This is a genomic window from Hymenobacter monticola (assembly GCF_022811645.1).
GTDB lineage: Bacteria > Bacteroidota > Bacteroidia > Cytophagales > Hymenobacteraceae > Hymenobacter > Hymenobacter monticola.
In genome coordinates, this window is the sequence record NZ_CP094534.1 from 4,991,039 (window position 1) to 5,047,700 (window position 56,662).

General features: G+C 63.3%; 49 protein-coding genes (2 of these 49 cut by a window edge). 16 read left to right on the forward strand and 33 right to left on the reverse strand.

What is annotated here, in order from left to right; all coding sequences use genetic code 11:
* Positions 1-534, reverse strand: the 5' portion of a protein-coding gene (gene murI, locus MTP16_RS20870) for a glutamate racemase (protein WP_243513424.1). It extends 318 nt beyond the left edge of the window; the window shows 534 of its 852 coding nt (coding positions 1-534); it begins with the start codon at positions 532-534; its stop codon lies beyond the left edge, outside the window.
* 127 nt (positions 535-661) lie between these two features.
* On the opposite strand from murI, the gene MTP16_RS20875 reads away from it, so the two are divergent.
* Complete coding sequence (locus tag MTP16_RS20875; RefSeq protein ID WP_243513425.1) at positions 662-889, forward strand: hypothetical protein; 228 nt, start codon at positions 662-664, stop codon at positions 887-889.
* A gap of 74 nt (positions 890-963) precedes the next feature.
* Here the strand turns inward: MTP16_RS20875 and MTP16_RS20880 are convergent, their stop codons facing one another.
* Complete coding sequence (locus tag MTP16_RS20880; RefSeq protein ID WP_243513427.1) at positions 964-1,662, reverse strand: arylesterase; 699 nt, start codon at positions 1,660-1,662, stop codon at positions 964-966.
* Positions 1,663-1,958: 296 nt separating this feature from the next.
* Between MTP16_RS20880 and MTP16_RS20885 the strand changes: the two genes are divergently transcribed.
* On the forward strand, positions 1,959-2,639 hold the full coding sequence (locus MTP16_RS20885; RefSeq protein ID WP_243513429.1) for an ABC transporter ATP-binding protein: 681 nt from the start codon (positions 1,959-1,961) through the stop codon (positions 2,637-2,639).
* Here the strand turns inward: MTP16_RS20885 and MTP16_RS20890 are convergent.
* Positions 2,623-3,636 carry an OmpA family protein gene (locus MTP16_RS20890; RefSeq protein WP_243513431.1) on the reverse strand — a complete coding sequence of 338 codons (1,014 nt, stop codon included), beginning with the start codon at positions 3,634-3,636 and terminating at the stop codon, positions 2,623-2,625. The two genes, MTP16_RS20885 and MTP16_RS20890, sit on opposite strands and share 17 nt — an antisense overlap.
* 165 nt (positions 3,637-3,801) lie before the next feature.
* Between MTP16_RS20890 and MTP16_RS20895 the strand changes: the two genes are divergently transcribed.
* Positions 3,802-6,306 carry an ABC transporter permease gene (locus tag MTP16_RS20895; RefSeq protein WP_243520100.1) on the forward strand — a complete coding sequence of 835 codons (2,505 nt, stop codon included), beginning with the start codon at positions 3,802-3,804 and terminating at the stop codon, positions 6,304-6,306.
* An 8-nt stretch (positions 6,307-6,314) separates the two neighbouring features.
* Here the strand turns inward: MTP16_RS20895 and MTP16_RS20900 are convergent, their stop codons facing one another.
* Positions 6,315-6,683, reverse strand: coding sequence for a hypothetical protein (locus MTP16_RS20900; protein ID WP_243513433.1), 369 nt, complete (start codon positions 6,681-6,683; stop codon positions 6,315-6,317).
* Between the two features lie 454 nt (positions 6,684-7,137).
* Here MTP16_RS20900 and MTP16_RS20905 point away from each other — a divergent pair, with 454 nt between their 5' ends.
* From MTP16_RS20905 to MTP16_RS20915, 3 genes are all read left to right on the forward strand, one after another.
* Entirely contained in the window at positions 7,138-8,238 is a 1,101-nt protein-coding gene (locus MTP16_RS20905) for a glycosyltransferase (protein WP_243513434.1), read from the forward strand.
* Between the two features lie 173 nt (positions 8,239-8,411).
* Positions 8,412-9,152 carry a hypothetical protein gene (locus tag MTP16_RS20910; protein ID WP_243513436.1) on the forward strand — a complete coding sequence of 247 codons (741 nt, stop codon included), beginning with the start codon at positions 8,412-8,414 and terminating at the stop codon, positions 9,150-9,152.
* Complete coding sequence (locus MTP16_RS20915) at positions 9,137-9,826, forward strand: hypothetical protein (RefSeq protein WP_243513438.1); 690 nt, start codon at positions 9,137-9,139, stop codon at positions 9,824-9,826. The genes MTP16_RS20910 and MTP16_RS20915 overlap by 16 nt, the downstream gene beginning before the upstream one ends.
* An 88-nt stretch (positions 9,827-9,914) precedes the next feature.
* On the opposite strand, the gene MTP16_RS20920 is transcribed toward MTP16_RS20915, so the two are convergent.
* Positions 9,915-10,265 carry a helix-turn-helix domain-containing protein gene (locus MTP16_RS20920; RefSeq protein WP_243513439.1) on the reverse strand — a complete coding sequence of 117 codons (351 nt, stop codon included), beginning with the start codon at positions 10,263-10,265 and terminating at the stop codon, positions 9,915-9,917.
* Positions 10,266-10,291: 26 nt separating this feature from the next.
* The gene (locus tag MTP16_RS20925) at positions 10,292-10,579 is read right to left on the reverse strand and encodes a type II toxin-antitoxin system HigB family toxin (RefSeq protein WP_243513440.1); all 288 of its coding nucleotides are present in this window, start codon (positions 10,577-10,579) and stop codon (positions 10,292-10,294) included.
* 195 nt (positions 10,580-10,774) lie between these two features.
* Between MTP16_RS20925 and MTP16_RS20930 the strand changes: the two genes are divergently transcribed.
* Complete coding sequence (locus tag MTP16_RS20930; RefSeq protein WP_243513443.1) at positions 10,775-11,635, forward strand: DUF4240 domain-containing protein; 861 nt, start codon at positions 10,775-10,777, stop codon at positions 11,633-11,635.
* 57 nt (positions 11,636-11,692) lie between these two features.
* A complete protein-coding gene (locus MTP16_RS20935; RefSeq protein ID WP_243513445.1) occupies positions 11,693-13,612 on the forward strand; it encodes an ABC-F family ATP-binding cassette domain-containing protein in 1,920 nt (639 codons plus the stop codon).
* 252 nt (positions 13,613-13,864) lie between these two features.
* On the opposite strand, the gene MTP16_RS20940 is transcribed toward MTP16_RS20935, so the two are convergent.
* A complete protein-coding gene (locus MTP16_RS20940; protein ID WP_243513447.1) occupies positions 13,865-16,438 on the reverse strand; it encodes a pectinesterase family protein in 2,574 nt (857 codons plus the stop codon).
* 384 nt (positions 16,439-16,822) lie between these two features.
* On the opposite strand from MTP16_RS20940, the gene MTP16_RS20945 reads away from it, so the two are divergent.
* The 3 genes from MTP16_RS20945 (at position 16,823) to MTP16_RS20955 (ending at position 20,494) form a co-directional block, all read left to right on the forward strand.
* A complete protein-coding gene (locus MTP16_RS20945) occupies positions 16,823-18,286 on the forward strand; it encodes an IS4 family transposase (protein WP_243513451.1) in 1,464 nt (487 codons plus the stop codon).
* A gap of 176 nt (positions 18,287-18,462) precedes the next feature.
* Positions 18,463-19,125 (forward strand): hypothetical protein, encoded by a 663-nt coding sequence (locus MTP16_RS20950; protein ID WP_243513452.1) that lies wholly within the window; start codon positions 18,463-18,465, stop codon positions 19,123-19,125.
* A 142-nt stretch (positions 19,126-19,267) separates the two neighbouring features.
* Complete coding sequence (locus MTP16_RS20955) at positions 19,268-20,494, forward strand: carboxypeptidase-like regulatory domain-containing protein (protein ID WP_243513453.1); 1,227 nt, start codon at positions 19,268-19,270, stop codon at positions 20,492-20,494.
* Positions 20,495-20,707: 213 nt separating this feature from the next.
* On the opposite strand, the gene MTP16_RS20960 is transcribed toward MTP16_RS20955, so the two are convergent.
* From MTP16_RS20960 to MTP16_RS20970, 3 genes are all read right to left on the reverse strand, one after another.
* Complete coding sequence (locus MTP16_RS20960; RefSeq protein ID WP_243513455.1) at positions 20,708-21,526, reverse strand: hypothetical protein; 819 nt, start codon at positions 21,524-21,526, stop codon at positions 20,708-20,710.
* A 116-nt stretch (positions 21,527-21,642) separates the two neighbouring features.
* On the reverse strand, positions 21,643-21,987 hold the full coding sequence (locus tag MTP16_RS20965; RefSeq protein WP_243513457.1) for a DUF952 domain-containing protein: 345 nt from the start codon (positions 21,985-21,987) through the stop codon (positions 21,643-21,645).
* A 176-nt stretch (positions 21,988-22,163) separates the two neighbouring features.
* Positions 22,164-22,550 (reverse strand): hypothetical protein, encoded by a 387-nt coding sequence (locus tag MTP16_RS20970; RefSeq protein ID WP_243513459.1) that lies wholly within the window; start codon positions 22,548-22,550, stop codon positions 22,164-22,166.
* Between the two features lie 169 nt (positions 22,551-22,719).
* On the opposite strand from MTP16_RS20970, the gene hppD reads away from it, so the two are divergent.
* From hppD to MTP16_RS20985, 3 genes are all read left to right on the forward strand, one after another.
* The gene (gene hppD, locus MTP16_RS20975) at positions 22,720-23,853 is read left to right on the forward strand and encodes a 4-hydroxyphenylpyruvate dioxygenase (RefSeq protein ID WP_243513460.1); all 1,134 of its coding nucleotides are present in this window, start codon (positions 22,720-22,722) and stop codon (positions 23,851-23,853) included.
* Positions 23,854-24,160: 307 nt separating this feature from the next.
* The gene (locus MTP16_RS20980; protein ID WP_243513462.1) at positions 24,161-25,897 is read left to right on the forward strand and encodes a phospho-sugar mutase; all 1,737 of its coding nucleotides are present in this window, start codon (positions 24,161-24,163) and stop codon (positions 25,895-25,897) included.
* A gap of 79 nt (positions 25,898-25,976) precedes the next feature.
* The gene (locus MTP16_RS20985; RefSeq protein ID WP_243513464.1) at positions 25,977-26,498 is read left to right on the forward strand and encodes a hypothetical protein; all 522 of its coding nucleotides are present in this window, start codon (positions 25,977-25,979) and stop codon (positions 26,496-26,498) included.
* A gap of 6 nt (positions 26,499-26,504) precedes the next feature.
* Here the strand turns inward: MTP16_RS20985 and MTP16_RS20990 are convergent, their stop codons facing one another.
* The 11 genes from MTP16_RS20990 to MTP16_RS21040 form a co-directional block, all read right to left on the reverse strand.
* Positions 26,505-28,607 carry a hypothetical protein gene (locus tag MTP16_RS20990; RefSeq protein WP_243513466.1) on the reverse strand — a complete coding sequence of 701 codons (2,103 nt, stop codon included), beginning with the start codon at positions 28,605-28,607 and terminating at the stop codon, positions 26,505-26,507.
* Positions 28,608-28,946: 339 nt separating this feature from the next.
* Positions 28,947-29,993, reverse strand: a complete 1,047-nt coding sequence (locus MTP16_RS20995) for a hypothetical protein (protein WP_243513472.1) — start codon at positions 29,991-29,993, stop codon at positions 28,947-28,949.
* Between the two features lie 290 nt (positions 29,994-30,283).
* Positions 30,284-31,966: an ABC1 kinase family protein gene (locus MTP16_RS21000; protein WP_243513473.1), complete on the reverse strand. Its 1,683-nt coding sequence runs from the start codon at positions 31,964-31,966 to the stop codon at positions 30,284-30,286.
* A gap of 125 nt (positions 31,967-32,091) precedes the next feature.
* Positions 32,092-32,568, reverse strand: a complete 477-nt coding sequence (locus MTP16_RS25940; RefSeq protein WP_262922648.1) for a phasin family protein — start codon at positions 32,566-32,568, stop codon at positions 32,092-32,094.
* 330 nt (positions 32,569-32,898) lie between these two features.
* Positions 32,899-33,873 carry an alpha/beta hydrolase gene (locus MTP16_RS21010; RefSeq protein ID WP_243513474.1) on the reverse strand — a complete coding sequence of 325 codons (975 nt, stop codon included), beginning with the start codon at positions 33,871-33,873 and terminating at the stop codon, positions 32,899-32,901.
* A 162-nt stretch (positions 33,874-34,035) separates the two neighbouring features.
* Complete coding sequence (locus tag MTP16_RS21015) at positions 34,036-35,199, reverse strand: lysophospholipid acyltransferase family protein (RefSeq protein ID WP_243513475.1); 1,164 nt, start codon at positions 35,197-35,199, stop codon at positions 34,036-34,038.
* A gap of 132 nt (positions 35,200-35,331) precedes the next feature.
* Complete coding sequence (locus tag MTP16_RS21020) at positions 35,332-36,000, reverse strand: YggS family pyridoxal phosphate-dependent enzyme (protein WP_243513476.1); 669 nt, start codon at positions 35,998-36,000, stop codon at positions 35,332-35,334.
* 183 nt (positions 36,001-36,183) lie between these two features.
* Positions 36,184-37,347 (reverse strand): hypothetical protein, encoded by a 1,164-nt coding sequence (locus MTP16_RS21025; protein ID WP_243513477.1) that lies wholly within the window; start codon positions 37,345-37,347, stop codon positions 36,184-36,186.
* A gap of 219 nt (positions 37,348-37,566) precedes the next feature.
* Positions 37,567-38,589 (reverse strand): VWA domain-containing protein, encoded by a 1,023-nt coding sequence (locus MTP16_RS21030; RefSeq protein ID WP_243513479.1) that lies wholly within the window; start codon positions 38,587-38,589, stop codon positions 37,567-37,569.
* A gap of 156 nt (positions 38,590-38,745) precedes the next feature.
* The gene (locus MTP16_RS21035) at positions 38,746-39,639 is read right to left on the reverse strand and encodes a hypothetical protein (RefSeq protein ID WP_243513480.1); all 894 of its coding nucleotides are present in this window, start codon (positions 39,637-39,639) and stop codon (positions 38,746-38,748) included.
* 127 nt (positions 39,640-39,766) lie between these two features.
* Complete coding sequence (locus tag MTP16_RS21040; RefSeq protein WP_243513481.1) at positions 39,767-40,657, reverse strand: DUF58 domain-containing protein; 891 nt, start codon at positions 40,655-40,657, stop codon at positions 39,767-39,769.
* A gap of 121 nt (positions 40,658-40,778) precedes the next feature.
* Between MTP16_RS21040 and MTP16_RS21045 the strand changes: the two genes are divergently transcribed.
* Complete coding sequence (locus tag MTP16_RS21045; RefSeq protein WP_243513482.1) at positions 40,779-41,201, forward strand: DUF4296 domain-containing protein; 423 nt, start codon at positions 40,779-40,781, stop codon at positions 41,199-41,201.
* Here the strand turns inward: MTP16_RS21045 and MTP16_RS21050 are convergent.
* The 6 genes from MTP16_RS21050 to MTP16_RS21075 form a co-directional block, all read right to left on the reverse strand.
* A complete protein-coding gene (locus MTP16_RS21050) occupies positions 41,194-41,553 on the reverse strand; it encodes a tRNA-binding protein (protein WP_243513484.1) in 360 nt (119 codons plus the stop codon). The genes MTP16_RS21045 and MTP16_RS21050 overlap by 8 nt on opposite strands.
* A gap of 148 nt (positions 41,554-41,701) precedes the next feature.
* A complete protein-coding gene (locus tag MTP16_RS21055; RefSeq protein WP_243513486.1) occupies positions 41,702-42,265 on the reverse strand; it encodes a DUF922 domain-containing protein in 564 nt (187 codons plus the stop codon).
* A 152-nt stretch (positions 42,266-42,417) separates the two neighbouring features.
* Entirely contained in the window at positions 42,418-42,789 is a 372-nt protein-coding gene (locus tag MTP16_RS21060; RefSeq protein WP_243513488.1) for a hypothetical protein, read from the reverse strand.
* Positions 42,790-42,885: 96 nt separating this feature from the next.
* Positions 42,886-43,074, reverse strand: coding sequence for a hypothetical protein (locus tag MTP16_RS21065; RefSeq protein ID WP_243513490.1), 189 nt, complete (start codon positions 43,072-43,074; stop codon positions 42,886-42,888).
* Between the two features lie 260 nt (positions 43,075-43,334).
* Positions 43,335-43,805, reverse strand: a complete 471-nt coding sequence (locus MTP16_RS21070) for a hypothetical protein (protein ID WP_243513492.1) — start codon at positions 43,803-43,805, stop codon at positions 43,335-43,337.
* A 79-nt stretch (positions 43,806-43,884) separates the two neighbouring features.
* Positions 43,885-44,331, reverse strand: coding sequence for a hypothetical protein (locus MTP16_RS21075; protein ID WP_243513494.1), 447 nt, complete (start codon positions 44,329-44,331; stop codon positions 43,885-43,887).
* A gap of 504 nt (positions 44,332-44,835) precedes the next feature.
* Here MTP16_RS21075 and MTP16_RS21080 point away from each other — a divergent pair.
* Positions 44,836-45,726 carry an RES domain-containing protein gene (locus MTP16_RS21080; protein WP_243513496.1) on the forward strand — a complete coding sequence of 297 codons (891 nt, stop codon included), beginning with the start codon at positions 44,836-44,838 and terminating at the stop codon, positions 45,724-45,726.
* A 264-nt stretch (positions 45,727-45,990) separates the two neighbouring features.
* Here the strand turns inward: MTP16_RS21080 and MTP16_RS21085 are convergent, their stop codons facing one another.
* The 6 genes from MTP16_RS21085 to MTP16_RS21110 form a co-directional block, all read right to left on the reverse strand.
* Positions 45,991-46,248 (reverse strand): hypothetical protein, encoded by a 258-nt coding sequence (locus MTP16_RS21085; RefSeq protein ID WP_243513497.1) that lies wholly within the window; start codon positions 46,246-46,248, stop codon positions 45,991-45,993.
* A 92-nt stretch (positions 46,249-46,340) separates the two neighbouring features.
* Positions 46,341-47,204 (reverse strand): SDR family oxidoreductase, encoded by an 864-nt coding sequence (locus MTP16_RS21090; RefSeq protein WP_243513498.1) that lies wholly within the window; start codon positions 47,202-47,204, stop codon positions 46,341-46,343.
* 182 nt (positions 47,205-47,386) lie between these two features.
* On the reverse strand, positions 47,387-48,028 hold the full coding sequence (locus MTP16_RS21095) for a response regulator (protein WP_243513500.1): 642 nt from the start codon (positions 48,026-48,028) through the stop codon (positions 47,387-47,389).
* Positions 48,025-54,411 (reverse strand): PAS domain-containing protein, encoded by a 6,387-nt coding sequence (locus MTP16_RS21100; protein ID WP_243513502.1) that lies wholly within the window; start codon positions 54,409-54,411, stop codon positions 48,025-48,027. The genes MTP16_RS21095 and MTP16_RS21100 overlap by 4 nt, the downstream gene beginning before the upstream one ends.
* A 352-nt stretch (positions 54,412-54,763) precedes the next feature.
* Complete coding sequence (locus MTP16_RS21105) at positions 54,764-56,140, reverse strand: MATE family efflux transporter (RefSeq protein WP_243513504.1); 1,377 nt, start codon at positions 56,138-56,140, stop codon at positions 54,764-54,766.
* Positions 56,141-56,352: 212 nt separating this feature from the next.
* A protein-coding gene (locus MTP16_RS21110; RefSeq protein WP_243513519.1) for a pyridoxal phosphate-dependent aminotransferase crosses the window boundary here: on the reverse strand, positions 56,353-56,662 show its end. It continues 809 nt past the right edge of the window; the window shows 310 of its 1,119 coding nt (coding positions 810-1,119); its start codon lies beyond the right edge, outside the window — the gene reads right to left on this strand; the stop codon is at positions 56,353-56,355.

Here is a 56,662-nt window from a genome sequence, read left to right on the forward strand (position 1 = left end):
GTCGGAGATGGAATTTCGGAAAAAGCCTTCCTCAATCATAGGCGCCAGCAGGGGCGTGGCCAGCGAGTGCAGGTCGACGCCCGCGTCGAGGTCGTCGACCTTTTTCTTGTACACGTTGGAGTTCACTGTCTGCTTCGTGCCGATGAGGCCCACCCGGCGGCCGGCGTAGGCGCGGCCCAAGTGCGCCACAATGGGGTCGATGGCGCTCAACACCTTGGCCTTGCTGCCCACGTATTCGCGCACCAGCTCGTAGGCCGCGGCCGAGGCCGAGTTGCAGGCAATGACAATCAACTTGCAGTTTTGCCGCAGCAGCAAGTCGCATATTTTGATGGAGTAGGCCTGAATGGCGGCCGTGCTTTTGTCGCCGTAGGGCAGGTGGGCCGTGTCGCCGAAGTACACGATGCGCTCGTGGGGCAGGCGCCGGGCCACGGCCCGCGCCACCGTGAGGCCGCCAATGCCGGAATCGAACATGCCAATGGGCCGGGTGGCCAGCGCGGCCGCAGCGGCGGGCACGGGAGCAGCAGCAGTAGTCATAAGGCAAAGGTAGCCCGCGGCGCCGGCTGGCTATGTGCTGCATTAGCGCCACGTCCTTCGCGGAATGTTCCTACTTATTTGAAAAGCTTGCTATATTTCCGCCTCCATCACGCTCAAATAATTTGCCATGAGCACCATTTTGGCCGAAATTGACCACGCCTTGGCCGCTCACGACGCCCGCCTGGGCCGTCCCGTGGCCATCTACCTCGGCGAGCGCAAGCTTACCCAACTCACCCTCGACGCAGCCCGCGCGCCCCTGCCCGAGCTCAGCACCGACGCCGGCCGCCCCCGCGCCTACCGCCACCTGGAGCTGCTGCGCGACGAAGTGAACCTAGACGGCGTGCGGGTGATATGATGTTAGGGTGCGAGGGCATGAGGGTAAGAGTTTTTTTTCTCCTCACTCCCTCCTACCCCCACAACCCTCCTACCCTATTGCAGCACCGGTTGCAGCACCGCCCATACGGTGCGCGCCACAATGCGGTGCCCGGCGGGCGTGGGATGAATGCCGTCGGCTTGGTTGAGCGTCCGGTCGCCGCCCACGCCTTCGAGCAGGAAGGGAATGAGAACGAGCTTGTTTTTGGTGGCCATTTCCTGGTAGATGGCTTTGAAGTCGTTGGCGTAGGCCTGGCCCATGTTCGGGGGAATCTGCATGCCGGCCAATACAATTTGGGCTTGTGGGCTGCGGCGGCGCACCGTGTCGATGATGCCTTGCAGGTTTTCGCGGGTGGCCGCGAGGGGCAGACCGCGCAGGCCGTCGTTGCCGCCCAGCTCCAGCACGAACACGTCGACGGACTGGCGCAGAATCCAGCCCACGCGGCTGCGGCCGCCGGCGGTGGTTTCGCCGCTCAGGCCGGCGTTGATGACTTCGTAGTTAAGTTTGAGCGAGTCGATTTTGTCGCCAATCAGGGCCGGAAAGGCCTCGTCGGGCTCCACGCCGTAGCCGGCGGTGAGGCTATTACCGAAGAAGAGCAGGCGCTTCTTGCCGGTGCTGGCACCGGGCTTATTGCCCGCGGCGGGCTTGGCCGAAGTAGCTTCCGGGGCCTTCGCCGTTTCGGAAGACGAGTTGGAATTGCAGGCAGTGAAAGCCAGCGCCAGCAGGCCGGCGAAGGTGAGGCGAACGAGACGCATGGAAGAAGTTTTGGGCACGAAAGCGGAAAGCCGGAAAACATCGGGAAGGTTTTCGCGTCTTTGGTAACGAACGACGGGCGGGGTGGTTGTGGGGTAGCGTCGAAACAAAACCTAAGGGTCATGCCAAGCGCCGCCGAGGCATCTCGCTCGAAGCGTTCTGACGTGGCGCCTCACGCCCGACCCCTCTCCCAAAGGAGCGGGGAGCCTGACGAGGCATGTAAAATGCCTCGGCGGCACTCGGCATGACGGCCTTTTCCCTCCTGCCCCCATACCCTCCTTCCCTCCTCCCCCAGTAAATGTCCATCCTCCGCGTCGACAACCTCACCAAAACCTACCCCAGCGGCGGCCAGCCCCTCACGGTGCTGCACGCCGTCAGCTTCGACCTCCAGGCCGGCGACACCTTTGCCATCGTCGGCCCTTCGGGCTCGGGCAAAACCACGCTGCTGGGCCTGTGCGCCGGCCTCGACCGCGCCACTTCGGGCAGCGTGTGGCTCAACGGCATTCAGCTTGATAAGCTGAGCGAGGACCAACGCGCCGCCGTGCGCAACGAGCACGTGGGCTTCATCTTCCAGAACTTCCAGCTCCTGCCCACCCTCACGGCCCTCGAAAATGTGCTGGTGCCGTTGGAACTGCGCGGGCAGCGCGGCACCGCCCAAACGGCCCGGGAGCTGCTCGACCGCGTGGGCCTGGCCGGGCGGGCAGGCCACTACCCGGCCCAGCTTTCGGGCGGCGAGCAGCAGCGCGTGAGCCTGGCCCGCGCCTTCGCCAACCGCCCCGCCCTACTCTTCGCCGACGAGCCCACCGGCAACCTCGACCCCGACACCAGCGAGCGGGTGGTGAACCTGCTCTTCGAGTTGAACCGTGAAGCCGGCACCACGCTGGTGCTCGTGACGCACGACATGGAACTGGCCGCCAAGACGCAACGGACGCTGCGGCTGCGCGGTGGCAAGGTGGTGGAGGCTAATGTTTCTGTTTAGCTGGCAAGTTGCTTTCGCTGCTATCATGGGACCCAAGCTTGCTGCCCCTTGGTCTTCTTGCTGGCAAAGCAGGTTTTTTGTAAGGCACGACTCGGGCATTGCTTCGCCAAGAGAGATATTCCAGCGAGCTAAATCGAAGTTCTGCCCTACGATTTAGCTGCCGCTCTTCAGGTGAATAATTATAAGACACTGGACGCTGGCCACCATAGCTTACCATAAACAATTTGTTGGCAGGAATTCCATGATTTGCCAAATAAGCACACGTTGCTTTCGCTCGCTCCCAGCCTATTCCTGTTAGATATTGCTCGCGCTTAAAGTGTCCAAGCGGAACCTCGGATGGCTCGGCATGCCCTGACACCAGCACAATAGCCCCATCAACTTTCATCTGCCGAAAGTATCCGATGAACTCCGCTATTTGCGTCAATGAATTCGACCGTAAAGCAGAACGATTGGTATCGAAATAAATAATACGGGACATGAAATCATCGCTGCAACAATCATCAATATAGGTAGTGTAAAAATCCTTGACGAGAAAACTAGAATCGCCAAGCACCCCGGGTGGTGCATACTGCTGAATTTCTACTTTGCGTCCGTCTTTATTTAGCGCGACTTCATAAATATGGCCGGCGTTCAGGTCGATTTTATAGGCCCCTTCTGGTCCAGTTAGAACGCGAAAAACCCCTTCAACTGCGTTAGGATATGTATCCCGGAAAATCAATTCCATGCCTGGAACTATAGTTGAGCTGTCTTTGATGCTGAACACTTTTCCCCGCACGGTAATAGGCCGCTCCGTTTTTGCTTCAGCAACTACGGACGCAGGGATGCTATTGGTGACAGGCACTGTTGGCCTAATTGCCTGACAGGCCTGCAAACCCACCATACCCAGCATCAGAACGAGCGACAAGAAGTTCCACCAGCCACAGTGGATGCCAGGTTTTTCACTATTTCCGCTACTTGGCGCGGTAAAGAGGCGTAAACAACGGTTCGGGGCTAACATGGCGAGGAAGTGTATTTCGCAAGATGCATCGCCGAACAGTAAAGTGCATCGGCCGCTTATTCGTCTATGCCGCTGCCTTACCGGCGTTTCTTGCTTTCCTATTTTCTTACTGTGACTTCACCTCCCCTCCCCGCCGCCCGCCCCGCTACCTCCTGGCTTTTCCGCATGGCGTGGCGCGACAGCCGCCGCAGCCGGGCGCGGCTGCTGCTGTTTATGGCCAGCATTGTGCTGGGCATTGCGGCGCTGGTGGGCATCAACTCCTTTGGCGACAACCTGGCCCGCAGCATCAGCGAGCAGGCGCGCGAGCTGCTGGGCGCCGACCTGGTGCTGAGCGCCAACCAGCCCTTCCCCGCCAAGCTGGAACCCGCGCTGGGCAGCCTCGGCACGGCCCAGGTACGGGAGGTGTCGTTTGCCTCGCTGGTGCAATTCCGGCCGGGCCGGGGCACGCGGCTGGCGCAGGTGCGGGCGCGCTCGGGCGGTTTTTTTTATGGCGATTGGGAAACCGAGCCGAAGGCGGCGGCTGGACAGTTTGGGCAAGCGGGCGGCAGGGCCGGGGCGCTGGTTGATGACGCGCTGCTGGCGCAGTTTGGGGCGAAGGTAGGCGACTCGGTGCAGGTGGGTCAGCTCACGCTGCCCATCGTGGGGCGGGTGCTGAAAACGCCGGGGCAGTCGGGCATCAGCACGGCGGTGGCGCCCACGGTGTTCATTCCCGAGGCGCTGGTGGCGGGCACCGGCCTGGTGCAGCGCGGCAGCCGCGTGCGCTACACCCGCGCCTACCAATTCGCGCCGGGTACCGACGCGGCGGCTGTGCTCAAGCCTCTGCAAGCCCGCCTCGACGCAGCCGATGTGGACACCGACACCGTGGCCGAGCGCCAGAAAAGCACCGGCCGCGCCTTCGCCGACCTCACCCGCTACCTCAGCCTGGTAGCCTTCGTGGCGCTGCTGCTGGGCTGCGTGGGCGTGGCCAGCGCCGTGAATCTGTACGTGCGCGAAAAGCTGGCCGCCGTGGCCGTGCTGCGCTGCCTGGGCGCCAGCGGCCGGCAGGCGCTGCTGATTTATTTGATTCAAACCGCCGGCCTGGGGCTGGTGGGCGCCGTGCTGGGCGCGGCGCTGGGGGCGGCCGTGCAAACGCTGCTGCCCCGCGTGCTGGGCGACTTTTTACCCGTCGCCATTACCGTGAGCGTGTCGTGGACGGCCGTGCTGACGGGCCTCGTCACGGGCCTGCTGATGGCGGTGCTGTTTGCCCTGCTGCCGCTGCTCAGCATCCGGCGGGTGTCGCCGCTGCGGGTGCTGCGCACGGCGGTGGAGGACGACACGGCCGCACCCGACCCGCTGCGGGGGCTGGTAATTGGCATTATTGGCTTGTTCATTCTGGCCTTCGCCTACGGGCAAACGCGCGACTGGAAGCTCACACTGGGCTTTGGGGCGGGGCTGCTGGCGGCCTTTGCGGCACTGGCCGGGCTGGGTCGCCTGCTGATGGCGGCGGTGCGGCGCTTCTTTCCCGGCGGCTGGGGCTACGTGTGGCGGCAGGGCCTGGCCAACCTCTTTCGCCCCCAAAACCAGACGCTCACGCTGGTCACGTCCATCGGGCTGGGCACTTTCCTGCTGGCTACGCTCTTTCTTACCCAGGCCCTGCTGCTGAGCCGGGTGCAGGTGGCCGGCCAGAAGTCGTCGGCCAACCTGGTGCTGTTCGACATTCAGCCCGAGCAGCGCGCCGGCGTGGAGGCCCTGCTGACCGCGCAAAAGCTGCCCGTATTGCAGCGGGTGCCCATCGTGACCATGCGCCTGACGGCCATCAACGGCACGTCGGTTTCGGTTATTAAGAAGGATACGGCGCGCGGCATCCCGGCCTGGGCCCTCACCCGCGAGTACCGCGTCACCTACCGCGACTCGCTCAACTCCTCTGAAAAACTCACTGCTGGCACCATGCCCACCCTCGGCCCCGATGGCCTGCCGCGCATTTCCGTGGAGAAAGGCTATCTGGAGCGCACCAAGCTTAGCCTCGGCGACACGCTGGATTTCAACGTGCAGGGCTCCCCCATGCGCACCATCATTGGGGGCACACGCGAGATTGACCGGAGCCGGGTGCAGCCCAGTTTCCTGGTGGTGTTTCCAGTAGGGGTGCTGGAGCAGGCCCCACAGTTTCAGGTGGTGCTCACGCGCACGCCCAGCACGGCCGCGCTGGCCGCCGTGCAACAGCAGTTGGTGCGGCAATTCCCCAATGTGTCGGCCATCGACCTGGGTTTGATTCTGACCACGCTCAACGACATTGTGGGCAAAATCTCTTTCGTCATCCGCTTCATGGCGGGCTTCAGCATTCTCACCGGACTGCTGGTGCTGAGCAGCGCGGTGGTCATCAGCCGCTACCAGCGCGTGCGCGAAAGCGTGCTGCTGCGCACGCTGGGCGCCAGCCGGGCCCAGATTCTGCGCATCACGCTGGTGGAGTACGGCTTACTGGGGCTGCTGGCAGCGCTGGCGGGCATCGCGCTAGCGGTATTGGCGGCGTGGGCGCTGGCGGTGTGGGTGTTCGAAGTGGGCTTTGCGGCGGCGTTGCTGCCGCTGCTGGGCTTGGCAGCGCTGGTCACGGTGCTCACGGCTGCCATTGGCGTGTTCAATAGCAGGGAAGTGCTGCGCCGCTCGCCGCTGGAAGTGCTACGGGCCGAAGGGTAAAACCGCCCTCAGCGGCCCAGCAGCACGTCGGCCTTGGTGCGGTGGAAATGCTTGCGCCGGAGCTTGCGGCGCACGTCGGCCGGAATGGGCCAGCCGCTGGCGTAGCTGCTGAGGATGGCTGCCTCCCGCTCGGCGCTGAAGCGGGCGGCCTGGCTGAGGCCGACGGCTGCAGGCGCCGCCCCGGCCACCAGGCCGCTCACGGCGCCGGCCACGGTGGTTGAAGCCGCCATCTCGCCCGCCGTGGTCAGCAAGGCATCGCTGCCGTGGCGCCGCTGCACAAACAGCTTGTGCACCGCAAAAGCAGTGTCGCGGCCTTGTCCGTAGCCCGGCAGCGTCAGGCTACTCCCTACCAAGGCACCCAATAGCCAGTTTTTCATCTTTGACATTGACATTGTTTGGACGGGTCGCTTGTTCTGTATCATCCGAAACGAACGAATAATCAGCCCACCAACCGCAACAACAGACGCCGGCCCATAACTGATTGGTTGCAATGCGGCCACAACAGATACCCGGCGCTACCTGCAACGGGCAGCATCGCTCGCCGCCGCAGGGGCTGCAGGCGGAGGGGCAGTGGTGGCGGTATACTCCAACCGCTAGTGTTTTTCCCTCGGATTGGCGGAAAATTCAGGTGCGGCCCGTGCCATAGCAACCGTCAACTCTTTGCCGCCTCGTGTTCCTGCCCGGGATTTATGCGGAGCGACGAATACCGTTTTCACCCCTTCAGAATGCGTATTTCCTGATTCGCAGCCCAGCCGTTGCGGGACGTATAGCCGGTAGGCAGCTCGCGCAAAGTCGTGAGGTGGTTTCTGCTCCTTCCGCTACCTCCGGCTCATGCTATTTCCCACGGTTTTTTTCTCGGTATTCTTTGGCTTGTTTGCGGTGGTGCTGGGGTTGGTGTGGCGCCGGCGCCCCACGCCCGCGGCCCTGGCGGCGCTGCCGCGCGTCAGCATCCTCATTGCGGCCCGCAACGAAGCCCATGCCATTGAGCGCTGCCTGCACGCATTGGCCCAACTCAACTACCCAGCCGAACTGCTGGAAATCCTGATTGGCGACGACGCTTCGACCGACGACACGGTGGCCGTGGTGCAGCGCTTCATTGCCGATAAGCCGCAGTTCCGGCTGCTGCGCATCCGGGACCGCCTGGGCACGGCCCGCGGCAAAAGCAACGTGCTGGCCCACCTCTGCCGCGCCGCTACCACCGACTACTTCTTCATCACCGACGCCGACATGGCCCTCGCCCCCGACTGGGTGCGCACGCTGCTGGCCGCGGCCGCCCCGCCCGAAGTGGGCATCGTAACGGGCATCACCACCGCCAAGGGCGGCTTATTTGGCCGCCTGCAGGGGCTCGACTGGCTGTTTGGCCTGAGCCTCATCCGGATGCTTACCGACCACGGGGTGCCCGTGACGGCCGTGGGCAACAACATGTTGGTGCGCCGCGCCGCCTACGAGTCAATCGGTGGCTACGAGACGCTGGCCTTTAGCGTCAGCGAAGACCTGCAGCTGTTTTGGCAAGTGGTGGCCCAGGGCTGGCACTACCGCAACCTAGTGGCGCCCGGCGCGCTGGGCGTTTCAGAGCCACAGCCCACCTGGCACTGCCTGCTGCGCCAGCGCAAGCGCTGGATGCGGGGCGCCGGCCAGCTGCCCTGGCAAATGAGCGGCCTGTTCTACTCCTACGGCCTCTTCTACACGGTGCTGGGCTGGCCGGGGCTGCTGCCCTGGGGCACCATAGCGGCGCTGTACGCGGGCAAGGTGCTGCTGCAAACCCTGTTTCTGAGTATCACGCTGGGGCAGGCCGGGCGGCGCGAGGCACTGCCGGTGCTGCTGTGCTACGAGTTCTACCTGCTGGCCATGTCGCTGGCCGTGCTGGCCTACACCGCCTGGCCCCGCCCCATCGAGTGGAAAGAGCGCCGCTACCAGTGGGCCGAAGCCTGAGCGGCAGGGCAGGCTGCACAGGCTAACGCGTCTGCGGGGCCAAGGTCGTTGTTTCATTAGAAAAGAGCCGACAGGGCATCTTCTAGTCTGTTTTGCGGTGGTTCGGGGTTCTTTTATCGAATGAGCCACGCAGGGCCATGCAACCTCTGCCCCCGCCCATTGCTCTTCCTTCTATGCGGGCTACTACTTTTTCCCGGCGCTGGCTGCTGGCCCTCGTGCCCTGCCTGGCCCTGCGCTGCGGCACCAACTGCGATGACTGTTATGAGCCGCCCTGCGCCGGCCAGTACCTGGGCGGCTTGTCGCTGCGGCCCGGTTCGCTGGGGTGGCTGCCCGCGCCGGCCCCCGATTCGTTGCGTTTCATTAATTCCAACGGCTACCGGGCTGTGCTCGACCGGGTACCCCCGCCGGCCTCGCCCGATTCGGTGACGCTGCCCGCTTTCCTCGGCAGCTACCCCAGCTACGAAGAGAGTGTGCTCAACCCACAGGCGGCGCCCTGTGAGGCTTATTTTCGCGCCCGCCGAGTGGTGCAGCACTACCGGGGCCGCGGCCTCAATCTCGACCTGCGCTTCAATCTGTTCAAGGACCTGACCGGCACCGCCTCGGCGCATGGCCTGTTCAGCCGGGCCGCTGCCGATACCCTGCCCGACATGGTGGTGTTGGTGTTCAACCAACAGTACACGGCCGGCTTCCCAGTGGCCCGCGCGCCCTACCGGCAGCCCCGGCCCACGGCGCTGGGCGGCACGGCCGTGTTCCTCGATTCGGTGCGGCTGGCCGGCCGCACGTTCTTCGGCGTGTATCAGTTTTCGCGCGTTGCTACGGGCGCGGCGGTGCAGCCGCAGCGGTTTTTTCTGCGGCCGGGCCAGGGCCTGGTGGGTTTTACGTATAGCAACAACGAGCAATGGGCGCGCTTCTAACCCTGCGGCGCGGGTGGGCCGCCGTGGCCTTGGCTGCCACCGGGCTACTAGCCGGCTGCGAAACCGAATGCGTGCCCCGGCAGCGCGTGCTGGCGCTGGAGGCGCCTTACAACCAGTTTTTTAACCGCGCACCGGCCTGCACCTACACCACGGCGCCCCCCGTGGCCGCCAGCAGCAGCACGGGCCTCACCGACAGCTTCAGCGGCTGCCTGAACGTGAGCCAGAGCTACCTGGAGGCCAGCACCTCGGCCTGCGAAACCGTGTCGGGCGAACTGCGCAGCACCTATGCCTTCGCCTCCCTTTATGGCTACAGCTTCGTGGCCCAAGTAGAGCAGTTGCCCGATGGCCCGCAGTTGCTCGTGCGCGACCAGTCGCCCGGCACCGGCGTGCCCTACGCCACCCTCACCTACCGCTTCGCCACCGGCCAGGCCCAAGCCACCTACCTCGACGCCAGCGCCAATATCACCGTGCCCTTCGCCCAGGCCCCGGCCGTGACGGAACTGCGCAACTTCCAAAGCGGCACCCGCACCTACGCCCAAGTGTGGCGCATCACCAATCCCCTGAATGCCGCCCAGGGCCGGGTCACCGCCGCCACGGTTTTCTACATCGACCGCGACTACGGCCTCATCCGCTTCGAGCAGCGCGACGGCACCAGCTGGACGCTGGCGCTATAAGGCGGCAGCGCTGGCGGGGCCAAGGTCCCACCGCCCCCGCCACGCCGGGGCGTGTCGGGCGCCGCGGCAGGGGCAGGAGAAACGAATGCTAGGCCGCTTCCAAAATGAAATCCGCCGGGATGTTCAACGTTTTATGGAGCTTCTTGGCGAGGCTCATCGTAACGCTGGTTTTGCCATTGAGCAAGTCGCTGAACCGACTGGCGGGAATGCCCAGCAATTCGGCCATCTGCTTGCGGTTGAGTTGGCGGTTGAACATCTCGATTTCCAGCCGGCCAATGAGCGTATCGAGCCGCACCGGGCCATGGCCAGCTTTAATCTCAAAGTCGTCAATGGCTTCGGCCAACGTTGCGATAGCCGCGTCGCCCTCAGGAGCAGTGGTGATGAGCCGTTTCAATTCCAACAGCGCGGCCTGGTATTCGGTGGCGGTGCGAATAGTCATAGTGAGGGGATTTATAATATTAGAGATTAGAGCGTGCTCACGTCGAGTTTATCGTAGTCGGCGTGCGTGCCGATGAACAGAATGTACAGCGTGCGGGTGCTGAAATGCACCAGCGTCACCACCCGCAGGCGGTTGCCGCACACATCAAATACCAGCCGGTCGGGGGCCACGTAGTCGGTATTCCGGTACGTTTGCTTCACAGCCAGAAAATCCTTCCAGCTGGCGGCGCGGGTCACGTCGAACCACTCGTTCAGCGCCTTGGCACAGCCGGGGTACCGAATGGCTGCTTCCTTCACCGCCGATTTAGCCAGCACGACCATACGATTACATATTTTGTAATTCTCTAACGCTTTTGCGAAGCTAACAGTTTGCGGCTGGTGAACAAAGCCAGTTTATGCCGCCCCTCCCCCCCCACCGCGACGGGGCGTGTCGGCCGCCGCGAGTGGGGCTGGAGATGCTTAAAGTAGCTTTGAACTAAGTTTGGCATTCAGAATCTCAAGCTATACCCGATGCGACAGCAGCTATTTTTTCAGGACGCTACCTCAAACAAGTTTTGGACGGCTGAAGCCGAAGGCACCAAGCAAATTATTTCTTCCGGTGCAGTAGGTACGCAAGGCCGCCGGTCTGAAAAGCAGTTCGCATCTGCTGAAGCTTGTTTATCCGATACTGAAAAGCTTATCAAACAGAAAATCAAAAAGGGTTATACCAAACTCGCCGAAAACGAAGTCATTCCAGCAAAGCCCGTTTTTACATCCGACGAAGTTAGTCAGCAATTCTTTTGGCGCAGTATCGAAAAGTCAAACAAAAAGCGTAACGCCGACTGGTCGGAGTATGACACGGAAGAGCACATTGAAAATTTAACGGAACTGCTTTCCAAAAGCGGCAAGCAAAAGTTAATTCAATTTGAGAAGCAACTTCAGATGTATTTGAATCAACTCCATACCGCTGAAATCGCAGAATTATCAATCATCTTGGAATGTGATTTTAAGAAAGAGAATGAAACAATCATTTTTGACGACAGCTTGTCGGATGACGGTTTTATTTACTTCCGTTGTTGGCTATTGCTCAAAGGATATGAATTCTTTACTGAAATAAGCCAAGACATCAACGCCTTAGTCAATGGCAAATACAGTTTCAATATTGGTGACACTTGGGGGGAAGGTTTGCTCTACGTAGCCGATGAAGCTTATTCTGTCAACCACGATAATGAAGACGATTCGGAAATAAGGGATGCCGTAGCCGACCAATTTCCCGAAGTCATTCACTACGACTCGATGGAAAGAACGATGAACCGAGAGCCTAAAGGTGGCGCGGAACTACAAGTCATGTATCCTAAGCTTGTAGAAGAAATAGTGCGGGTTAGAAGCTAGCTGCCATCACGGCTTGCGAATAGCACCCCGCCCGCCCCGGCCGTACCTTTGCGGCCTATGAACCTGTTATCCGCCGAGAACATCTCGAAGAATTACGCCGACCGCTGGCTGTTTAAAGACCTCAACTTCGGCCTGAACCTGGGCCAGCGCGTGGCCTTTGTGGGCATCAACGGCACCGGCAAAACCACCCTCATGAAGGTGCTGGCCGGCCTCGAAGCCCCCGATACCGGCGAGGTGAGCGTGCGCAAGGGCATCCGCGTCACCTACTTGGGCCAGAACCCCGTGTTCGACGAAAGCCTGAGCGTGGAGCAAACCATCTTCGCCAGCCAGAACGACACGCTCCGCGCCATCCAGGAGTACGAGCACGTCGTCAACGACCCCGACCACAAGCCCGACGACCTGCAGCGCGTGCTCGAACGCATGGACGCCCTCAACGCCTGGGACTACGAAGCCCAGGTGCAGCAGATTCTCGGCCGCCTCGGCATCCTCGGCGACTTGCTCACCCGCAACGTGGCCCAGCTCTCGGGCGGGCAGCGCAAGCGCGTGGCCCTGGCCCGCGTCCTCATCGAAGAGCCCGACGTGCTGCTGCTCGACGAGCCCACCAACCACCTGGACCTGGCCACCATCGAGTGGCTCGAAAACCGCCTGAACTCGCCCAGCCTCACCCTGCTGATGGTGACCCACGACCGGTACTTCCTCGACAAAGTGGCCAACGAAATCGTGGAGCTCGACAAGGGCCAGGTGTACCGCTACCAGGGCAACTACGCCTACTTCGTGGAGAAAAAGGCCGACCGCGAAATGCGCGAAAACGTGGAAGTGGAAAAGGCCCGCCAGCTCTTCAAAAAAGAGCTCGACTGGATGCGCCGCATGCCCCAGGCCCGCGGCACCAAGCAAAAAGCCCGCATCGACGCCTTCTACGTCACCAAGGAAAAAGCCAGCACCAACCTCAGCAAGCAGCAGGTGGAGCTGAGCGTGAAAACCACCCGCCAGGGCGGCAAAATCATCGAAGCCGACCACCTCAACAAGCGCTTCGGCGACAACGTGGTGCTCGACGATTTCAGCTACGTCTTCAAGAAAAAGGACCGGATTGGCCTCGTGGGGCCGAACGGCGCGGGCAAGTCTACGCTGCTCAACATGCTCACCGGCAAGCTCAAGCCCGACAGCGGCACCATCGACGTGGGCCTGACCACCGTGTTTGGCTACTACACCCAGACCGAGCTGGAATTCGACCCCTCGCAGCGCGTCATCGACATCGTGAAGGAAGTGGCCGAAGTGGTGGAGCTAGCCAACGGCGACGTGCTCACCGCCAGCCAGTTTCTGAATCTGTTTCTGTTCCCGCCGGCCCAGCAATACACGCTGGTGAGCAAGCTGAGCGGCGGCGAAAAGCGGCGCCTGCAGCTGCTGCGCGTCCTCATCAAGAACCCCAACTTCCTCATTCTTGACGAGCCCACCAACGACCTCGACCTGGCCACGCTCAACATCCTGGAAGATTTCCTGCTGAATTTCACCGGCTGCCTGCTCATCGTCAGCCACGACCGGTACTTCCTCGACCACCTCGCCGAACACCTGTTTGTATTGGAGCCCGGCGGCGCCGTCCTCAACTTCCCCGGCAACTACACCGACTACCGCGAGTACCTGGCCGAGCGCGAAACCGAAGCCGCGCTACTCGAAGAAGAAAAAGCTGCCAAAGCCGCCCGCGCCGCGGCAAAAGCCAACATCACGCCGGCCGCCGTGAGCACGGCCGTAGCGGCCACGCCGCAGAAACGCCGCGCCACCTTCGCCGAGAAAAAGGAGTACGAGCAGCTCGAAAAAGCCATGGCGACGCTGGAAGCTGAGAAGCAGGAAATCACCGCCAAACTGAACGGCGGTGCGGGCACCCCGCAGGACTTCGCCGCCTGGGGCGCCCGGTTGTCGGCGCTGAATCAGGAGTTAGAGGAGAAGGAACTGCGCTGGCTGGAGCTTTCCGACCTGGGGTAGGTAGCAGGTTGGATGAATAACAAAACCTTATGCTGAGCACAGCCGAGGCAGCTCGCGTGCAGCAGTAATCAATAGCATCGCAGCGAAGCAAGCGAGATGGCCCGGTCCTCGGCTTGATGCGCAGAGCGCTCGGCATGGCATTCTGAATTTAACCGCAGCATAAACAAGGAAAGGGAGGCAAAGCCGTGCGGCTCTGCCTCCCTTTCCTTTTTCGATTCAGCCAGCCGGGCACATTCGCCCCGGCCAGCCCGGTTACTCCTTGTGCAAAGGCACTGCGAACTGCCCGGCCTCGCTGATGTAACGCACCACGTAGTATCCGGCCACCAAAGCATTGAGGTTGAGTGCCGTTTGCTGGGAGCCCGCCACGCAGGCCACAGTGGCAACCCGCTGCCCCAGCGACGAATACACCGCTATTCGGGCCTCGCGGGAGGCGGCCGGATGCGTTATCAGGCACTGGGCCGTAGCGGGATTGGGGTAAAGTTGCAGGGCCTGCACAGCCGCGCCACGCGTGCTGCTTACCACGTTGGCCTCGCCCTTCACCTGCACGTTTTTCAGGGTAGCGAAGCGCGTGGTGACGGTGGTGGAACCGCAGCTGAAATACACGCGGAACGTGAGGCGCTGCCCGGCCGCCAGCGTGAGGCCCGTGGCGCCGGCAAAGGCCAGCCGGTAGGTGCTGCTGGCATTGGTGGTGAAGATTGGCGTGGTGAACCCGCCATTGGCCGAGCTGAGCAGGATGCCGCCGGGCCCTTTGCTGCCGGTCACATCGGCTGAGTCGGTGGCGAAACCGCTGCGCGACCACACCACGGCCAGCTTGGTATTACTCACCGAGCCCGTGACGTAGGCGTTGAACACCAGCGAGTCGAGCCGCACGGCACTGCTGTTTGAGCCCACGGTGAACTGCTCGTAGTAAGTCCGGTTCAGGTTGCCGCCGTTGCCGCCCAGGGCCGTGGTCCAGGCTCCGTCGGCCACGGGCGCGAATGCTTGGCCGTAGGTGCGCGAATACGGCGGTATGGTGGCCGTTGCCGAGCCATTCGACACTACGAATTTGCGCAGCGTGGGCGTGCTGGCTTGCAGCGCGGCCGCGCGCACGGCAGTGCTGTCCTGGTTGCTGCGGGCCATGGGCCACCACTGCAGCACCACCGACTGGGGCAGGGCCGCTGCCTGCTTCTGACCCGCAAGTGGGATGCTGACGGCAGCGGCCCCGGCGCTGGCCAGCGTCAGGTTTCCCGCGTAGGGGCCCACGGACCCGGCATTGAGGCGCACACTGAGCGTGGTGGAAGCCACCCCGCCGGTGCTGCCCGGAACCAGCGTCAGCGGCGCGGCGCTGCCAAACCAGGTGGTGCCGCCATTGGCCGAGACTTCGTAGCCCGCTGGGGGCGTCACCGTCACGGCGGCCGTCAGGTTTTCGGCCCGTACCAGCAGATTCTGTATGGCCGACGGGGTGGCGCCGCCCTGCAAAAAGGCCTGCAGCGTGCCCGTGGTGAAGATGGTGGGCGTGCTCGATATTTCGAGCGTATCGGTGACATGCGTGGCCAGGCCGGATTTAGAGGCTCGCACGTAGTAGTAATACGACGTGCCCGGCGCCGGAATGGCGTCGGTGGTGCCGAAGTTGATGTTACTGGCTACCGCCGACGTGGTAGTGTACAGCGGGGTGTAAGTGCCCCGCCGCGCGGTGCTGCGGAACAGCTGGTACTGCACGCCGGCAATGAGCCAGCTGCTGTTCCACGTCAGGTTGGAAAGCGCCGTGGCGCTGCCTTTCACGGCCCAGAAATTCGACACCGCAATGGCCGGGTCTTGGTGGCCGCAGAAGTTGGGCACCACCGTGCACGGATTCCAGCTGCCCAGTACCGCCGCGCGGGTGTAGTTCGCCGTGTCGGCATCGGCCAGTTGAATGGACCACGGCACCCGCTGGCTGATGTTCACCAGGTTGCCGCTGAAGTCGCGGCTTTTGTACTCAGCGTATTGAATCACGCTGGTCACGGTGCCGGCGTCCCACAACTGCCAGCCCGCGGGCTTGATGGAATTGCCCATCGTCGTGTTCAGCCACACCACTTTCGTGGCCGAGCGGTCGGTAGCTGTCGAGCCCAGGTCGTTCTGCCAGGGCCGGCCCAGGGTGTAGGTGGTAGTGCCCCGGTTTTCGGGAATGATGCAGTTGCGAAACACGAAGCCGTAGGGCTGACCGGGCTGGGTGTTGGCCGCCGTGATGTAGCCGCCGCTGCCGCCGTCGCGCCGGGTGCGGGGGTAGATAATGCAGTTTTCAAACAGCCCCCGGCCGGCCCCAAAGATGAAATCGACCACGCCGTCGATGTAGCATTCCTTGAAATAGCTGCGGTTGCCGGCCTGCGAGTTGAGCTGCATAGTGTCTTGCCCGCCCAGGAAACGGCAGTTTTTGAACGCCACCCGGTCGCCGGTGATGTACATGGCCAGGCCCTGCGGCGCGTCGCCGTAGGTGTTTTCGAAGGTGATGTTCAGCGCGCTGACGTCGGAGGCGTTGATGATGAAGCTGGACGAGTTGCCGGGGAACGACGGCGTGTTGGCGTCGTTCCAGCTCAGCACCGTGTTGGCCACGCTCTCGCCGATGAACTGCAAAAACGGCCTGTTGCTCGGCACGGTAATCTTCTCCCGGTACTTGCCGTTTTTGATGAAGATGGTAAACGGCGCGGTGCGGCCCGTGGGCGCGGCGTTGATGGCCGCCTGCACGCTGCGGTAAGCCCCGGAGCCATCGAGGGCCACCACCGCGTCATAGGTTTGGGCGCGGGCGCCTTGCCCCAGCAGGAAAAGCAGCACCGTTAGCAGCGCGGCTTGCAGCGTAAATGTTGGTTTCATCGAAAACAGTTTGGTGGGTAAACGTAAGCCTGCCCCGCCTTTAATTCCGGCATGGCCCTGAGCAAAAGTGAAGACCCCACGCAGCTAAACCATGCAAACTGCCAGAAATAGTAGCGGCAACGTTGCCGGGAACGTTGCCAGAACCCATCACCGCCGCCTTGCCAGCCGCGCGCTTCGCAAAAGCGCACTATCATCAGCCGTGCCCACTCGCCCGCCGGCGCCGAAGCGCACGTCGCAACATTGCAAATTCCTGACAATCATCCACCGCCAGGCTCACCACATAAAAAAGGCCCTTGCATAGCTGCCTTGTCCTTACCCACATCTTATTGAGAAGCGCCGGCCGGTAGGCCGGCGTTTTTTTTGGCCAGCGCGTAGCTTTCGGTCATGTCGATTGCTACGCATTTCTGCGACCCGCTAAGCTGGGCGCAGCATCATTTTGGGGCCGCACCGTTGGGGGACGCGCGCCGGAGCCGGCGGCTGGTGCTACTCGCGGCCGGCTGGTGTCGCCAGCCCGGGGCCAGCATCCCGCGCCTGAATCAGGGCCAAGCCGGGGCCAGCAAGGCCGCCTATCGCCTGCTCGACCACCCACAGGCCACGCCCGACGCCTTTCAACAGCCGCATCGCCACGTGGTTAGCCATCAGCTCCAGGCCCCGGGCACCTACCTGCTGCTGGAAGACACCACCGAACTGCTCTGGCCCGAGGCGGCCACTCGCCGCCCGGGCCTGGGGCCCGTGGGGCCGGGCACGGTTCGCCACCAGGGGGTGCTGCTCCATTCGCTGCTAGCCGCCGCCTGGCCCGCCGACGGACCCGCCCCGTCTCGGGCCCAGCGCCCCCCCTTGCCGCTGCTGGGCCTGCTGGACCAGCAGTTTCATGTGCGCCAGCCCGCGCCTGACGCCGAAAAAGCCGGTCCCCACAACCAGGCCCGCCTGCGGCAGGCCCGGGCCCGCGAATCGGCCCTGTGGACGCAGAGCCTGCGGGCGGTGGGCAGCCCCCCACCCGACACCCGCTGGGTGGTGGTGGCCGACCGGGGCGCGGATGTCTATGAGCATTTGTACCAGTGCCAGCAGCAAGGGCTGGGGTTCGTGGTGCGCGCTGCCCAGGACCGGGGCCTGGTGGTGGGGCCCGCCAAGGAACCAGCTGGCCGCCTCTTCGAGCGCGCCCGCGCCCAGCCCAGCCAGGGCACGCTGGCCCTGTCGTTGCGCGGACGGCCGGGCCAGCCGGCGCGGCAGGTGACCCTGCACCTGAGTTGGAGCCCGCCGCTGGCCCTGCGGGCCCCCCAGCGGCCGGGGGGCGCCACGGGCAAGGGTGCGCCGGTGGCCGCGACGGTCGTGCGCGTGTGGGAAGTGCGGGCCGATGGCATCCCGGGGCTGGAATGGCTGCTGCTGACTGATTTTCCCGTGACCGACCTCGCACAGGCCCAGGCCGTGGGGCGGCAGTACGCCAGCCGCTGGCTGATTGAGGAATTCCACAAGGCCCTCAAAACGGGGCTGGGTGCCGAGCGGCTGCAACTGCAAACGGCGGCCCGCCTGTTCGCGGCCGTGGCCGTGCTGAGTGTGGTAGCCCTGGCCCTGGTGGCCCTGCGCGAGCACAGCCGCCAGCAGCCAGACGCGCCGGCCGAGCGGGCCGGCTTGTCGGTCAGCTATTTGCGCGTGCTGCGGGGGCAGTGCCAACGTCCGCTTACCACCGTGCGGGAGGTGTATTACGCCCTGGCCGGGCTGGGTGGACACTTGGGGCGCGCCGGCGACGGGCCGCCGGGCTGGCAAACGCTGTGGCGGGGGCTGCTGAGTTTGCGCCAACTGGTTGAAGGCGTACGGCTGGCCACGCAGCTTCGGCTGGAGGAAGACTAAAAAAAGCACCGGCCGGTAGGCCGGCGCTTTTCATTTAAGGCATGGGGCAAAAGCTCGTCGCAAAGATTATGGTGCATCGACGTATTCTATTCACCGCATACGATGGAGATGAAAAAAAACGTTAGTACCTTGAAGCGCGCTAACTTCCTCATCCCAAATCAACTACTTTCAATTCTATGACCGACAATGAAATTGCAAGACGTGCGGGGTTCTTCCATAATTTTACGCTGGATGCCATCGCCCATCAACCCGGGTTTTCCTCCCTCACCCACGAGCAAGTCTACAACTTTGCCTGTGAGAATGCGGTGTCCTTCGCGGAAAGCCTGAATCTGCCGGCCCAGACGCCTGTTTCGTGGGCTACGTTCAAAGAAGCGGTAACGCCGTTGGTCACCATGACCAATCCGTTGCAGTATCTGTACGAGCAAAACCTTATTTCTGAAAAGGAATATTACCTGGCCAATGCCTTGGACCAATACGCGGCGAATAACCTCAACGCGGAAACGGTGACGGCGGGCACTTTTGAGCACCTGCGCCAAGAAGTGGCCGCTTTTTCCGACCTGGTGGAAAACGCCGGACTGGACGCGACCGCGACGGCCCGCCTGCTGGCGATGGCCTCGGTCACCGAGCACAGCGCGCTGTATTGGTTAACGGCGCAAGCAAACCCCGACAATTTGTGGTACCCCACCACGCAAGGGCCCACCAAGCCCACCGTCGCGGCCCGGGGCGACCGGCTGGGGTGGTACTTGTTTTTGGTGGCCTTGGACGGCGGCTTTATCATCGGCGCGGCCGTGGTGGCGGTCCTGTCCATCATCTTCTGGAACGAGCCGCCCGCGCCGTGAGCCGCCGCGGCTAACCCTGTGCGACACCAGGACCACTGACTAGCGCGGGTGGTCGTGGTGTCGCACCGAAAGGTCTCCTTGCTCGCGCAAGGGGACTTTTTCATTCCATCTCCGGTTGACCACCGCTCAGGTTGCTGTTGCTATGCGTTTGTTATTGTTCGCTTTTCTGCTGCTGGGGCGAAGTTTGGGCGCCGGCTCCGCGACGGGGCAAGCGTTGGCACCGCTGGTGCTAACGGGTGCCGTTCGGGACGGCCAAACACAGCGTCCCGTGCCGTACGCTTCGGTCAGCCTTTTGCACACAACGGTGGGCACCGTCAGCAACGGCGAGGGGGCCTTTCGCTTGCAGGTGGCCGGCCACGCCGCAGATACCGTGCTCGTGCAGGCCTTGGGCTACGCGGCACAGAAACAGGCGCTTTCGGCCACCCTGCTGGCAAACCCGCCGGTTTTTTCCTTGCAGCCCCAAGCGATGGAATTGGCCCCCGTGCGCGTCACGGGGCCCTCGCCGACCGCGTTGCTCAACCAAGCGGTGCGCCAGACGCGCGCCGACATGGCCAGCCCGTTATTGCTCAAAACCTACTACCGGGAGTTTGTGACCCGCGACGGCGTGTACACCAAATTTGCCGACGCGCTGATTGATTATTATTTGGAAGCCAATCCCCGGCAACCCGAACACCCGACCGTCCAAGCCCAGGTGTTGCAGTCGCGGGTCGGGGAATCCCCCGCCCACGGCGGGGGGCTGTTGACCGCGTTGCTCCCCAAACCCCTGGATGTGACAATGGCCGGCGATTACTATAACATCTTGCAAAGCAGTCCTTTTCTGGACAGCACGGCGTTCTATTTTTATACGTATCGTCTCCAGGTGCTGGTCGCCGATGCGGAGACGAACGAGGCGACGGGTTACGTCATCACCTGCACGCCCCGCACCCGCGCCGAACGCCACCTGCGGCAGGCGACGGTGTACATTGACCCCACCACGCTGCACATTCGGCGCATTGAGTCCGAAGTACCCGTGGCCTTGCAACCGTACAATTACAGCGTGCGCGCGGGTGTCGTGTCCGCCAACGTGACCACGTTCTACAAGCGGTTGGAATACCGGGAGGTGCACGGCCGGGTGTATCCCGCGTTTGTTCGCATGGAGCGGGGGTGGCAAGTGGTGGCGTTGGCGAAAGCCCCAACCCAGTATAATTTCTCCAGCGAATTGGTGGTGACGGATTTGGGCGCGAACCCCGCTCCAATCCCCCACGCGCAGCGCTACGCGGGCCCGTTATTCCGCCGGGGGACCCGGTACGAATACCCTTATTGGCTGGAAAGCAACGCGGTAGCGGCCACGAAAGCAGAGGAACGAGCCATTCAGGAGCTAAGCAAATAGCCCGGCGGCAACGGGCCGCCAAGTTGGCAAACCCTTTGGCGTAGGATGGCACTGTTTGGTAGAATGGGCGCGCCTCGCAACGCTCAGAACCTATAATTTCAGCTAACTAAAAAAGCGCTGGCCTATCAGCCAGCGCTTTCAAAGATGTGGGTAAGGACAAGGCATAGCTGCAAGGGCCTTTTTTGTGTTTAATCCAGGCAAGTAAAGAGGCTTCTATTGCCGGCGGCGCACCTGCGCAAACTCCAGCGGCACCACGCGGCTGCCCACGGGCGCCTTCACCACCAGCGCATCGGCGGCGTCGTAGCGCGGGAAGTAGAGGTAGCCGCGCACCTGCTGGCCGGGTTCCAGCGTCACTTTGCGCAGGGCGTAGTCCTGGAGCATGGCGGCGCGCTGCCGCAGCACGTCGGAGGCCACGGCGTGCTCTATTTTGTTGGCGGCCGAAATAACGTTGTAGGTCACCGCCACGTCGCGGATGGCCGCCCGGCTCTGGTACTGTGCCACCGTTTCGCGCTTGCCGATGCTGGCCACATCAGTTGCCAGGCTCGCCGCGCTAAGCGCCAGCCCCAGCCAGTCGAATCGAGCGGCTTTGCTAGCCTCGCTCTCGGCTTTGGTGCGCAGGGCCGAGATTTCGGGCTCGGGGTCAAAAGCATCCACGGCTTTGGGAGGCAGCGGCGGCAGGGGCAGCGACTGGCTGGCGGCGGCCACGGCGGCCGTCACCTCCACGCCCAGCGGCGGTTTGGGCCGTTTGGCTTTGGGGCCTGGGACGGGCGCGGGCCGGCGGCTGGCTTCGTACTGAAACGCGGCGGGGTCCACCACCAGGGAGTGGCGCGTGGGGTTGCGGTATTCGGCCTCAAATACCACCCGGTTGGCCTCGTAGCACACAAAGCTCAGGCGCACTTCCACGCTGTCGGCGGTGGCCTGGGCCTGCTCGCGGCCTTCCACAAAAAGATTGGTGATGTGGGCGGGGCGCAGGCCCAGTTCGTAGGTGGGGGCGCAGGCCGTAGCCAATCCGGCCAGGGCCAGCCAGCGCATCGGACGAAGCGTAAAAGAGTCCATAAAACCGGCGGTTTTAGCGGTGGGGTACTGGGCGGAAGATGCAGCCCGGCGCGCTTCGGTTGCACGGTCCGCCGGCTTTTTTTCGCTTGAATTTACAATCCTATCGGCAATTGAAAATCTCCCTTTTCATCAACGCCCAACGGCCACGTGCGCCGCACCGCCGCCAGCGGCACCGGCCCAAACACGTGGGCGAAATGTTGCCCGCGGCCGGGCACCCACTCCCGCGCCACGCGCACCCCAGCGGCCGCCAGCGCGTCCTCGTCCCATTCCAGCAAAACCAAATCGGCCCGCCCGGCATAGTACCGGCGGGCCGTTTCCAGAATCTGGTGCTGCTCCGAGGAGTGAATGAAGCCCTCGGCCGCCAAGTCGGCGCTGGCAAAAAAGCCGGTTTGCTGGGCGTGCTGCCAGTCGGCAGGCTCGGCGAGGCGGTAGAGCATGAGCGTCTAAGAAGCGAATCAGGATAAAAAAGAACGTCATGCTGAGCGTAGCCGAAGCATCTCGTCCGGAGTAGTAATCAAAACCGATTGACGATTGAATTAGTACCCCACGCGAGATGCTTCGGCTACGCTCAGCATGACGTTCCAGATTTGTTCTTTTAAAGTCAGCGCAATCCTTATGCCTTCCAGAGCTCTTGCTGCACGTTCTTGCCCACGGTGAGCATGATACGGACCGGGTTCGGAATCAGCGTAATGCGGGCTTCTTTGCCGGGGTACTTTTCCGAATCAACCCAGACGCCCTCTTTGGGCGAGGGCGTGGAATTGGGGTCGCTGGGCAGGTAGGCGGTGGGCAGCAGCACGTCGGTGTCCGACTTCAAGTCGGCGTGCACCTTGTCGAGGGCCGTTTCGAGGAAGTCGCCGTACTCGTCGTTGAAGTCGTCTTCGAGGTCGTGCAGGGCTTCTTCCACGTCGTCGTAGCGGGCATCGTCGTAGGTGAGCTTGTGCAGTTCGGCCTTCTTCTCAATCAGGGCCACGAGGGCACGGTTCAGTTCTTCGGTCTTCATGGGGGGCGCTAAGGCAGATGATTGGCTGCAAAAATGGGAAGGTTTTGGCAAACCTACGCGGCATGCCGCGTAAGCAGATGCCGCCGCCGGCCGAATTGCTGCCGATACCAATCAAAACCGTATTTTTACCTCCACTAACCACCCCACCTCCAAACCTCCTCCTTCGCCCATGCAAACCATGACCTCGCCCGACGTGCAAAGCGCCCAAGCCGTCGACTTTCTGCCGCTGAAAGGCACCGACTACGTAGAGTTTTACGTCGGCAACGCCAAGCAATCGGCCTACTACTACCAAGCCGCTTTCGGCTACGAGCTGGTGGCCTACGCCGGCCCCGAAACCGGCCTGCGCGACCGCGCCAGCTACGTGCTGCAGCAGGGCAAAATCCGGCTGGTGCTCACCACCTCCCTCCTGCCCGACTCGGAAATCACCCAGCACGTGGCCAAGCACGGCGACGGCGTGAAGGTGATGGCCCTGTGGGTGGACGACGCCCGCTCGGCCTGGGAAGAAACCACCAAGCGCGGCGCCAAGTCGGCCTTCGAGCCCTACACCCTGCAGGACGAGCACGGCTCCGTGACGCTCTCGGGCATCTATACCTACGGCGAAACCATCCACACCTTCGTGGAGCGCACCAACTACAGCGGCCCGTTCATGCCCGGCTACGTGGCCAAGAGCAGCGGCATTCCGCAGGGCACGCCGGTGGGCCTCATCCACGTCGACCACTGCGTGGGCAACGTAGGCTGGGGCGAAATGAATCAGTGGGTGAAGTTTTACGAGGACGTGATGGGCTTCAAGCTCCTGCTCACCTTCGATGATGAAGACATCTCGACCGAGTATTCGGCCCTGATGAGCAAGGTGATGAGCAACGGCAACGGCTACGTGAAATTCCCCATCAACGAGCCCGCCGAAGGCAAGAAAAAGTCGCAGATTGAAGAGTACCTCGACTTCTACCACTCGCCCGGCGTGCAGCACATTGCCATCGCCACCAAGGACATCCGCACGACCGTGACCGAGCTGCGCCGCCGCGGCGTGGAGTTCCTGACGGTGCCGGCCTCCTACTACGAAGACCTGGCCGAGCGCGTGGGCGCCATCGACGAAGACATTGAGTCGCTAAAAGCCCTGAACCTGCTCGTGGACCGCGACGACGAGGGCTACCTGCTCCAAATCTTCACCAAGCCCGTGGAAGACCGGCCCACGGTGTTCTACGAAATCATCCAGCGCAAAGGCGCCAAGAGCTTCGGCAAAGGCAACTTCAAGGCGCTGTTTGAGAGCATCGAGCGCGAGCAGGCCCTGCGGGGGAATTTGTAAAACGGCCCTGTCATTGCGAGGGCGAAGCCCGTGGCAAACGAAGTTCAGCGTAGCTAATCCGTCCTGTTCTCAGTGACCAGCCTCGCAATGTGACAAAGTATCAGAAAGCCCCGGCACTGCGTAGTGCCGGGGCTTTCTGATAAAAGGACATTTCTGGTATTGACAGGACGGATTGCCGCGCTTCACTGCGTTTCGCTGGCAATGACAGACGCTTGGCCTGGCGCCACCCCGTTCCGCTGTTCAAACCCGACCAAAACCTGTTTTCTTTACGCCCGTTCTTTCGCCAAACCGAAACCCTCCTTTAGCAATGCCTCTCACCCCCGAAGTTCAGCAATCCATCAACAACTGGCTCACGCCCGCCTACGACGCCGACACTCAAGCCGCCATCCGCCAGTTGCAGGCCGACGGCCAGGACGACCAGCTCACCGACGCCTTCTACCGCACTCTCGAATTTGGAACGGGTGGCCTGCGCGGCATCATGGGCCCGGGCTCGAACCGCATGAACCGCTACACGCTGGGCATGGCCACGCAGGGCCTGTGCAACTATTTGCTTCAGAGCTTCCCCGGCCAGCAAATCAAGGTGGCTATTGCGCACGACTCGCGCAACAACAGCCGCGCCTTCGCCGAAATTGCAGCGGGTGTTTTCTCCGCCAATGGCATTGTTGTTTACCTGTTTGAGGCCCTGCGCCCCACGCCCGAGCTGTCGTTCGCTATCCGGGAGTTGGGTTGCCAGAGCGGCTGTGTGATAACGGCTTCGCACAACCCCAAGGAGTACAACGGCTATAAGGTGTACTGGAACGACGGCTCGCAGGTGGTGGCTCCACACGACCAGAACATCATTGCCGAAGTCAACAAAATCACCAGCCCCACGGAGGTAAAATTCGAGGCCGACCCGTCGAAAATCATTAGCATCGGCGCCGATATTGATGCGCGGTATTTCGCCGCCGCCAAGCAGCTGAGCATCGACCCAGCCGCCATTCAGCGGCAGCACGATTTGAACATCGTGTACACGCCCATCCACGGCTCGGGCGTGACGCTGGTGCCCGGCTTGCTGCGCGAGTTCGGCTTCACGAACGTGAACGTGCTCCAGGCCCAGGCCACGCCGGATGGCAACTTTCCCACCGTGCAGTCGCCAAACCCGGAGGAGAAAAGCGCCATGCAACTTGCGCTGGACCAGGCCAAAGCCACCAACGCCGACATCGTGCTGGCCACCGACCCCGACGCCGACCGCGTGGGCGTGGGCGTGAAAAACGACAAGGGCGAGTGGGTGCTGCTCAACGGCAACCAGACGGCCGCTGTGCTCACCAACTACCTGCTTTCGGCCCGGCACCGCGCCGGCCAGAGCACTGCGCAGGACTACATTGTGTACACCATCGTGACAAGCGAGGTGCTGGGCGATATTGCCCGCGCCTACAACGTGACGAGCTACCAGACCCTCACCGGCTTTAAATACATCGCCGGCCTCATCCGCGAGAAGGAAGGCCGTGAAACCTACATCGGCGGCGGCGAGGAAAGCTACGGCTTCCTCATCGGCGATTTCGTGCGCGACAAGGACGCCATTTCGGCCTGCGCGCTGGTGGCCGAAATGGCCGCCGTGGCCAAAGACAAGGGCCGCACCCTCTACCAGGAAATGGTGGACATGTACGCCCAGTACGGACTTTATGTGGAGGACCTGATTTCGCTCACCAAAAAAGGCCAGCGCGGCGCCGAGGAAATCCAGGAAATGATGGCCAGCCTGCGCGCCAACCCGCCCGCCACCATCGCCGGCCTGAAAGTGGTAGAAATCCGCGACTACAAAACCGGCCGCATCCACAACCTCAGCACCGGCTTGGCCACCGACACCGGCGTGGAAAGCTCCAACGTGCTTCAGTTCCTCACCGAAGACGGCAGCAAAATCTCGGCCCGCCCCAGCGGCACCGAGCCCAAAATCAAGTTCTATTTCAGCGTGAAGCAGCCCATGAAATCAACCGTTGATTTTGACTTGGCGCAGCGGCTGGCGCACGAGAAGATTCAGGCGATAATTGCCGATATGAAACTGCAGTAAACCTGATTGAATTAATTATTTTGAAATAACCCGGCGACTACTTTCGCCGGGTTATTTGCTTTAAAAGGGTTGTGAAACTATGCTACCTCTTGGCTTCCGAACCAATATTCATCCCGTCACAAGTGCTCGTGGTATGAGTGTCTGGTTTCTAACACTTGGCGGAGTAGTTCTCTGCTACGTCGCGGGCCAGGTTGAGGAGTCTCGCTTCTTCGCTCTTCCTTTATTTCTTGGTATGGGAATGCTTTTTGGTGGATTCGCCATCCATTTTAACTATCAGAACTTTGAGCTTCATCCCGACGGCAAGCGGTACCGTTATTTCAGTAATATACTCGGACTGAGAGTTGGCGAATGGCGACAACTTCCTCTCGTGACTGCCGTGGTAATGAAGCATTTTTCTGAAACACCCATTTCGAGTAGTCGTGGTTGGCAGGTACCGAATCCATTAGCCTATTGCATTGTCATGCTTTCGACCGAGGCAGCCAATCATCAGGGAATCATTGTTCATAAATTTCTACGTAGCCACCGCGGGCAGGCGGCCAAACTCACTATGCAGTTGGCTGATTACCTGAAGGTCGCGCCGCTTCTTTTTGAACCGCAGTAGCAGCGCTTATAACCGCACCCCAATGCCCGGCCCGAGCATGAAAAACCATTGGTTGGTGCCCAGCAGGTAGCCGCCGCCCAGATACAAAGGGAACGTGAACTTAGCCTCGCGCCGCGTGGGATACACCGAGCCCAAGATGACGACGCCCAGGTCGCGGTTGGCGGTGCTGCTGCCCAGGTTGAAGGCGTTGAGGGCCACGAAGCCGGCGCCGATTTTGTAGGGGCGCAAGCGGTTGATTTTGTTGGGGCTGTAGAAGCTGAACTGGGCCAGTGTGGCCAGTGAGATACCGCCCAGGTCGCCGAATTTGTCTTCCTTTTCTTTGCGGGTGAGCAGGCCGGCCGGGAAGCTCACGTCGATGTCGAACTTGTAGCTGCGCTTGAGCACGAGTTCCACGGTTTGGGTGTAGCCGGTTTCGCCGTACTGGCTGGCCTGGTGTTTCACCGTCACGAAGATGCGGCTCCATTCGTCGAGGTCGTAGGTTTTGCGGCTCAGGATGGAATTGATGCTCAGCGGGTCGGTGCGGCACTGCTTGTCCTGGTAGAAGGCGGCGCGGGGCGAGTTGTCGCCGGGGCAAATGACGATGTTGTCGATGTTGCGTAGCTCCACCAAGTCGCCCTTGGCATTCACGGTGCGGATTTCAAAGCTCAGATACTGCTTGCCGAACAGCACGTCGGCTTGGTCGATGCCGGCCGGGTTGAACTGAAACACCACGTCGCGAATGGTGCCGTCGTAGAGCACCGGGCCGTTGAGGCGAGTGATGGGCCGGGCCGCGTCGCCATACGTCACCGACACGAAATCCAAGGCGTGCGGCCGCTGAAACTCGCGCACGCTGAGGGCGTAGCCCGTAGCCTGGCCCAGGTTGTAAATCGTGCTTTTGCGCTTGTCGAAATTCACCGGCACCCGCACCCGGAACACCAGCCGCGCATCGGTTCGCACCGACGAATCCGAAGGGATGATGGGCAGGTCCTCGAACGACACGCGCGCCTTTTGCAAACCCTCGCCTTCGAGGCGCACGTCCACGGTTTCGCCGGGGCTCACGCTCAGGCCGGGCGTCCACTCGCCGCCGCGGTGCAGCACCTGCACGTTCCGAATCACGGTTTGGGGCGTGATGTCGAGGTTGGTGAGGTAGCGGGCAGCGTCGTTTTCTTTGATGTAGAGGTAGCCTTCGGTCTGGCGGTGGGTGTTGTAGGGACGCAGGTAGCAAAGCACCCGGTCGTTGCTGAGAAACTGCCGGGTGTAGATGTCGGCAATCAGCTCGCCGCCGGGCTCTTCCTGGTCTTCCACGCGGTAAGTGCGGTGCAGCTCAAAGCTGCGGCCGTTGTCCAGTATCAGCTCCACGCCCTTGCGCCGGCTGATTTCGTCCATCGTCACCGTGCGCTTGTCGGGCGAGAGGAAGCGCAGGCGGCTGGCCTTCACGTTGAACTCCTGCTTGAGCACCGGCAGCTGGTAGCTGAGCTTGTTGCCGGGCAGCAGCGTAGGCCGCTCGGTTTGGAGCTTCACTTGCAAGGTGCGCTGGCCCAGCTGGTTGGGCAGCACATGCAGGCGCAATGTACCGTTGGCCTCGGCCACCAGGCGGTAATCGAACTCCGGGCCGCGCACCCATTCGCCGGCCGCGTGCACGTTGCGCGGGTTCGAGCTGGTGAGCTCAAACACCTTCTCCTCGCCCACAAACAGCTCGTTATCGGGCACCCGCAAAGCCAGCGTGGTGCGGGCCAGCGGCAGCAGCGGCACTACTTGGCGCAGGGCCGGCCGGCCGGCCGTGTCGGCCACCTGCTCCACCACCAGCCGTAAAAACTGGCTGCTAGTCAGGTTCTGAAACTTGAGGCGGGTGCGGAAGCCGCCATCATCCTCTTTGGTGAGCGAGTCAAGCTGCAGGTAATCGGGCGTGCGGCGCAGGCGTAGCGGCCTGGCACTGGCGGCATTGGCCGGGTAGAGGCGCAGCTCCACGGTTTCATCGTCGCGGCGGAACCAGAAATACAGCGTGGGCGTGCCCTGCACCGGCACGGTGTTGCGGCTGAGCAGATAGGTGCTGGTGTCGGTGCGCAGGCTGGCTTCGCGCAGCACCAACGGGTCGTCCGGAGCGGTTTGGGCCGTCGCCAGCCGTGGCATCGTTCCCAGTAAAATCCCAAATAAGATTAGAATTACACGGGAGAATGCTGATGCAGGCATGTGGTCGCGCAGGCCGAAATAGGGCCTACGGCGCAAAGGTCGGGCTTGGCGGCTCCGGCATCAAAGTTCCGGCTCTAAATTCTTGCCTGAATCAGTCCAAAAAGCGGAGTGAGCTTGTGTTGTTAAGTAGTCATTAAGAAGTATGCGCGAATGACGCAGGGGCGGAACTTGCCCCCACCCACCGTTACCGTCACTGACCGTGGGTTGAACGACAACGTTGCCATGGCGCGAACGGCCGGGCGGGGGCAAGCCCCGCCCCTACCTCGGTCGGTATCATCTCTAAAATACGAAGTTGAACGCGGCCTGCCCCAGTACGCCGCGTAAGTCGCGGCTGCGGTCGTTGAGCGGCACAAAGTAGCTGGCTTTGGTGTCAATCAGCACGTGTTTCGTTTTCATGATTTCCATGCCTATCCCAATGTTGGCGTTGGGAATAAATTCGTTGCCCTTGTCGCTGTTGCGGTTCAGGATGAAGCCGCCGAGCTGGTAACAGGTGTAGAGGTTGAAGTAGCGCCGCCGGCCCCGGCCGAAGTTGCGCGGGTAAAAATCCTGCCCGAAGTTGATGACAAACAGCTCGTTCACGAAATCCGACTCGCCCGTATTGCCCGATACCGGCCGGTAGAACCCCAGGTTGAAGTAGCTTTTGCCCCGCGTCACGAGGTACTTCAATGCGTAGCCCTGGTAGGCCGGACTGGTGAGGCCCACCTTGGGGTTGTCGAGGCGCAGGTAGCCGTACTCCACGCCGGGCATGTTCACAAAGCTTACGCGGCGGTTACCGGTCGGAAAGCTCACCTCATCGAACAGGCGCAGCGTGACGTAGGCCTGCCCGGCGTGGCCCGCAATGCCGGCCAGCTGCTGGCGGAGGTCGGTCAGGCGCTGGGTGGCGCGCTCCAAGTCGCGGCGCAGGCTGGCCTGTTCCTCTGGGGTGCCCAGGCTGCGCCGCGGCTCCATGGCGGCCACCTGGTCAGCGGCCCGCAGGGCTTCGGCTTCCAGCTCGCCAATGTGGCCGCTGAGGTCCTGGGAGTTGAGGTTGTTTTCGAGTACGTAGCCCAGCGCGGCCGTGAGCGAGTCGAGGCGCTGCAAATCGGGGCTGGCCAGGGCAAACTCGGCAATGAGCTGCTCGGGCGTTTCCTCCTGCTTTTGCACGCGCACCGCCCGCTGCCGAATGAAGGCCGATAGCGCCGCCCGCGCCTCGGCAAACTTGGTGACGGCCACCGTGAGGTGCTTCTGTGTGACGTAGGAAGCTTCCTGCCCGGAAGTTTCGCTGGTGCGGTGGATGGGTTTAATTTGGGCTGAGGCGGTGCCTGAACCAAGCAGCGCGCCAATCATAAGTATAAGGCTGCAACGCCGGCTCCAGCCAGTTGTAAGGGTGTTCATAGATTCTTTCGCTAGGTCATCCTGCCAATGGCGACAGGTAGCGAAAGGTAGCGGGGTCATCAAGGGAAGGTCAAGGCAAAATCCGACAATCAGGGACGTTTGACCTCATTCAGACATAAATCAAAAGCATTTGCCTGTCAATAATTTAATCAAGAAAAACAGACATAGCAAGGGACTTTACAATTCACCCCCTTTCACTGTTTTCAGGCGTTGCACTGCTACTTTTCCGCATGCCTCCGCCTCTATTTCTCGCGCCGTCCGGTGCCGAGCAGCAGCAGAATCAGCAGCAGGAAGCCCGTCGCGCCCAGGCTCCACCACGTAATTTCGGGCACGCCGCGGTGGTAGGGCATGTCGGGTGAGTAGCGGCCCATCAGGGACAGCCCCGAAAACAGCAGCCCGCCTACGCTCAGCAAGGCCAGAATGGTGCGGCTCACGAGTTGGTCGGCCTTGCGCAGCAGGCTCTGGTAGCCCACCAGCTCGAACCGCAGCCGCAGCTCGCCCTTGCTGATTTTGCGCACAATCTGGCGCACATCTGAGGGCAATGTCTGCAGCAGCGCCAGCAGCTGCGTGCCGGTGTATTCGGCCTCGGTGAGAAGGTTTTCGCGCGAGTACTGCTCCCGAATAATCTTGGCGCCGTAGGGGCGCACAAACTCGAAGGTGTTGAAGCTGGGGTGCAGCACCTTGCCAATGCCTTCAAGAATCACCAGCGCCCGCAAAATGAGAAACACTGCGCCTGGCACCTGCAATTTGTAGTTGTAAATGATGGTTTGGAGGGCATCGGCCAGGTCGCTCATGCTCATCTCCTTCACGTCGAGCATAGCGAAATCCTCAATCAGCTGGCTCAAATCAGCCTCGAAGGCGCGCATATCGGGGATTTCGGCCGTGAGCGCCAGCCGCCGGAAGTTCAGGGCCATGCTGCGCGCATCCTGCCGGGCCATGCCGATGAACACGCCCGCGAAGGCGTATTTCTGCTGCTTGGTGAGGCGGCCCACCATGCCGAAATCGATGAGCACAATGGTGCCGTCGGGGCGGACCAGCACGTTGCCGGGGTGCGGGTCAGCGTGAAACACCCCAAACTCAAAAATTTGGGTCAGGTAGATGTCCATGCCGTTTTCGGCCACCGTGGCGGGGCTCAGGCCCCAGGCCTGCAGCTGCGCCTTGTCGGTAATTTTGCAGCCGCTCACGAACTCAATTACCAGCACGCGCGCCGTGCTCAGTTCGCGGTAGGGCTTGGGCACATAAAAAGTGGCGTAGTCTTCGTAGAGCTTGCGAAACTGGTCCATGGAGCGCGCCTCGGCTGTGTAGTCAAGCTCCTTGCTCATGCTACGCTCGAAGGCGTCCACGATGTCCTGCGGGTTGGCTAGGCCCTGCTTTTGCAGGAAGCCGGCCGTGAGGCGCACCAACTCGTGCAGCAAGGCCAGGTCCGATTTTACTTTTTGCTGCACGCCGGGGCGCTGCACCTTCACCACCACCTCCTCGCCGCTCAGCAGCCGCGCCCGGTGCACCTGCCCGATGCTGGCCGAGCCCAACGTCACGTCGTCGAACTCGCTGAACACTTCCGCAATGGGTCGGCCCAGTTCCTCCTCGATAATCTGGCGGGCCAACGCCGTCTCAAACGGCGGCACGTTGCTTTGCAGCTTCTCAAACTCGTCAATCAGGGCCTCGGGCAACAGGTCGGCCCGGTTGCTCATGGCCTGGGCCAGCTTGATGAACGTGGGGCCCAGTTCCTCGATAATCAGGCGCACCCGCTCCCAGCGCGTGGTTTCGAACACCGGCCGGTCTTCGCGCTGCCAGCTTAGGCGGCGGCTTTTGCTCACGAGGCGGCGCAGCGGCGTGGTCGTCACCACGTCCTCAAAGCCGTAGCGCAGCAGCACTTCTGCCACTTGCCGGATGCGGGTGAGGTTGGAAATCGTGTTTTTGAACATCAGACCGCAGATTTACGCAGATTAAACCGATTTCGCAGATTTGAGGCGGTCAGCGGCACTGCTTTTTGTTAAAAAACCCCGCTTGCTTGCGCAAGCGGGGTTTTGCATTTCGAAACGACGGTATTTTAGGCCTGCTCGTCGGCCTGAGAAGCCGAAGCAGCGGCCGGTTTCTTGGCAGCCGGCTTCTTAGCCGCGGCAGGTTTGGCGGCACCGGCTTTCGCCGCGGCCGATTTCTGCGCCGAGCCGGCGGCGTCGCTCACTTTGTCGGCGGCTTTTTTGGTGGCGCCGGCTGCTTTGCTGGTGGCGCTGCTGGCTGGCTTGGCGGCCGATTTCGCGGCGGGCTTTTTAGTGCCTGCATTGCCTTTTGAGCCGCCAAGGCCCACGGTCTTCTTCACGCTGTCGGCCAGGCCCTGGAACTGCTTTTCGAGCTCGGCGCGCTTGGTTTCGCCGCTTTTCAGCAGCTCATCCACAATCTTTTTGCCTTCTTCCTGGGTCATCTTGTTGTCTTTCACCAGTTTGTCGATGGTGTTTTGCACCGTCTTGCTGCCTTGGGCAATGTAGCCGACGCCGGCATTCACGAACTTCTTGAACAAATCTTCCATGGGTAAGAAACGGTTTGAGGTGAAAGGGTTAAAAGGCGAAACGGTTGAAGTAAAAGCCATTGGCCTACAAAAGTAGTATGCAAGCCGAATAAATCCTGCAGCAAACCTACGATTACTTCTTAATATAGTTGAGTTGTGTACGCTGTTTTGCGTTTAAAGTGACTCTGAGCTATTAAAAAGCCATCTTTTTTTGCCGGGACCAGGCATGAGGTGTATTGGCTTAAAGAGTATGAATGATGTAGAGACGCAACGTGTTGCATCTCGTCGTCCGCACCGCTCGGGGGCGTTCAGGCGTCATCGTTCAACGACGAGGCGCAACACGTTGCATCTCTACGCTGCCATCCGCCGCCGGGGCTGGGGCCGCGCAATGGCTCCCGTTTCCCGCCGCTCCGCCTCCACCTGTTCCCACCGCTTCTGCAGAAACGCGGCCACCTGGTCGAGGGCCTGCCGCGCCTCGGGCACGATGCGCCAGAACAGGTGCCACCAATGCACTAGTCCTTCGAAGGGTTGCAGTGTGACGGGTACGCCAGCGGCGCGGGCCTTGTCGGCAAAGCGCAGGGCGTCGTCGTAGAGTACTTCGGCCGAGGAAACCTGGATGAGCAGCGGCGGCAGCCCGTGCAAATCGGCCTGCAGGGGCGAAAGCAGCGGGTGCGAAAGGGCGGTTTTGTGGGCGTAGAGGGGACCCCAGTTGCGCATCTGCAGGGCTTCGAGCAGGAGGCCTTCCTCGCGGGCCACGCGGCGCAGGGCCGAAACGGGCAAGTTGAGGTCGGTCCAGGGCGAGAGGCCAATGCCGGCGGCGGGCATGTTTTCGCCTGCATTGCGCAGGGCCAGCAGCAGGGCCAGGGCCAGCCCGCCCCCGGCCGAGTCGCCGGCCACCACGATGTCGTGCGGCTGGTAACCTTGGCGCAGCAGCCACCGATAAGCGCGCTTGGCATCATCCAGCGCGGCCGGAAACGGGTGGTCGGGCGCCTTGCGGTAGTTGATGGTGAGCACGTTGAGGCCACAGCGCTGGGCCAGGCTGCCCACCAGGCTGCGGTGGGTGTTGAGCGAGCCCAGCACGTAGCCGCCGCCGTGCAGGTAGAGCATCACCCGCGTGGGGTGGGCGGCGCGGGGGCGCAGCCACTCGGCATCCAGGCGGTTGTCGAGCCGGAAGCTTTCCAGGTTCACCTTCCAGGGCATGAAGTTGAAGAGCGAACCAGCCTCCATGGCCAGCCGCATAGCGCCCACACTGGGCTTGCGGCGGGCCAGCGGCGCGGCGGCAGCCGTGAGGAGCTGCTTGAGCAGCAGGTGCTGGAAGGAGGGCATTGGGTGGGGTTTGGGGAGGAAGAATCGATAGAACCTACTGTCATCCTGAGCGCAGCGAAGGACCTTATCACGTGTGCAGTTGTTAACCGCTGCCACTAGCTGTTCAAACCTGATAAGGTCCTTCGCTACGCTCAGAATGACAGGCGATTTCAGGCGATTAAACTACGGCTTCTCGCCTAGCTTATTGCCTTTGTATCCTTTGATTGCCAAGGGAATCCACCCTAACAACGGGATGAAATAGGCCAGGGTTATGGGGTTGCGCCAGAGCATGCGCAGCCAGGCGCCAGGCCGGTCGAGCTGCATGCGGAAACTGCGGCGGCCTTCTTTCACGTAGAGGCGCTCGAACTCGGTGAAGACGGCCGGCCAGGCGAAGGGCAGGAAAAACGGGAAGAAGCGACGGTTTTCCTTCATGCGCTGCCAGAGCTCGCGCCAGCGGTAAGGCTTTTGGCCGTGGTTTTTGACGGCTACGTCCATTTCGGCCTGCATCTGCTGGCGGATTTGCTCGCTCAGGGCCAGGTATTCCTCGCGGCTCAACTCGTCCACGGTTTTATCGGTCAGGTCCGACGGGCGGATGCGGGTGCCCATCACGAAGACCAGCTTGGCCGGCAGGGCCAAGTAGAAGGCCCAGGGCTGCACCAGCACCAGCAGCAGCAACACCGTGAGCGGCAAAAACGGGATGCCGATTTTCTTGGTGAGCCGGTTGATGGGGTCGAAGCTGTAGGCGTAGGGGTTGAGGTATTCGGCGTTGATGGTGTAGAAGGGCACGATGTCGGTGCCGTGCTGCAGGCCCAGGCGCACCATGCTGGTGGCCAGGCGCTGCAGCTCGTACTTGCGGTTGAACCCCTTGCCGATGCCGGGCACGCCCTCAGGGTAGAGCATCAGGTTGTGGTCCTGGTAGTACATCATGGTTTCGAAATTCAGCGTCGTGGCATCCACGCAGCCGCACTTCTTCCAGAAATCCTTTACCAGGTAGGGGTTCATCAGCGCCGTTTGGGAGAGCAGCGGGGCCGAGAGCGGGCGCGGCAGGTCGCTCATGCGCTCGTGCTTGGGCAGGTAGCGCCACAGGTGCGATAAGGCCACGATGGCATCCCAAGGAAAGGCCATGCCCGAGTGGTTGGACGCAAAAATGAGCGGCCGGTCGGGGTTGTTGCGCTGCGGGAAGTTCTCAAATCCCACCAGCTCGGAGCGAAACCACACCCGGTCGAGCAACTGGAGGATGTTTTCATCCAAGGTCTGCGTGAATTCTTCCCGGAAATAGTCGTCGTAGATGTGCTGGTTGGCCTGAATGGCCGGCGGCGGAGGCGAGGACGCGGTGGTGGCGGGCATGGGTGGGCGGGGCGGCGGACGAGAGGCGGAAGATAGGCGAATTTCTAGCGTTGCGCTTGAGCGGCTGTTCTGGCGCCGGTCACCGCAGAGGGCGCAGAAGAGAACGCAGAGGTTCGCAGCGCGCCAACACCCCTAGCCCCGGCTGCCAAAGATGGCGCTGCCCACCCGCACCAGCGTGCTGCCCTCGGCCACGGCCAGCGGGTAGTCGCCGCTCATGCCCATGGAAATATCCCGGAAAGCGTCATCAGCCACGAAATACGTGGCTTTCAGGTGCTCGAAGTAGCCGCGCAGCTGCTGAAACTCGTGCCGCAGCTGGGCCTCGTCGTGGGTGAAGGTGGCCACGCCCATCACGCCGGTCAGGCGCACGTGCTGGAATTGCTGGTACTCGTCGGAGCGCAGGATTTCCTCGGCCTCGGCCAGCGTGAGGCCGGATTTGGTTTCTTCCTGCGCGATGTGGAATTGCAGCAGGCCGTTGATTACGCGCCCATTAGCGGCGGCGTGCTTGTTGATTTCGCGCAGCAGCTTTGCGCTGTCGATGCTTTGGATGGTGTGCACGAAAGGCGCCAGTAGCTTCACCTTGTTGGTTTGGAGCTGGCCGATGAGGTGCCACTCCACGTCGGCGGGCAGCTGGGGCTGCTTGGCGGCCATTTCCTGGGGCCGGTTTTCGCCGAAGCAGCGGGCGCCCGCGTCGTAGGCTTCCTGCAGCTTCTCGACGGGGTGGGTTTTGGTGACGACGCACAGCCGGGCGGGCGTGCCGGTCAGCTCGGCGTTGATGCGGTGGATGTTAGTGGCGATGGACATATCATTTTGGATTAGGGGATGTTTGCGGATAAGCCCATACGCGTCGTTCGGGCGTGGGGCCTCATCCCCGGCCCCTCTCCCAAAGGAGAGGGGAGCCAGACGACTCTTTGCGCAAAACCGGTGCCCCCTCTCCTTTGGGAGAGGGGGTCAGGGGGTGAGGCCCCCGAACGACACCGGCAGTATTTACTGCTTCATCTCTTTAAAGCCCATTTTCTTCACTTCCTCCTCCGAGAGGTTTTTCACTTCCGAAATCACGCTCACGTCGGATTTCTGCACCAGCGGGGCGGCCGTGGCGGCGGCGGTGCGGGTTTGGGCCTGTTGCTGCTGCTCGGAGCTGGCCTGCACCACTTTCGTATTGCTTTCGGCCTGCTTGAACTCGATGTTGACCTGGTTGACGCGCTGCTGGGCCACCACGAGGTCGCGGCGCAGGCCTTCTACCTGGTGGCGGTACTCGTCGGTGGTCAGGGCTTGCTTTTTCAGGTTTTCCTGGATTTCGGCCACCTTGCGCTTGAGCTCGTCGGCTTCGGCCTTGGCGGTTTTCAGCTCGCTTTCCTTTTGGCGGCGTTCCTGCTCGGCGCGGTCGGCGTCCTGGCGGGCGCGGTCCGACTGCAGGCGGCCAGCCAGCTCGTTGCTGCTGATGAGGTTGTCGCAATTCTTGGTGAGCAGCAGGTTGTTAAGGCTCACCAGGTCCACGCTCACCACGTAGTCGGTTTTGAACTGGTCGGAGCTGCTGTACACCTTGCCCCCGGCGCTGAAAACGGTGCCCGACACGCCCGATTCGGCCCCCACTTCCTGGTACACGCGGCTGTGCACGCTGGAAAGCTTGGCCGAGCGGATGTAATAGATGCGCTTTTTCAGCTCCGGGGCCACGTTTTTGGCCGCCCGGCAGATGTCGAGGTAGGGCACGGCGGGTTCGGGCACCAGCACGCCGGCGATATCGGTGATAATGAGCTCCACGATGGAGGCATGGCTGGCCGCCACCGAAGCCACCATGTAGCTGCCGTTCATCTTGAAGGCAGTGCTGATTTTAGAGCTGTAGAGCACGTCGGCCAGGGCTTGGTTGCGCAGCGGCGGCTCGCCCGGCTTGATGTACTGGCCGATGATGCTGGCCTTGTCGCGGTCTTCGAGCAGGATGAGGCAGCCGGTGAGGTCCTCAATCTTGTTGCGGTACATGGCCAGGCCCTTGATGAAGGTGCGGTCGGTGTAGTCGCGCGGCAGGTTGGCGTTGAGGGTGGGCGCGCCGTCGGTGAGGCGCACCCGCATGATGTGGCCCTGGGCGCGGGCGGAAAAGTTGCCCAGCGTTATCAGCAACGCCGTGCTGAGAAGAGCCAACAGGCTTTTGTTCATGAAAGGCAGCCAGGAGAGGAATGGAGCCGGGCTGTTCTGGCAAAAATAAGGCCGCGCGCCGGCAGAACGTGTACCCCGAAGCTCCGCTTCGGCCCACGCAGGGTATTATGGGCGGCTTTGCAACTCACATGGGGCGGCGCTTTGGACCAGGCCCGCGGCAAATGCCTGAAGTTATTACGCGGGCCGAAGCAGAGCTTCGGGGTACACGTTCTGCCAGCCTCAGTCTTCCAGCGGGTTGCTCAGAAACGTGCTTTTCAGCGCCAGCCAAGCCAACCACAAGCCAATGCTCAGCCATAGGTAGGGCCGGTAAAAGTCCTTGGTGTTGCGGAAGCGCAGCTGCTTGATTTCGGACTTTTCGAGGCGGTTGATTTGGCTGAATACCGCGCGCAGGGCGCCGTTGTCGGTGGCCCTGAAAAACTGGCCGTCGGCCGCGGCGGCCAGCTCGCGCATGGTGGTTTCGTCGAGGCGGGTTTGCACGTAGCGGGTTTTGCCGTTGTCGTCCTGGCCGTAGGGCACAAAGCCGTCTTTGCCCAGCCCGATGGTGTAGAGGCGAATGCCGAAGGCGTGCGCCAGCTGCGCCGCCAGCAAGGGGTCGAGGCTGCCGGCGTTGCTTTCGCCGTCGGAGAGCAGGATGCACACCCGCGAGCGGGCCGTGGACTCGCGCAGGCGGTTCACGGCCACGCCCAGGGCCGAGCCGATGGCCGTGCCGTCGTTGGCAATCATGCCGATGCGCAGGCCGGCCAGGTTTTCGCGCAGCAGGTCGTAGTCGGTGGTGAGGGGCGCCAGTGAATAGGCGTCGCCGGCGAAGGCCACCAGGGCCAGGCGGTCGCCCACGCGGCTTTTGAGGAAGTCGGTGGCAATGCGCTTGGCGGCTTCGAGGCGATTGGGGCGCAGGTCCTGGATTTCCATGGAGCCCGACACGTCGAGGGCCAGCACGATGTCGATGCCGCGGCCCGACTGCTCCACCCGCTCGTCGGTGCGCTGCGGGCGGGCCACCGCCACAATGGCAAAAGCCAGCGCGAAGCCCAGCAGCACGTCGGGCACAAAGCGCAGGGCCGCCGTCCAGTCGCGCCCGCCCTCGCCCGGCCCGAAGGCCACGCCCACCCGGGGCCGGCGCCGCGCCAGCAGCCGCCGCAGCAGAAACAGCAGCGGCACGGCCCCAATCAGCAGCAGCAGCTTGGGGTGCTGCCACTGGTAGCTGGCCAGCGTGGCGTAGCGTAAGAGGTTGAAAAGGTCGTTCACGAAGGGCGAAGGTAGGAAGTGCCTTAAGCAAAAAGAACGTCATGCCGAGCGCAGCCGAGGCATCTCGCGTGCTTCCAGTAATCCAATCGAAAGAATTGCGCTGCACACGCGAGATGCCTCGGCTGCGCTCGGCATGACCGGCTTTATTGGCCCTTACTACCCCACCACGGCCGCGTACCGCCGCTCGGCAAAGCCGCGCAGGCGCTGAAAGGCGCGGTCTACTTCTTTGGCGTCTTCGCTTTGCAGATTGCCATAAATCACCTTATCAGTAGCGGTCAGGGCTTTGCGCACGTCGGCGTCGTTTTCGAAATACGCCACGATTTCGCGGGTGGTGAAGGAGTTGAGCCCGCTGTTTTCGAGGCCGGCGAGGTAGTTTTTCCAGAGCACCACGGCCCGCTCCACGTTGGTGGCCGAGCGCGACAAATCGAACCGCTCGACGTGGCGGGCAAACTGCGCCAGGAAGTAGCCGTGGTTTTTGCGCAGCTTGTAGGCCTGGTAGCGCCGCGTGAGGCGCCGCCGAAACAGCGCGGCGCTGCCCGCCGCCAGCAGCAGCACGGCCAGCGCGCCCGCAATCCAGTAGGGATAATTAAAAGCGGGCTCCACGGGCACCAGGGCCAAGTTTTGGCGCAGGGCGGGCAGGTCTTTTCCCACGGCTACCAGCGCAGTGCGGCGCAGGCGTACGCGGCTGGGCGGGGGCAGCACGCTCAGGGTGTCTTGGCCTTGCAGCACGGCCACGGGCAGGGCCAGGGTTTGCACCGAATCGAGCTGGAAGGTGCGCAGGTGGTACACCGCACGGTCGAGGCTGACGTCGCCACGGGTGCGGGTGGGGTAATACGTTTTGCCTGCGTACTCAAACGGCGCAAAACGGGCCAGCGAATCCGGAAACACCACTTCCAGCCCGGGCGCGTGCTCGTAGCGCAGTTCATAGTCGAGCGGCTCGCCCACCAGCACGGTGGGCTTGAGGAAGCGGCCCTGGGGAATTGGCAGTGGGGCCGGCTGGGCGGAGGCAGTCGGGACAAGCTGTGGCAGCAATAACAAACCTGCCGTCATGCAGCGCGCAGCGAAGCATCTGGCTCGAGGAAGTAATCCTCTTCCATCGAATGAATTACCTCTGCACGCGAGATGCTTCGCTGCACGCTGCATGACGTTCTTTTTTAGACTCGAAGCCCCCATTACCTTACCCACGGCGGCCAAACTGTTGACGGTACCGAAACAAGTTTACCAGTTGGGGCACAAAGTCGCCCTCGGTGCTCAGGGGCAGGAAACCGGTGCGGGTGCGGCGGCACAGGTTCACCAGCTCGGCTTCCTGGCGGTCGGCGCCGGACTCGATGCGGGCCCGAAAATCGGCCGACGACGTGTTGACCCAGCGCACCTGGCCGGTTTCGGCGTCGCGCAGGGGCACGATGCCCAGGGCCGGAAACTGCCGTTCGCGCGGGGCGCGCAACTGCACCACTATCAGGTCGTGGCGCTGGGCCAACATGGTGAGCTCCCGCTCGTAGTTGCCATCGATGAAGTCGGAAATCAGCACCACCAGCGTGCGGCGCTTGAGCAGGCCCAGCGCCTGCCGGATGCCCGCGCCCACGCCCGTGCCCAGAGAGGCCGGTACCAGCGAAAACAGCCGGTTGATGAGTGCATACGCCGCCCGCGCGCCCTTGGCCGGCGGCAGGTACAGCTCCTTTTGGTCAGAAAACGCGAACAAGCCCAGCGCCGAGCCCTGCCGGGCGGCCGACAGCGCCAGCAGCCCGGCAATGTCGCGGGCCACGTCGAGCTTGCGACGCTGGCCGTCGCCCACGTCGAGGGAGGCGCTCACGTCCAGCAGCACCAGCACCTGCTGCTCTTTTTCCTCTTTGTAGGTTTTCACGAAGGTGCCGTGGCCTTTGCTGCTCACGGCCCAGTCGATGGCGCGCACCTCGTCGCCGTACTGGTAGAGGCGCACGTCGTCGAACTCCAGCCCCGTTCCCTTGAACACGGAGTGGAAATCGCCCTGCAGCTGGGCCTCCACCGCTTTGCGGATGCGGATTTCGAGGTGGCGCAGGCGGCGCACCAGGTCGGAGAGAGGGGTGGTCACTAGTGGTGAGTGGTGAGTGATGAGTGACAATTTTACAGCGACGCAGACACTGGGAGGACAGGCCTCAAAGTTCATCACTAACCGTTAATCACTGACCACTGGTACGCGTAACTTTGCGGGCGTGAGAACCTACCGTCGTTGCTGCCTGGGCCTGCTGGCCCCCCTCCTGCTGGCCCTGCCCGCCTGCGACCGTCCCGAAGACGTGCCCGTGCCGCCCGACCTGGTGCCCAAAGAAAAGATGATACGCCTGCTGGCCGACCTGCACGTGCTGGAAGCCCGGGTGGAAAACAGCCGCCTGCCGCCCGATTCGGCCCGCGCCCTTTTCCAGGCGCAGGAAAAAGACCTGCTCTGGAGCCGCGAAGTGTCGGACTCGTCTTTCCAGCGCAGCTACCGCTACTACGGCACCCACGGCAAGGACCTCGGCGAAATCTACAGCGCCGTGGTCGACACCCTGACGCAGCGCCAGGCGAAATTTGTGCCGCCGCCAGCCGCCGCCGCGCCCGCCCCTCCACCGCCTGCGGCCAATACCGGACTGACTAAATAAGCCGGCTGCCGTTGGGCACCGGGCCGGCCACGGCGGCCAGCACAATGTGCCCCTCGGCATCGGCAAAGCCCGTCACCAGCACTTCGGAGCGGAACTTGCCGATTTGCTTGGGCGGAAAGTTCACCACCGCCAGCACCTGCCGTCCCACCAGGGTTTCGGGCGTGTAGTGGTGGGTGATTTGGGCGCTGGATTTTTTCAGGCCGATTTCGGGGCCAAAATTCAGCAGCAGCTGATAGGCCGGGCGGCGCGCTTCCGGAAAAGGCCGGGCTTCGAGGATGGTGCCCACGCGCAGGTCCACGCGCTCAAATTCGGCCCAGGTTAAAGAGGCTGGGGAGGTGGAAGGAGAATCCATGTTTGTAAAGACTGAAGAACGTCATACCGAGAGCTGCCGAGGCATCTCGCGTGCAATAATAATTCCAGTCGATTGGTTTACTGCTGCGCGCAAGATGCCTCGGTCCTCTGCCTGATGCGCAGAATGCTGGGTATGACGGGCCATCAATCTACTCCACGGCAAACATCTTGAGCTGCTCGAGGCGCACCTGGGTTTGCTTTTCCCAGTAGGCCTGTTTGGCGGCGTTCAGGCCGTGGTTGGTTTCGGCATCGTAGCGGTTCTGCTCCCGGTCCCACTGGTCGTATACCCCCTTGGTGAGGTTGTTGAAGGCCGGCTGCAGCTTGGCGCAGTCGGCCCGCGCCTGAAACACGAGCAGCTTCTGGCGCATGAGGCGGGCGTAGACCTCGGTGAGGTCGAAGTGCAACTGCTCGTGGCGCAGCAGCGCGGGCGTGAGGGTGGCGGGGTCCCGAATCCAGGACGTGTTGGGGTCGAAGGAGGCGCGCACGGTTCCGGTGAACACGAAGTCGCGGCACGCGGCGTTGGCTTTGATATCGGAAGTGGTGAGAGCAGCCAGCCGCTCGGAGGGGCCGGGCCGGCTCAGGAAATCGGCTACCGTGAGGGGACGCGTGGCCGACCACGGAATGGGCGCGGCGGCGGGTCGGGCGGCCGCAGCGGGCCGGGCCCCGGGGCCCTGCAGCAAGCCAGTCAGGAGCAACAGGGAATTCAGAAACAAAAGCATAGGCGAAGTAATCTGCAGTTCTACTTGTTTGGCAAGTGAAACACGACCCATCGCACAAAAATTGCCATGTCGCGCGGCAAGGCAATCAAAAAACCGTTAGGCTTCGACCAAGCCAGGGCCGACGGCCGTCGGACTGCGGCAAAATCTCAGATAGTGCCCAGTTGTCGGGTGCTGGCGAGTGGGGAATTTGAAACGCCCGAGGGCCGGTGTGCCGTCGCTGGCAAGGCCCGGTAAGCGGCCGTTTGGCCGGTGGCCGTCCAAAGGTCGAAGGCCGCGAGGGAAAGCTTAGCGGCCATGAAGCTCCACAGGTCGATGCCGCGCCATTCGAGGCAGAAGCGCAGAAACTCGGGTTCGGCGCGGCAGGCGCGCAGGCCGCGCTGGCGCACCGCCGCTTGCCGGGCGGGGGGCAGCGAAGCAAGCCAATCGTAGAAGTCGGTGGCCGTGAGCGTGAGCGTCTTTGCCTGGGCGCAGTAGGCTCGGATGGCGTCGTTGATTTCGGCAAGCAGCTGGGTGTGCATGACAACGGGCGCGAAAAACGTGACAGTTAAAGCCTATGGTGTCGAGCATTCGGCGCATCAAGCAGAACGCTCGACCCGACAGCAATTTCCCTTCGTTCAAAGTCCGGGGCGTCCGAACTCGGCCAGGCGCCGCGGCTGCGGCAAGGGGGCGGGCAGGTAGTCGTGGTCGCGTTCGCCGGGCAGGCCCTCGAAGAAGGTGTAGGCTGCCTGGGCACGGCGGACCTTGCGTACGGTTTGGGGGTCGGCCGCCAGGTAGCGGCTGATGGGTTTGAGGGTGGGTTTCATAGCTCAGAAAGGACGGTGAAAATGCTGCCAGCCGGGTTGGCTAACAAGTCCTTTTTAAACGCCAAAGAGCGATGCTTGGATGAGCAAAAGCCGCCTCCAGGCTCAATTTACGCACTTTCAACGAGGATGCGGCGGAGAACTACGGAGGCCGGCTGCGTAATATGCGTAACGCCTGCGGGGCCAGCCTCACCTTTCTGAAACAAAACAGGCAGGCCCCTGATGGAGCCTGCCTGTGGTACTTAGCAGAGCGATGCTAGCCCCTAGCGGGTGGTGCTGCCCGAAGTGCTGCCGCTGGTGCTCGAGCCGCTGGTGCTCGAGCCGCTGGTGCTGCCCGAGGTGCTGCGGCCGCTCTTGCTGCGGCGGCTGCCCGAGGTGGAGCGACCGGAGCCGCTACCCGAGGTCGAACCCATTGACCCCGAACCCGACGTAGAGCCCATCGAGCCCGACCCGGAGGTGGACCCCATCGAGCCCCGGCTGCGGCCGGACGAGCCCGAAGTAGAACCCATGGAACCCGACGTAGAGCCGGAAGTGGAGCCCATCGAACCCGACGTAGAGCCCATCGAGCCGGTGGTGCTGCCACCGGTCGAGCCACTGGTAGAGCCGGCCGAGGTGCCGCTGGTAGAACCCGAGGTGCTACCACCCGCCGTAGTTTGGGCGTGCGCCGTGGTGGCCAGGCCGAGGCCGAGCAGGAAGGCAGCCGCGCGAAGCGGCCGGACAATGTGCTTGTTCATAAATTGGGGTTGAAAAGTGTGGAAAGGGATTACGGACAGGAAAAACAAAGGAGGTGCCGGGAGCTGCTGGAGCTACGAACTACTGGCCGCTGGTAGAGCCGCCGGTGCTGCCCGACGTGCTGCCGCCGGTGCTGCCCGACGTGCTGCCGCCCGCCGTGGTGGCGCCGCCCCCGGCGCCGCCGGTGGTGTTGCCCGAGGTACCGCCGTTGGAGCTGCCGGTAGTGGCGCCACCGGTAGAGGTGCCGCTGGTGCCGGCCGACATGCCGCCCGTGCCGCCCATGCCCGCCGTGGTGCCGCTGCCGCTGTTGGTGCCGCCGCTGCCGCTCATGGCGCCACCGTCGGTGGTCGAGCCGCTGCCGTTGGAATAGGCGCTGGAGTCGGTGCTGTTAGTGGTCGTATTGCTCATGCCGTCGGATGAGCCGCCGGCACCGGTTTCGGAACCACTACCGCTGCCACTGCAGGCCGCTAGTTGCGTGCCCGCCAGGGCGAAGCCCAGTAATGCGAGCCGGAAAGATGTTTTGTGCATGATATGCTTGTTAGAAATGGGATTGGAAAGAGTTGCCGTTTATACGATTGATAATGAAGGGCAAGCGGCGCAACAAATACGTATTTGCATCAGGAAACACGTAAGCACAAACACGGTAATTCACTTCCCGGGCCCGCCGCTCCGGCATGTGCTGCCACCGGACTCAGCGCATGTGTCTGAGAGGCAAATCTTGAGTGGGCCCTTGGTTCAGCCTGCGCGGCTTCCGGGCCGGCGGCTCGCCAAAGACGGGTACTTCCTTCCGCGCGAAAAATGCTGATTTGCGGGAGGAATAATCCGTATTTACAAACGCTGCTTTTGCCATATTGGGCCTCCTGACCCGCTTGTAACACCATAATATATAGCTGGTTACGGCGGACATTCATTGGCCGTGCCACGAGCAAGCGGCGAGCGTGGCGCCTAACGGGCCCGGCAACGCCGGCGTAAACAAGGCCGCCCGAAAAAGCGCCCTGGCGCGCCGAATCGGGCCTGCCCGCCCGCTTCCCAATGAAACCCGACGCCCCCGTTTCCGCTGCTGATTCCATCAAGCGCCGCCTGGCCTCGCTGCGCCACCTCGACCTGCGGCGCCACTCCATCGATGATTTGGTGCAGCGCGTGCGCGAACTGCTCGAAGGCCAGCCCTTGCGCTGCCTCACGCTGGCGCCCGGCCGGCTGCTCTACCGCGGCATCCTGTGCGAGGAGCTGCCCGCGGGGCTGGCCGACGTGTCGTACCCCCCGGCCGAACGGGTGCACCACGACCAGCGCGCCAACCGCGCCGGGGCGCCCATGTTTTACTGCAGCGCCACTTGGCACCCGCCGTTTTTCGAGGCCCACGTGCAGCCCGGCGACGGCATCGTCATCAGCCGCTGGCAAACGCAGCAGCCGCTTTGCATCCTCAGCTTCGGCTACGCCGACAACTGCGCCGACGACCCCCACTCCGACCGCGAAAGGGCCCTACGCTACGCCCTGGCCCAGCTGCCCGACGAAACCCGCGAGCTGGCCGCCTTCCTCACCCGCACCTTCACCCGCACCGTGGCCGACGACAACCGCCACCACTACCGCCTCTCCATTGCCGTAGCCGAAGCCTGCCAGCTGGGCCAGGCCTTCGACGGGCTGCTCTACCCCTCAGCCGCCATGGCCTCGCCGGCCCACAACCTGGCCCTGCATCCCAGCTGCCTCGACGCCGGCATGCTCACGCTGGACTACGTGGAGCACCTGCGCGTGCACCACGTATCGCCCGATACCGAAGTGCTCGACGTGCGTTCCCTCGACATTGCCCGCACCGCCGGCCCCGACGGCCGCCTCGAATGGCAGGGCCGCCCCGGCAACTGGGTGCTACGCGAAGGCAGCGCCGCCACCGACTGCTGGCTGCAAAACGGCGAGTGGCGCTGTGGGTAGTTCGGTGAGTGAGTAGATAGAAAAAGCCCGTCATGCCGCAGCTACGTTCGGCATGACGGGCTTTTTCTTGTCATTAATTGCAACAAATACGGGTTTTCCGGAACTGCAAACCCGTATTTCTGGCGTCATTCAACGTTGCCGTTTGCCGTAAAAACAAAGGAGCGTTTCGCTGCAAGCTTTACAAAAGCGGTGATGTGCTGGGGCCTTGGGCAGCTGATACCGGCTGCTTCGGGCCCTTTTCATTGGCAAATACGCCAGGAGTGCCTAGCGCATTATCTTGCCTTGGTTGTCCCAATGGCTCGCTTTCACTTCAAGGCTACCGGGCTGGCGCTTGATGGTGCGGGTGTAGCGCTCGCCGGCAATGAGGCCGTCGGGCCGGCGCTTGCCGAAAAACAACAGCACGGGCTCGCCGTGCTCGTTGGTGGTAAAAGTGATGTCGTAGCCCTTAAACACATCGTTGATAGTCGTTTTGGGCTCGAAAATTTTGCTGAGCTTCTTGTCTAATTCAGGGTGCAGCGGCATGGCATGATGGTTTTGAAAAGTGCGAAGCAGCCCGAGCTTCCGAGTTCAGGCTACTTCGTCGTGCAACTGAGTATGCTGATTGCGAAATGGCGCTAGGTGTTGAGCACCTCGCCGCCGTTGGGGTGAATGGCCTGGCCGGTGATGTAGGACGCATCTTCCGAAGCCAGGAACACGAAGGCGGGCGCCACTTCGGAGGGCTGACCGGGGCGCTTCATGGTGGTGTCTTGGCCGAACTTGGCCACCTTCTCGGGCGGGAAGCTGGCCGGGATGAGCGGCGTCCAGATGGGGCCGGGCGCCACCGAGTTGGCCCGGATTTTCTTCTCCGCCAGCTGCTGCGCAATGGAGCGGATATAGGCCGTGATGGCCCCCTTGGTGGCCGAGTAGTCGACCAGCTGCTGGTTGCCGCGGTAGGCGTTGATGGAGGAAGTGGCAATGATGGAATCGCCTTCCGTGAGGTGCGGCAGGGCGGCTTTCACCACCCGCACCATGGCAAAGAAGTTGACCTGGAAGGTGTCTTCGAACTGCTCGTTGGGCAGCTCGGCCACGTCGGTGCTCACGAACTGCTCGGCCGCGTTGCTTACCACAATGTTGAGCTTGCCCAGCTCCTGCATCGTCTGGCTCACAATGCTTTCGCAAAAGCCCGCCTCGCGCAGGTCGCCGGCCAGGGTGAGGCAGCGGCGGCCTTCGGCTTCCACCAGCTGGCGGGTGGCGGAGGCGTCGTTTTCTTCTTCGGGCTGGTAGGTGATGGCCACATCGGCGCCTTCGCGGGCAAAGTGCACGGCCACGGCCCGGCCAATGCCGGAGTCGCCGCCCGTGATGAGGGCCACTTTGCCCTGGAGCTTATCGCTGCCCTTGTAATTGGCCCGGATGTATTCGGGCTGGGGCGTCATCTCGGTTTCGAGGCCGGGCTGTTGGTCTTGGTGCTGCGGAGGCAGCGCGGTGGGTTTGTCTTCCATAGTTCGGAGAAAAGAATTAGCTCTCCGTCTATACGGCCGCCCGCCAAGCGCCATGAACCGGATTTATACGGGTTTCCTTTCCGTATAAATCGGCAGATTTTGGGGTTGCACTCTTATCGAAGTCCGATGCATTCAATGCCAGTTATTCTGGGGGTGAGGCGCCCCGCCCGAATAAAGCGTACTCAAGTCAGCCAGCCCTGGCTGGCGGCGGTTTTGATGAGGGCGGCGGTGTTTTTGGCGCCGGTTTTCTCCATGATGTTCTGGCGGTGGGTTTCGACGGTGCGCGGGCTGGTGTAAAGCTTCTCGGCAATCTGGGCAGTGGTCAGCCCCTCGGCCACCAGCTGCAAAATTTCCTGCTCGCGTGCCGAGAGGCCGCCCGAAATTTTCACCACGGGCTCGGGGATGACGGCCAGCAGCTTTTCCAGCATGGCCAGGCCCAGCTCCGAGCACAAAAAGCGCCGGCCCGCGGCCACGGCCCGCACAGCCATCACGATTTCGTCGTGGCCGGCATTTTTGAGCACGTAGCCGTGAGCGCCGGCCGCCAGCACCTGCCCAATGGCGCGCTCACCGTCGGCCATCGAGAGTATCAACACCCGCACGTCGGGGTATTCGGCGTGCAGCCGCTGGGTGGTGGCCAGGCCGTCGAGGCCCGGCATGTGCAGGTCGAGCAACACCACGTCGCAGGGCGTGGTGGACAGCCGGGCCAGCAACTGCTCGCCGTCTTCGGCTTCGCCCACTACCTCCAGCCCGTCTTCTTGCTGAAAAAGCGCACGGAGGCCGTGGCGCAGCACGGCGTGGTCATCAACGAGGAACAGGCGAATCATGGTTTGAGGAAAACAGGTAAGGGAATGCGGATGCGTACGTAGGCGCCGCCGGTAGGGACGGAACCGATTTCAAGCTGCCCGCCGAGCAGGGCCACCCGGTCGCGGATGCTGCGCAGGCCCAGGCCGGGGCTTTGAGCCGGCGCGGCGGCAAAGCCGGGGCCGTTGTCTTCGGCCCGGAACAGCACCCAGCCGGGCATGGTTTCCAGCTCCAGGCCGGCTTCGGTGGCGCCGCGCGCGTGCTTCACCACGTTTTGGGTGAGCTCCTGGGCCATGCGGTAGAGGGCCATTTGCAGCGAGGGCGCCAGCGGGGCCGCGTCGGCGTCGAGCTGCACCGAGCAGTGGAAACGCAGCTGCGGGCTGCTCATCTTGCGGCAAATATCCTGCAGGGCCGCCGCCAGGCCAAACTCGGCCAGCACCATGGGCACCAGCTCGTGCGAGAGGGCGCGGGTTTGGCGGATGGCCTCGCCCAGGAGCTGGTCGGCCTCGCGGCGGGCGGCCACCAGACTGGGGTCGGTGCCCAGCAGGGGGGCGTGCAGGCGGTCGAGGTGCAGCTTGGTGGCGTACAGAATCTGGCCGATGCCGTTGTGCAGGCTTTCGGCCATGCGCTTGCGCTCGGCTTCCTGGGCGGCCTGCACCGCCTCAAACAGCGCGCGCTGCTGCGTCAGGCGTAGGCGCAGATTGTCCTGTTCCAGGCGCTGCAGCTCGCTGATGTCCAGGTCGACGCCCAGCACGCGCACGGCCTGGCCCTGTGCATCGCGGAGCACCACCGACTTCATGCGCACGGTTTTCACCCGACCGGCCACCTGCAGGCGCAAGGTGTCTTCCGAGTCGCCGGCGCCGGTGGCCAGGCGCTGCACCAGGTGCTCGGCCCGGGGCCGGTCCTCGGCCACCACGCGGCCCAGGTAGTCGGCCGGGGCCACGGGGCTGCCGGCGGGCAGGCCGAAGAGTTGGTACATGCCGTCGGACCAGCGCAGGGTGCCGGTGGCCAGGTCGTAGTCCCAGCTGCCCAGGCCGGCCACGGCTTCGGCCTGCTCCAGCAGGCGCAGGTTTTTGAGGCGTTCCTGCTCGGCAGTTTTGCGCTCGGTGATGTCGAGGTTGGTGGCCACAATGCCGTTGTCGCCCAGCTTCACAAACTGGCAGGCAAACCACTTATCGAAGCCTTCATACGGGTAGAAATACTCCATGCCCTGGGGCACGCCGGTTTCCAGGGCTTGCACGGCCAGGTCGAAGATGCCCGCCTCGCGGATGCCGGGGTACTCCTGGGCGTAAAGCTTGCCCACGAGGTCGGTGCGGCCGGTTTCGCGCACCAGCTCCCCGCTCACCAGCCGCAGCCGGAAGTCCTGCACGGCGCCGGTTTCGTCGCGCACGGCCTCCTGCACACTCATAGCAATCAGGTTGGTATCGAACACCGACTGCAGCAGGTCGCGGCTGGCTTGCAGCTCGCGGGTGCGGCGGGCCACGCGCTGCTCCAGCCGGCTGTTGAAGTCGGCCAGCCGCTGCTGGGCCATCATCGTCTCGGTCACGTCCCAGTGCACGCCGCGCAGGTACACCACGCCCGTGGCGGCATCGCGGAAGCCTTGGCCGCGCTCTTCTATCCAGCGCACTTCGCCGTCGTTGGGCCGCACAATGCGGAAAATGCTGTGGAAGTCCTCGCCCGTGCGGCACGCCTCGTCAAACAGGGCCCGGTGGCGCGCGTGGTCGTCGGGGTGCAGCAGCAGCGTGGCGCCCTCCTCGCTCGTGGCCAAGGCCGTGCCCGGCAGCAGGCCAAACAATTCTTTCGACGTGGCCGACAAGGCAATGCCGTCGCCCTCGGACGTCCATTCGAAGCTGCCCATGCGGCCCGCCTGCAAGGCCAGCGACAGCCGCGCCTCGCTCAGGCGCAGGGCGTCTTCGGCCTGCTTGCGGGCCGTGATGTCGGTAAACAGCACGGCCACCAGGTTGCTGCCCGGTGCCCCCACCGGGAAGGCGTAGAGCGTGAAGCAGCGCCCCAGCGCCGCCGAGTCTTCCTCGAAGCGCAGCGGCTGGCCGGTTTGCGCCACCCGGCCGTAGGTGGCAAACCACTTGGGCTCGATGTTGGGCGTCAGCTCCCGAATGGTTTTGCCGGTGGCGTTGGTGAGGCCGTTGTTTTTCTCGAAGGCGGGGTTAACATCGATGTAGCGCCAGTCGTAGGGCTGGTCCTCCGCATCAAACATCACTTCGATGATGCAATAGCCCTCGTCCATCGAATCGAACAGGTTGCGGTACTTCTGTTCCGATTCCTGCAGGGCGGCTTCGGCCTGACGCCGGTCCGAAATATCCACCACCGAGCCCACGATGCGCGCCACCTGGCCAGCGGCATCGCGCAGCACCAAGCTGCGGTCCAGCACGTAGGCGTAGGAGCCGTCGGCGCGGCGCACGCGGTACTCGTTCGTGACGTGCGCGTCGCCAACCGGCGTCACCCAGCGGGCGACCGCCGGCTGGTCATCGGGGTGGATGAGCCCCAGCCACGTGGCCGAGGTGTTCCCCAGGTCTTCCGGCGCGTAGCCCAGCATGTGGGTGATGCCGGCACTGCGCGTCACGGCATCGGGGTGCGCCGTCCAGTCGTAAATAAATCCGTTGGACGCTTCTTCGGCCACCCGAAACCGGGTTTCGGACGCCTGCACGGCCGCCTCGGCCTGCTTGCGGGCCGTAATATCGTAGCTCACGGCCAGCACGGCCACCACGGCGCCGACGGCGTCGCGCAGGGGGCCGCCCCGCGTGGCATACGCCCGCCCGCCCTGCTCGTGCTCGTACTCGAAGGGCCGGCCGGCCAGCGCCTGCTCGTAGTGCCGCTGAAAGTCGGGCCACTGCTCGGGGGAGGCCATTGCCTGCACCGATTGGCCCACAAAGTCGGCGGCCTCGTACCCGGACTGCCGCAGGGCGGCGCCCTCGGCCAGCTGGTAGCGCAAGCTGCGGTCCACGATGAACACGGCCGCACCGGGCAAGTTTTCTATCACGGCCCGCAGGCGCTGCTCGCTCTCGCGCTGGGCTTCTTCGGCCCGGCTGCGCGCCACGGCGGCCCAAGTGCGCTCGGCGGTTTCCTCCACCAGGCTCATTTCCTCGTCCGTCCACCGGCGGGCCCGGTCCCAATAAACCCCCAACGCGGCCACGAGCCGCCCTTCCTTCACGAGCGGCACGGCAATGTAGGTGCGGGCCCCAATGCCCTCGTGGGCGGCCAGGGCCGCTTCTTCCACGCGCGGGTCGGTGGCGGCGTCGGCCATGGCCAGCGGTTGCCCCGCGGCAATGGCGTCTTTAACGTAGGGCCCCAGGTCGTCGAGGCGCACGCGGCTGGTGGGGGGCGGGCCGTCTTTGGCGTAGCCGCTCACGGCCACAAAATGCTCCCCGTCGGGTTCGGCCTCCCAATACTGGGCGCGGTCGGCGCCGAAATGCTCGCCCAGCACGCGCGTGGCCGCCGTCTGGATGTCGGCCGGGTTTTGCAGTGGCCGCAACGCGTCGCTGAGCTGGAGCAGGAACGCCTGCCGCTCCTCGGCGCGCTTGCGGGCCGTGATGTCGCGAAAAAAAACCGCCAGGCCGCCGCGCGGGCTGGGGTACATGCTCGCCTCAATCCAGATGCCCAGAATGGGCGACACCGTTTCGAAATGTGCCGGCTGGCGGGTTTTCAGCACTTCTTGCTGGCGGCGGTAGGGTTCGCTGCCCACCGCCTGCGGGAACACCTTCCAGTAGTGCTGGCCGAGGAGCAAGGCGGGGTCGAGGCCCCAAAGCTGGGCCGCCCGCTGGTTTATGTAAGTGAAGTTGGATTCGGCATCGAGGGCGTAGAAGGCGTCGTGCGTGCTTTCCAGCACGCCCGCCAGCTGGGTGTGCACGTCCTGCAGGGCGGCCTCGGCCTGGGCGCGCTCCAGGCGGATGTAGATGCGGGCGGCCAGCTGTTGCAAGAGCTTCACCTCGTCGGGCGCCCAGGCGCTGGGACCGGTCCGTGCCACGGAGAGCAGAAAATGCCACCGCCCGTTGACGAGGTAGGGAATGTCGACGGACGAGCCAAAGCCCATGTCGGCCAGAATGCCGAGGGGCATGTTGATGAGCGGGCTGGACTCCTCACCGGTGAGCACCAGTGGCTGGCCGGCGTCGAGGTGCGCCCGGCCGGCCGGCGTGAGGTAGCCGTCGATGCGGTGCCGCCCCAGCACCGCGGGCAGGTGCGCGGCGTCGCGCCGCCAGTCGAAGACGACGTCCAGCAGCTCCCCGGTGGCATCCACCACCGCCAGGTGGCAGCGCGAGAGCTGCAGGTAGCCGGCCAGGCGTTCGGTCACGCGCGCCATAATCTGCTCGGCGCTGAGGGCGGGTGCAAACTCCACGTTCAGGTCGGCCAGAAAGGCCAGGTTGGCTTCGCGGCGCTTGCGCCGGGTGATGTTGCGCACGATGACGCCCACGCGCCGGCTCTCGGCGCTACCAATGCGCGCCGCCGTGGTTTGAAACCATTGGCCGCCCAGGCTGTGCATCTGGTATTCAAGATGCAGCGGCTCGCCGGTGGCCATAATGCCGGCGTATTTCTCCAGCAAAAGCCCCTGGTTTTCCGGCAATACCTCGGAGCGGCGCCGGCCCTGCACGTCTATCCCCACATGGCGGACGAAGGCCGGGTTGGTTTCGAGGTACACAAAATCGGCCAATTGCCCGTGGGCATCGGGCAGCAGCTCCAGAATGGCAAAGCCATCGTCGACGGCCGCAAACAGCGTGCGGTATTTCTCTTCCGATGCGGCCAGGGCCTGCTCGGTACGGGCCCGCTCCACCGCCGACCAGGTGCGCTCGGCTACTTCGGTGGCCAGGGCCATGTCGGCGGCCGTCCATTCGCGGGGCGTGGCTTGCATCAGGCACAGCACGCCGGTGGGCTGCCCGTTTTTGAGGAGGGGAACGTTCAGGCAGGAAACCACCCCGAGCCGCGCGGCCTGCTGGCGCAGGGGCTCGTCGAGGGCCTGGACCTGGCCCAGGTCGTACACGGCGAAGGGGCGGCCTGCATCCACCAAGGTCCGCAGCTGGCCAAAATCGGTCAACGGGTAGGTACCGGCCGCCGAGGGCAGGCCTTCGGCAGCGTCGTCGCAGCGGATGGTGGCCTGCTCGTCCGAGATTTCGCAGTAGTAGCAGCGGTCGGCGTTGAAATACAGCCGGGTCAGGCGGGTGATGGCTTCCTGGATGGCCACCGGGCTGGTAAGCGGGCCCAAGTCATCGACCAGGCGCAGCCGAAATGCGTCGGCCTCGGCGGCGCGGCGCAGCGACGTTTCGGCGTCTTTGCGGGGCGTGATGTCGTTGAACAGCACCGCCACCTGGTGGGCTTCGGGCGCTCCCACCCGAAAGGCGTGCACGTCGAGCCAGCGGCCCACGGGCGGCACGTAGTGCTCCACGCGCACGGTTTCGCCCGTCAGGGCCACCCGGCCATAGGTTTCAAACCAGAAGGCGTCCAGGTCGGGCAGCAGTTCGGAGGCGGTTTTGCCCAACACGTTGGCCGGCATGCCCGACTGACGGGCAAAAGCCGGGTTCAGCTCCAGGTAACGAAAATCCACGGCCCGCTGCCCGGTGGCGTCGAACAGGACTTCGAGCACGCAAAACCCTTGGTCCATGCTGTGGAACAAGGACTGGTACCGGTCGGTGGCGCGCTGCGTCAGCTCGTCGCCCAGGCGCAGGGCTTCGGCCTGGGTTTGTTTCAACTCGGTAATGTCGCGGGCGATGCCGAGGACGGTGTCGATTTCCCCGTCGCGCACTTCGGGCACCAGGCGCGAGTAGAAGTACGCCGTGCCGTGCGGCCCGGGAAAAGGGTTGTAATGTTCCTGCGGCTGGCCCGTGGCAAACACGCGCCGCAGGGCCGCCATGTAGGGCCCAGCGATGTCGGCGGATGCGCCCATCTCGGCGAAAGTGCGGCCAAGCAAGGCCTCCAGGGGCTGGCCCATCTTGGCGGCGAGGGCGGCGTTGGCGTAGCGCAGGCGCAGGTCGGGCGTCCAGCGGGTGAGCACGTCGGGGGTGTTTTCGGCCAGGGCCTGGTACTGCTGCTCGCGCTGCTTCTGGGGGGTGATGTCTTGCCCGTAGAGCGACCAGCCGCCGGGCTGCCGGGCGGCCGAGAGGGAAATCCATTGCTCCTGTGCGGCCAGAAACACCTCGCGGGGCGCCGTGGCATCGGTTTCGAGCAGCTGCAGCAGGGCTGCGCGCGCGGGCGCCGGCAAGCCAGCCGCTGCTAAAGGCCGGCCCAGCAGGTCGGCGGCGGGGGCGCTGCACCAGCGGGCCGCCTGCCGGTTGATGCGCCGGATGACGCGCTGCTCGTCCAACACAAGCACTCCCCACGGCAAGGCATCGAGCAGCCCCTCAGCCGCCAAGGTACCGTCCGGCTGAATAGGGTCGGGCTGCGCGGCGGGGGTGGGTTCCATCGGGGTGGGCGGGCTGGTGGGCTCAGCAAATGTAAGCCGTACGAACAGTGCTTACACGGGTTAGCACCGGGGCAAAACAGGACTGCGGCGGTTAGCCGAATCGTAGCGGCGGGCGGATTTTGTGGTGGTCTGTGAAGTGCGCTTTTGGGTTGAAATCCGGGCTCTTGTTTAAGCCCAGTAAATCCGCTGCGTCGTTCTGACGTGGCGCCTCACCCCCCGGCCCCCTCTCCGGGTGGAGCGGGAGTGCGTTCAACGATTCATTGCCACGCAAAAATGTGCAAAGCCGCTGCTCCCTCTTCTTTTCGGAGAGGGGGCCATGGGGTGAAGCGCAACATCTGGCAGAAATGCTTTCCTAATACACCCGCTCCGATTCCGGCGTCGGTACCACCGCTCCGGGCGCCGTTTCGCGGCGGAAGCGCAGCAGCAGCACCCCGGCCACGATGGTGAGCCCCAGCAATAGCCCCACCCACACGCCCGGCGCGCCCCAGTGCAGCCGGAAGCCCAGTACGTAGCCCAGCGGCAAGGCCACCGCCCAGTAAGCCAACAGCGCCACCACCGAGGGCACCTTCACGTCTTCAAGCCCCCGCAGGGCGCCCAGGCCCACCACCTGCAAGCCGTCCGACACCTGAAACAGGGCCGCGATGAGCAGCAGCGTGGCCGCCTGCGCCACCACGGCCGGGTCGTGGCTGTAGAGCAGCGGTGCCACTTGCCGCGTGGCCACAAACAGCAGCCCCATTGTGCCCATAAAGGCAAACGCCAGCCCGTAGGCCGCAAAGCCCGCCTGCCGCGCCTCGGCCAAGTGGCCGCTGCCCTGCAGGTTGCCCACCCGAATGGTGGCCGCTGCCGCAATGCCGCTGGCGGCCATGTAGGTGAACGAAGCCAGGTTGATGGCCACCTGATGGGCGGCCAGGGTGGTGGCGCCCAGCCAGCCTATCATGATGGCCGAGGCGGCGAACGCGCCCACCTCAAAAGCCATCTGCACGCCGATGGGCGCGCCCAGGTCGAAGAGGCGGCGCAGGGTGGCGGCATCGGGCAGCCAGCGGCCCACGGCGGCGCGGTATTCGTGCAGGCGCTGGGCCAGCAGCACGTAGCCGGCCATGAGCCCGGCCATGAGGATGCGCGCCGCCAGCGTGGCCCAGGCCGAGCCCATCAGCCCCATAGCCGGCGCCCCCCAGTGGCCAAACACGAGGGCGTAGCACAGGGCGGCGTTCACCACGTTGGCCAGCACCGACAGCCACATGGCCTGCCGCGTCAGCCCCAGCCCCTCGGCAAATTCGCGGAAGCCCTGGAACACCATCAGCGGCAGCAAGGACCAGCTGATGACCCGTACCCAGGGCGCGGCCATCGTCACCACTTCGGGCGACTGGCCCAAGTAGTGCAGCAGCGAAGGCACCACCTGCCCCACCCCCGCCAGCACCAGCCCGGCCAGCGTGCACAGCCACACCGAGGAAGCCAGCAGCCGGCCCAGGTCGGGCAGGTCGCGCCGGCCGTGGGCGGCGGCTACCAGCGGCACGCTGCCCATGCTCAGGCCAATGCCCAGTATCATCAGCACCGTGGTGCTGCTCACGCCCAGGCTCACGGCCGCCAGCGGCACCGTGCCCGTGCGCCCCACCAGCACCGAATCGACGAAGCTGACCGAGATGTGGCCCAGCTGCGACAGTACCACTGGGTAGGCCAGCAACACAGTAGGCCGCAGGTGCGGGCGGATATTTTCAAACGTCTTTCCCATAAATTTTAGCCTCGCAAAGGTACGGCGAGCGGTTCCGCACCGGTTCCGGGTGGTTCGGAACCGGCTCAGAGTGGTGTTGAACCGGTGGGGAGTGGTTCCGAACCGGTCACGAGTGGTTTCAAACCGGTGCATAGTGGTTCGGAACCGGTCGCAAGTGGTTCGGAACCGGTCTGGGGTGGATTGAAACTACTCCCAACCGGTTCCGAACCACTTTACCTCAATTGGGAAGCAAATAACTTCTGTAGCCGCGCCAGCGCTTCATGCAGCGCCGCTTCCTCCACAGCATAAGACAGCCGTACAAAGCCCGGCGCGCCGCAGGTGGCCCCGTCCACCACCTCCACCCCGGCCGCAGCCAGTCGCTGCACGAGTTGCGCTGAGGCTTCGGGCGCTGGCAATTCGGGAGCGAGCAAGCGGGTGAAATCGGCGAATGCGTAGTAAGTGCCTTCGGGGGCGACACTCTTAGGCGCGTCAGGCAGGGCGGCCAGTCCTTCGAATAGCCGCTGCCGGTTAGGTGCCAGCTGG

What these genes read in the sequence shown, in the direction of transcription:
- MTP16_RS20875 (WP_243513425.1), top strand. Translation starts at nt 662, where the DNA reads ATGAGCACCATTTTGGCCGAAATTGACCACGCCTTGGCCGCTCACGAC.
- MTP16_RS20880 (WP_243513427.1), bottom strand. Translation starts at nt 1,662, where the DNA reads ATGCGTCTCGTTCGCCTCACCTTCGCCGGCCTGCTGGCGCTGGCTTTC.
- MTP16_RS20885 (WP_243513429.1), top strand. Translation starts at nt 1,959, where the DNA reads ATGTCCATCCTCCGCGTCGACAACCTCACCAAAACCTACCCCAGCGGC.
- MTP16_RS20890 (WP_243513431.1), bottom strand. Translation starts at nt 3,636, where the DNA reads ATGTTAGCCCCGAACCGTTGTTTACGCCTCTTTACCGCGCCAAGTAGC.
- MTP16_RS20895 (WP_243520100.1), top strand. Translation starts at nt 3,802, where the DNA reads ATGGCGTGGCGCGACAGCCGCCGCAGCCGGGCGCGGCTGCTGCTGTTT.
- MTP16_RS20900 (WP_243513433.1), bottom strand. Translation starts at nt 6,683, where the DNA reads ATGAAAAACTGGCTATTGGGTGCCTTGGTAGGGAGTAGCCTGACGCTG.
- MTP16_RS20905 (WP_243513434.1), top strand. Translation starts at nt 7,138, where the DNA reads ATGCTATTTCCCACGGTTTTTTTCTCGGTATTCTTTGGCTTGTTTGCG.
- MTP16_RS20910 (WP_243513436.1), top strand. Translation starts at nt 8,412, where the DNA reads ATGCGGGCTACTACTTTTTCCCGGCGCTGGCTGCTGGCCCTCGTGCCC.
- MTP16_RS20915 (WP_243513438.1), top strand. Translation starts at nt 9,137, where the DNA reads ATGGGCGCGCTTCTAACCCTGCGGCGCGGGTGGGCCGCCGTGGCCTTG.
- MTP16_RS20920 (WP_243513439.1), bottom strand. Translation starts at nt 10,265, where the DNA reads ATGACTATTCGCACCGCCACCGAATACCAGGCCGCGCTGTTGGAATTG.
- MTP16_RS20930 (WP_243513443.1), top strand. Translation starts at nt 10,775, where the DNA reads ATGCGACAGCAGCTATTTTTTCAGGACGCTACCTCAAACAAGTTTTGG.
- MTP16_RS20935 (WP_243513445.1), top strand. Translation starts at nt 11,693, where the DNA reads ATGAACCTGTTATCCGCCGAGAACATCTCGAAGAATTACGCCGACCGC.
- MTP16_RS20940 (WP_243513447.1), bottom strand. Translation starts at nt 16,438, where the DNA reads ATGAAACCAACATTTACGCTGCAAGCCGCGCTGCTAACGGTGCTGCTT.
- MTP16_RS20945 (WP_243513451.1), top strand. Translation starts at nt 16,823, where the DNA reads ATGTCGATTGCTACGCATTTCTGCGACCCGCTAAGCTGGGCGCAGCAT.
- MTP16_RS20950 (WP_243513452.1), top strand. Translation starts at nt 18,463, where the DNA reads ATGACCGACAATGAAATTGCAAGACGTGCGGGGTTCTTCCATAATTTT.
- MTP16_RS20955 (WP_243513453.1), top strand. Translation starts at nt 19,268, where the DNA reads ATGCGTTTGTTATTGTTCGCTTTTCTGCTGCTGGGGCGAAGTTTGGGC.
- MTP16_RS20960 (WP_243513455.1), bottom strand. Translation starts at nt 21,526, where the DNA reads ATGCGCTGGCTGGCCCTGGCCGGATTGGCTACGGCCTGCGCCCCCACC.
- MTP16_RS20965 (WP_243513457.1), bottom strand. Translation starts at nt 21,987, where the DNA reads ATGCTCTACCGCCTCGCCGAGCCTGCCGACTGGCAGCACGCCCAGCAA.
- MTP16_RS20970 (WP_243513459.1), bottom strand. Translation starts at nt 22,550, where the DNA reads ATGAAGACCGAAGAACTGAACCGTGCCCTCGTGGCCCTGATTGAGAAG.
- hppD (WP_243513460.1), top strand. Translation starts at nt 22,720, where the DNA reads ATGCAAACCATGACCTCGCCCGACGTGCAAAGCGCCCAAGCCGTCGAC.
- MTP16_RS20980 (WP_243513462.1), top strand. Translation starts at nt 24,161, where the DNA reads ATGCCTCTCACCCCCGAAGTTCAGCAATCCATCAACAACTGGCTCACG.
- MTP16_RS20985 (WP_243513464.1), top strand. Translation starts at nt 25,977, where the DNA reads ATGCTACCTCTTGGCTTCCGAACCAATATTCATCCCGTCACAAGTGCT.
- MTP16_RS20990 (WP_243513466.1), bottom strand. Translation starts at nt 28,607, where the DNA reads ATGCCACGGCTGGCGACGGCCCAAACCGCTCCGGACGACCCGTTGGTG.
- MTP16_RS20995 (WP_243513472.1), bottom strand. Translation starts at nt 29,993, where the DNA reads ATGATTGGCGCGCTGCTTGGTTCAGGCACCGCCTCAGCCCAAATTAAA.
- MTP16_RS21000 (WP_243513473.1), bottom strand. Translation starts at nt 31,966, where the DNA reads ATGTTCAAAAACACGATTTCCAACCTCACCCGCATCCGGCAAGTGGCA.
- MTP16_RS25940 (WP_262922648.1), bottom strand. Translation starts at nt 32,568, where the DNA reads ATGGAAGATTTGTTCAAGAAGTTCGTGAATGCCGGCGTCGGCTACATT.
- MTP16_RS21010 (WP_243513474.1), bottom strand. Translation starts at nt 33,873, where the DNA reads ATGCCCTCCTTCCAGCACCTGCTGCTCAAGCAGCTCCTCACGGCTGCC.
- MTP16_RS21015 (WP_243513475.1), bottom strand. Translation starts at nt 35,199, where the DNA reads ATGCCCGCCACCACCGCGTCCTCGCCTCCGCCGCCGGCCATTCAGGCC.
- MTP16_RS21020 (WP_243513476.1), bottom strand. Translation starts at nt 36,000, where the DNA reads ATGTCCATCGCCACTAACATCCACCGCATCAACGCCGAGCTGACCGGC.
- MTP16_RS21025 (WP_243513477.1), bottom strand. Translation starts at nt 37,347, where the DNA reads ATGAACAAAAGCCTGTTGGCTCTTCTCAGCACGGCGTTGCTGATAACG.
- MTP16_RS21035 (WP_243513480.1), bottom strand. Translation starts at nt 39,639, where the DNA reads ATGACGGCAGGTTTGTTATTGCTGCCACAGCTTGTCCCGACTGCCTCC.
- MTP16_RS21050 (WP_243513484.1), bottom strand. Translation starts at nt 41,553, where the DNA reads ATGGATTCTCCTTCCACCTCCCCAGCCTCTTTAACCTGGGCCGAATTT.
- MTP16_RS21060 (WP_243513488.1), bottom strand. Translation starts at nt 42,789, where the DNA reads ATGCACACCCAGCTGCTTGCCGAAATCAACGACGCCATCCGAGCCTAC.
- MTP16_RS21065 (WP_243513490.1), bottom strand. Translation starts at nt 43,074, where the DNA reads ATGAAACCCACCCTCAAACCCATCAGCCGCTACCTGGCGGCCGACCCC.
- MTP16_RS21070 (WP_243513492.1), bottom strand. Translation starts at nt 43,805, where the DNA reads ATGAACAAGCACATTGTCCGGCCGCTTCGCGCGGCTGCCTTCCTGCTC.
- MTP16_RS21075 (WP_243513494.1), bottom strand. Translation starts at nt 44,331, where the DNA reads ATGCACAAAACATCTTTCCGGCTCGCATTACTGGGCTTCGCCCTGGCG.
- MTP16_RS21080 (WP_243513496.1), top strand. Translation starts at nt 44,836, where the DNA reads ATGAAACCCGACGCCCCCGTTTCCGCTGCTGATTCCATCAAGCGCCGC.
- MTP16_RS21085 (WP_243513497.1), bottom strand. Translation starts at nt 46,248, where the DNA reads ATGCCGCTGCACCCTGAATTAGACAAGAAGCTCAGCAAAATTTTCGAG.
- MTP16_RS21090 (WP_243513498.1), bottom strand. Translation starts at nt 47,204, where the DNA reads ATGGAAGACAAACCCACCGCGCTGCCTCCGCAGCACCAAGACCAACAG.
- MTP16_RS21095 (WP_243513500.1), bottom strand. Translation starts at nt 48,028, where the DNA reads ATGATTCGCCTGTTCCTCGTTGATGACCACGCCGTGCTGCGCCACGGC.
- MTP16_RS21100 (WP_243513502.1), bottom strand. Translation starts at nt 54,411, where the DNA reads ATGGAACCCACCCCCGCCGCGCAGCCCGACCCTATTCAGCCGGACGGT.
- MTP16_RS21105 (WP_243513504.1), bottom strand. Translation starts at nt 56,140, where the DNA reads ATGGGAAAGACGTTTGAAAATATCCGCCCGCACCTGCGGCCTACTGTG.